This is a genomic window from Rhizobium sp. CSW-27, from assembly GCF_018760785.1.
Taxonomy (GTDB): Bacteria; Pseudomonadota; Alphaproteobacteria; order Rhizobiales; family Rhizobiaceae; genus Neorhizobium.
The window spans coordinates 1-57,224 of the sequence record NZ_JAHHZO010000019.1 but is presented as its reverse complement, the minus strand read 5'-3'; the positions used below and the strand labels follow the sequence as shown (position 1 = coordinate 57,224).

Here is a 57,224-nt window from a genome sequence, read left to right as displayed (position 1 = left end):
CACATCCGGTGCAACGCCCTTCACGCGGATCGGCGACATCGACACGTTCTCGACCACCGACAGATGCGGGAAGAGGTTGAAGTTCTGGAAAACGAAGCCGATGCTGCTGCGCAAAAGATTGAGTTTCTTCGCCGGCATCGTCGCGTGAATATCCTGACCGTCGAAGACGATCGAACCACTGTTGATCTCTTCCAGACGGTTGATGGTGCGGATCAATGTCGACTTGCCCGAACCGGACGGGCCGCAGATCACCACCACCTCGCCGCGCGCGACAGAGGCATTGATGTTTTTCAGAACCGGATGATCGCCATAGCTCTTGTGGACGTTGGACAGGCGGATCGCCGGGGCCTGTTGCGGAGTGGATGCGGACATGGTCATGGCTGCTCCGATAGGATTTTGGATGGCGCCAGAGGTGCAACGACCGTACGGGATGGTCCGGCGCGCCGGCGGGTAATCCGTTGCTCAATGGCATTGGCCACCTTGGTCAGGCTCCAGCAGATGGCGTAGTAGACGATCGCCAGGATCAGGAAGACCTGGAAGGGCTGTGTCAGAAGCTGGTTGTTGACCTGGCTGGCCGCGAAGGTGAGGTCCGGCACATTGATGACATAGCCGATCGTCGTGTCTTTAATCGTGGACACGAAGGTCGAGATGATGCTCGGGATCATGTTGTAGAGTGCTTGCGGCAGTATGATGAACCGCATCGCGCCCAGATAGCTGTGTCCCAGCGCCTTGGCTGCTTCCATCTGCCCATGACCGAGGGCGACAATGCCGCCGCGAACGACCTCGCTGAGAAATGCTCCCTGGTAGAAGACCAGCGTCGTCAGCATCGTGACAAAGCTCGGCACATCCGCCCCGGTCAAAAGCGGAACCAGGAAATAGCTCCACAGAACCAGCATCAGCAGCGGCACGCCGCGCGTGATGTAGACGAGCGCCGTGACGGGCCACCGCAACGCACGCCATTTCGACAGGCGCGCTAGGGCAAACAGGATGCTGATTGGAAAGGCAAGTGCGATACTGAGCGCCGAGAGGATCAGCGTATTGGCCAGTCCGCCCAGTGGACCGTTCGGATATTGGCCTATCAACAGCAGCAGCCAGTAATCCTTGATGATGGTGATGATGTCCGTGATCATGCGCGCGCCCTCCGAACCGGGTCTGCACGCAATGACAGATAGGCACCGGCACCCATGATCAGCAGAGAAAAGAACAGATAGAGCACCGTGCCGATCAGATAGATCTCGAAGGTCCGGAAGCTAAGGTTTTCAATTTCCTTGACCGCGTGAGTCAGTTCCGGTGCGCCGATGATGATGGCCAGGCTGCTGTTCTTGAAGAGCGATACGCTGTGATTGATGAGCGGCGGCAGCGCATTGCGAACACCCTGCGGCAAGATGACGAAGCGCATCGCCGACAGATAGCCGTGACCGAGAGCCTTGGCCGCTTCCATCTGCCCGGGACTAACGGAGCGCAGCCCGGAGCGCAGGTCTTCGCTGAAATAGGCCGCCTGGCAAAGCCCGAGACCGATGATGGCGAAGATCGTTTCGGCGTTGTGGGCGGAAAGCCAGGAGGTCAATCCGTTCGGCATCAAAGTGAAAATGCCGAAATACCAGAGCATCAGCTGAACCAGTGTCGGCACGTTGCGATGATAGGACACGTATGCGGCGACAACGTACTCGCCGAAGCGAAACGGCGAAAAGCGGATGGACAGAAGCGTGAGCGCGAGGACCATCGCCAAAAGCCACGACCCGGCAAAGATGACGAAAGTCATCTCGACGCCATGCAGCAGCATGGCGACAGAGGCCGGATCCTTGAGAATGGCCGAAAGGTCGAATCCACTCACCGCTTCGGCTCCCCGGGTTCGTCGGCCTGACGCGGCTGGGGCCGTGCCGTCTGAAGCCCACCCATCACCTGGAGTGTCGGCGTGATCTCCATGTGACCGATATTGACGGCCACAGGCGCAGCAATGGCAAAAGCGATCGCGTCTGCAATGTCGGCGGCCTCAGGGAGTTCGAAACCGTCGATGAAGCGTTCGCGAATGCTCGGGTCATTGCCATGCACGTGGTTGAAGATATCTGTCGCCACGCGACCCGGGCAGACTTCCGTGACGCGGACACGCTTGCCGAAGGCATCCAGCCGCAACTGGTTCGACAGCATGGCCACGCCCGCCTTGACGGCATGATAGGTCGAATTGCCACCGAAATTGTAATTGCCGGCAATCGAAGAGATGTTGATGACATGACCGCGGTCGCGGGCAACCATTCCCGGAACGATCAGCCGGCAGATGTGAAGAACCGCGCGCAAGTTGACGTCGACAAGCAGGTCAATGTCACCTTCATCGGCGTCCAGGAATTTCTTGGGCCGATCCACCCCGGCATTGTTGACGAGGATGTCGAACGGAACCCTGGATGCGAGGTCAGCGATTGCGGCCCGATCCGTTACATCGATGACGTGCGCGATGCACCCGGTCCGTTCGGCAAGAGCCTTGAGTGCATCGCCGCTTCGGGCAATGGCGTGAACTTCGATATTCTCGCGACGGAAGCGCTCGACGATGGCAGCGCCGATGCCGGAGGATGCTCCCGTCACCAAGGCTGTCTTGTAATCGGAGAATGGCATTAAAGTCCCCTTTTTTTGTTGCCGCAGACATTAGCGGCGCTTTAATTCCTTGCCTAAGACCGATTATCTCTGGAGCAATAAGCAAGTTGTATGGAGCTCCCCTTTCCGCGCCGGCAACCGCAAGCCCGGCGTTTGCAAAGGGCGTCCACCTCTGTAAACATGCGCCGAGAGAGAACAAAAGCATCCCGATCAAATGGACATCAGGCGCCTCAAATCCTTCATCGTGATCGTCGACAGCGGGAGCATTACGCGTGCTGCTGATCTGCTGCACATCGCCCAGCCGGCGCTGAGCCAGCAGCTGTCCGCTCTGGAAGACCATTTTGGTCAGAAGCTTTTGATACGCAGCCAGCAGGGTGTCAGCATGACGGATGCGGGCCATGCGGTTTATCGCCATGCCCAGATCATCCTGCGGCAGATGGACCAGGCGCAGGCCGATGCATCGGCAGCCGGCAATTCCCTGGCCGGGCGCGTTTCCGTCGGCCTGGTGCCTTTCAGCAGCGCGGCCACACTTTCTGTCGACCTTCTCGCGGAGACCCGCCGGCGTCACCCCGGAATCCTGCTGCACCTGACCGAGAGCGTCGGCCAGACCTATAGCCAGATGATCATGAACGGCCGATTGGAAATGGCACTGATCCACGGCACGGGGCCGATCAAGGGCGTGCGCTTCGATCCGATCCTGCGAGAAGACTTCTATCTGGTCGCGCACCGCGATTTCGGGCTCGAAGATGACGGCAAGCCGGTGCCGCTGGCGGCGCTGGACAGCATGCCTCTGCTGCTGCCGCCCGCCTACAACTTCGTCCGTCGTGCGGTGGACACTGCCTTTACCCGCACACGCAACAGCATGAAAGTGGTCGCGGAAGTGGAGATCGTTCGCACATTGGCGCGCGCGGTGGCCGCAGGTCTTGGCGCGACGATCATGCCAAAGGCGATTGCCGACCGTATCATGACGGAAACCAGCGAGCCGCTGATCTGCCGGATCGTCTCCCCGCGGATCGAGGAGACGCTGTCTTTGTGTGTTTCCGACCAAAACCCGTTGTCGGAGCCGGCACTTGCGGTCAGGGACATCCTGGTCGAGCTGACCGAAGGGCTGAAGATTTAACGCATGTCCGCACAGAACTGGGCAATGCGGGCGCAGCCCTCCTCCAGCATCTCCATGCTGGTTGCGTAGGAAATGCGGAAGAACGGGCTCATGCCGTAGGCAGCGCCCTGCACAGTGGCGACGTGGTGTTCATCGACCAGCGCCATGACGAAATCGACGTCCGTCGCGATCTTGCGGCCGCCCTTGCTGGTCTTTCCAATCAGGCCCGACATGTTCGGATAGACGTAGAAGGCACCTTCGGGTTTGTGGCAACGAAGTCCTTCCACCTGGGACAGCTTGTCGATGACAAAATCTCGGCGTGCTTTGTAGATCGCCGCACGTTCCTTGAGCAGGCCCTGGGGACCGTCGAGTGCTGCAATCGCTGCCGCCTGGGTCAGGGTAGAGATTCCGCCGCTGTTCTGGCCGTTGACATTGCTGATCGCGGCCATCAGTTCCTTCGAACCGCTGGCACAGAAGCCCAGCCGCCAGCCGGTCATCGCATAGGCCTTCGAGACACCATTCATCGTCAGCACGCGATCATAGAGGCGGGGTTCGACCTCGGCGATCGTGCAGAATTCGAAATCGTCGTAGACCAGATGCTCGTAGATATCATCGGTCAGGATCAACACGTCAGGATGGCGCAGCATCACGTCAGCGATCGCCGCCATCTCGGCCCGCGAGCAGGCGGCGCCGGTTGGATTGTTCGGGAAGTTCAGAAACAGCCATTTGGTGCGCGGCGTGATGGCGGCTTCCAGGTCTTCCGCGCGCAGCTTGAAGCCGGCCTGCTCAAAGCAGGGGACAGCGACCGGGACGCCGCCGGCGAACTTGACGATATCGGCATAGCTGACCCAGGAGGGTGTGGGGATCACGACTTCATCGCCGGGATTGCAGGTTGCCAGCATCGCATTGAAGATCACCTGCTTGCCGCCGGCCGAGACGATAATCTGGCTTGCATCGTATTCGAGGTTGTTATCGCGCTTGAACTTCCTGCCAATGGCGGCCTTCAGCGCTGCCGTGCCGTCCATGGGCGGATATTTGGTGTCACCGTTCAGGGCAGCGGAATAGGCCGCCTCGATCGCGTGGGCCGGCGTCGGAAAATCTGGCTCGCCGGAGGAGAGGCTGACGACCTTGATACCCTTGGCTGCCAGCTCTCGGGCGCGCTGGGTCATGGCTGCGGAGGCGGAGATGGAGACATTCTTCAGGCGGTCGGCTGTGACGGACATCAGTCTGGTCTTTCGATGGTGGATTGAATTGGAGGAACGCCCACTGGGCGATCAGGCATGTCAGCTGGCGAGTTCCGCCGCGGGAGCAAGAGTGGCGCCGGCCGCCTCGATTTCGCTGCGGACGATGCGGGCAAGCTCCAGTGAACCGGGCGTGTCGCTATGGATGAGAATGGAACGCGCCTGCATCGGAATGACCGTTCCATCGATCGCCTCGACGGTTCCATCCACGAGGAAGCGACGCACGCGGGCGCGTACCGATGCCTCGTCCTTCACCAGCGCGCCGGGCAGACCACGCGCAACCAGTTTGCCGCGCGCGTCATAGGCGCGGTCAGCGAGGAACAAGGCCAGCGTCTTCAAGCCGGCCCGCTTTGCGGCCTTCTCAATTTCACTGCCTGCGGTGACGAAAACAGCCAGTCCCGGGTCCACCGCGACAATCGCCTGCATCATCAGGTCTGCAACGGCCGGATCACGCTCGACCATGGTTCCCATGGCCGCGTGGAAGCTGAAATGGCCCACCTTCATACCCTCGGCTCTGGCGATCGCGATCAGGGCACCGAGCTGGTAAAGCATCTGCTGGCGCAGTTCATCCGGCTGAAACGGCATTTCGCGACGCCCGAAACCGATGCGATCCGGCAGACCCGGATGCGCACCGATACCGACGCCGTTCACCTTCGCGAGCCGCACCATCCGCGCCATCGTATCGGGGTCGCCGCCATGAAAACCGCAGGCGATGTTGGCGGAGGAAACGATCTGCATCATCGCCTCGTCGTCGCATAGCCGGTACGGACCAAATCCTTCACCCATGTCGGAATTCAGATCGATCTTCATCCTGCGCTCCTCTCGATGCCGATAGCCAACATGCTCAAGCCATTGCCTTCAGAGCGCGCTTGACCATCGGTATGGTCTGCCTCAAATCTGCGATGTAGCGTTCGACGGCTTTTTCCACTGCCCGTGCTTCCGCGTGGCTCGAACGGACGAACTGCACGCGGCTGCCGATCCGGGCCTGGCCGAGCCGCCACAGATCGCATTCGATGACACCGGCAATCTTGGGATAACCACCGGCCGTATTTGCGTCGCTCATCTGCACGATGGGTTCGCCACCGGGCGGAACCTGGATCACGCCCGGCACCACGCCATGCGATCGCATCTCAACGGTTTGCGTCGGCACAATGGCGTCGCCGGACAGGCGGTAGCCCGTGCGGTCGCTGCGAGAGGAAATGCGCCAGGTCTGATCCCAGAACGCCTTGCCATCATCCGCGAAGAGGCCGTGCTCACCCGCCGGCAGGGCACGGATCAGCAAAGTTCCATCCGGGGATGCCGGGACGACATCCTGCAGCGCTATTGACGGCTCCACCACCGCCAGACCCGAGGCAGGCAGCGGAATGTTGGTGGAGGCAGCCCCCACGGTTATCTGGTCGCCCTTTTCCAGAGGCCGGCCTGCATATCCGCCAAAGCCGCCGCGCAAGGAGGTGCTGCGCGAGCCCATGACCGACGGCACGTCCACGCCTCCAGCCACGCAGACGTAAGCACGCGCGAGCTTTGGTGGCTGCCTCAGCTCAAGAATCTGGCCAGCCTCGGCAGTAAAGGCGCACCATGCAGGCAGCTCGATGCCGTCCAAGACCGGATTGCCATCCGTGCCGGTAACGGCAAACACGGTCCGGTCAGTGAAGTGCAGACGGAACGGAAATGTCTGGATCTCCAGCACCGCCGCGCCCTCGTCATTGCCGACAAGACTGTTACCGATCCTCACCGCGAGCGAGTCCATGGCGCCGCTGGCCGAAACACCGATATCGCGATAACCCGGACGTCCGAGGTCCTGCACGGTGTTGAAGGGGCCGGTTTCAAGGATTTCAATCATAGCTCGATCCTCGCGGGCAGGAACCGGACAATGTCGCCCGGCGCCATCATGGCCGGCGTCGGAGATTGCGGGTCAAACATCTGCAGATCGGCAAAGCCGATGGAATTCCAGCCATTGGGTCCGGTGAGCATGGCAACGCCGGTCTGCATCCCGCCAATTGTCACACAGCCCTTCGCCATCTTCAGCGACGGCACGGTCTTGCGGGGCATGTAGATGCGGGGATCAAGACCGTGGAGATAGCCAAAGCCTGGCGCACTGCCGAGCGCGAACACTCTGTAGGTCGCCTCGTGATGGATGCGGATCACCTCGCGATCGCTAAGCCCCGACAGGTCACACAATGCCGGCAGATCGGTCGCGTATTGTCCACCGTAATGAACGGGGATCTCGATGGTTTTCCCGGCAAGATCGATGCTCAAAGCACCGTGCCAGGCCTTAGACAGCCGATCGATGACCTCAGCCGGATCATCAGGCGTCTTTTTGAAAATGGCGAGAAGGTTGGTCATGCCGGGAATGATTTCCGCCAGATCGGTCCAGCCCTTCAGTGTCTGGGACAGGGCCCAGATGCGACGCTGGGCGGGCAGGTCGAACTCACCGGGCGCCTCCAGCAGAAAGGATCGGCTGCCGATTGCGGAGATACGAGCATGGTCCTTGACGACGGGAATGACGGTCAATGGCTGCATGTGTGTGTGCACTGTGGCTATCATGACTGGGCCTCGATCTCGAACAGGGCATCACCGAACCCGACCAGCGTGCCCGGTTCTATCAGCCGTCTGTTCAGCACACCGGAATGCCCTGCTTGCAGAGGAACAAGAACATCACCGACCCGCAGAAAGCCCAGAACATCGGCGGCGGCGACGGCATGTGGAAGGTCTGCTGAAGCGGAATTCCGGGGCTGAAAAATGCCCGCCATCGGTGCTTTGATCACAGCAGGTTTGGATGACGCTTTGACCCCATGCGAAACGTGGCTTTCACCACCGGAGACGACAATGCGCAGGTTCCCGGAGGCGCTGGATATTTCCAATCCATCTACACCGGCAGCCGTCAGCGCTTCGGTCAGAAAGGCAATCGTTTTCGGATCGCTGAAGTCGATCGCGCTCATGGCGTGGCCCTCTGTTTCAGCCATTGCTCCAGATAATGGATGTCCGTCTCGCCTTTCGCAAAAGCCGCATCCTCGAGCAGTGCACGCAGGAACGAGATGTTGGTGGAAATCCCATCCACGCGCGTGTCAGCAAGCGCCTGGCGCATTCTGGCCAGTGCTTCGACACGCGTTTGGGCATGGACGATCACCTTGGCAATCAGCGAGTCGTAGTAGGGAGAGACCTTGTAGCCGGCATGGATGTGGGTATCGACACGGATGCCCTCCCCTTCCGGCAGTTGGAGCCCGGTGATCACACCTGCAGACGACATGAATGTTTCGGGGTCCTCGGCATTGATGCGGCACTCGAACGAATGGCCGCCGCATGTCACCTGCTGCTGGGTCAATTCCAACGGAATGCCCTGCGCCGCCTTGATCTGCTGCTGAACGATGTCGATCCCGGCTGTCAGCTCGGTGACCGGATGCTCGACCTGCAGCCTCGTGTTCATCTCGATGAAGTAGAACGCCCCGTTCTCGTAAAGAAACTCGAAGGTTCCGACCCCGCAATAGCCGATCTGCCGGCAGGCTTCGACACATGCCTCGCCGACGGGACCAATGATCTCCGGAGCAATCCCGGGAGCCGGGGCTTCCTCGACAACCTTCTGGTGACGCCGCTGCATGGAGCAATCGCGATGCCCAAGCCACACGGCGTTGCCATGGGCGTCGCAAAGGACCTGGATTTCGATATGACGCGGATGCTGGAGAAACTTCTCCATGTAGAGCGCCGGCGAACCAAAGGCCTGGCGCGCCTCTTCCCGCGTCAGCGCAAGCGCATCCGGCAAGCGGGCCGGTTCCGTCACCACCCGCATACCGCGACCGCCGCCGCCGCCAGTTGCCTTGATGATCACAGGGTAACCAATGTCGAGCGCAATCTGTTCGACCAGGCTCTGGTCCTCCGGCAGCGCCGTGTTCGGGCCGGGGACGCAGGGCACACCAGCCGCGAGCATTACCCGTTTCGCCGCGATCTTGTCGCCCATCGTAGCAATCGAGGCGGCATTGGCCCCGATGAAAACCAGTCCCGCAGCCTCGATAGCCTCGGCAAAGGCCGCATTTTCCGAAAGAAAGCCATAGCCTGGATGGATGGCCCCTGCTCCGGTCAAACGGGCTGCGAGAAGAATGGCATCCTTGTTCAGATAGCTTTTGGACGCGCTGGACGGGCCGATGCAGAGAAACACGTCCGCAGATTTGCCGTAGGACGCGTCACGATCCGCTTCGGAACAGACTGCCACCGTTTTGAGCCCGAGATCGTGGCAGGCGCGCTGTATGCGTGTTGCGATCTCGCCACGGTTTGCGATCAGGACAGTGTCAAACATCGGCCTCTTGTCAGGTCGGGACGACATCACGCAATCTCCGCCAGCAGGTTGCCCGTCTCCACCTCACCGCCATCAATGTCTGTGAGATGAACGATGCGCCCCGAGCATGGCGCTGAAATCGTGTTGAAGACCTTCATCGCTTCGATAACGAAGAGGGTCTGCCCCTCCTCAACAGCGTCGCCCAGCTTGACGAATGGTGGTTCGCCCGGGGCCGGGGCTCGGTGCAACACGCCAAAGACAGGTGCCTTGACCGGCGCAGCAGCAGCCTGGGTTTCAGCGGTGGCACTCTCAGATGTGATCGCAACCACCGCAGCGCTCGCGTAAGCATGACTGGACTTGTGGTTGCGAAAAATGCGGACCGTCACGTCCTTTTCGGTGACCGCCAGCTCGGACACGTTCGATTGCCCGACAAAGTCGATGAGTGCTTTGATTTTCGACAGATCCATAACGCGCCTGGTACTTCAGAATGACGGCGCCGCCCCTAGCGATCGGGGCCGGGCCAATTAAGTTCATTCCGTACCATGAGCGCTTCGACGATGGGGTCAGACGAAGTTTGAATGGATAAGCCTCATCCGCAACTTCAGCCCCGATCATGTCAAAATCGGAGGGCGGATGACGAGCTATTCCCCTAAGAGGCTGCCTCAAAAAGAGGTGGGTGATTTCAACAGGTCATGATTCCTTCGGATTTGCGAGATTCGATGGAGTTCACAATGGGATCGTGTCCCTGGGCGTGGTGTAGCTGGGTGATAGCGAAGCCGCTCGCGAGCGCTCCCTCCAATGTGCTGTAGGGAGCGGGCGGCGTAGCGGTGGTCACCAGTGATTTCCGGTAGGGTCGGGTTGCTTAGAGCCAACCTGAGGGACACCACCGATGACCGACGACATGATGAACCTGCGCTCACTCGTTGAGAAGAGCGCTGACGCGGATTTGCTGCGCGAGATGATCGGCTTTGCTGCCGAGAAGCTGATGGCGCTGGAGGTCGGGACGAAGACCGGCGCGGGCTATGGCGAGAAGAATGGCTTTCGACTGGCCCAGCGCAACGGCTATCGCGATCGTGACTGGGAGATACGAGCGGGCACCGTGGAGCTGCGCATTCCGAAGCTGCGCACAGGCAGTTATTTCCCGAGCTTCCTGGAGCCGCGCCGCATGGCGGAGAAAGCCCTCACGGCCGTGATCCAGGAAGCCTATATCCAGGGTGTTTCGACTCGCTCTGTCGATGACCTGGTCAAGGCGATGGGCATGAGTGGCATCTCCAAGAGCCAGGTGTCACGGCTCTGTGAGGAGATTGACCACAAGGTGAAGGCCTTCCTCGACTGACCCATTGAGGGCGAATGGCCCTATCTCTGGATCGACGCGACCTACCTCAAGGTTCGTCGCGGCGGGCGCATCGTGTCTGTTGCCGTCATCATCGCCGTCGGCGTGAACACCGATGGCCGACGCGAGGTGCTTGGCATGGAAATCGGGACATCAGAGGCCGAAGCAATCTGGACGGAGTTTCTTCGAAAGCTGACCAGGCGAGGCCTGCGCGGCGTCAAGCTCGTCGTCTCCGATGCGCATGAGGGCATCAAGGCAGCCGTGTCGAAGGTGCTCTCCGCCACCTGGCAGCGCTGCAGGGTCCATTTCATGCGCAATGCTTTGGCCCATGCCGGAAAGAGCGGACGGCGTGTCGTCTCCGCCTTCATTGCCACGGCGTTTGCCCAGGACACACCAGAGGCGGCGAGCACTCAATGGCCCAATGTCGCTGACCAGATCAGGCCGAAGGTGCCGAAACTCGCCATGCTGATGGATAGTGCCGAACAGGATGTCCTCGCCTACATGACCTTTCCCAAGCAGCACTGGGCAAAGCTTCATTCAACAAACCCGATCGAGCGTCTCAACGGCGAGATCAAGCGACGCACCGAGGTCGTCGGCATCTTCCCTAACGACGACGCCATCGTCAGGCTGGTCGGTGCCTTGCTGCTCGAACAGAATGACGAGTGGGCAGTCCAGCGCTCCCGCTACATGACACTTGAGACAATCGCCACGATGAGCGATGATCCGCTCATCAGCCTGCCAGCCGCAAGCTGATCCATTCCCGGCTCTGTCCGGAAGGCACGGCGACCGCCGAAGCTACACCACGCGGCGGGACACGATCCACAATGGCCTGGACGAAAATCACCCGCCTGCAATATGCCCGGCGAACGGCACGCTACGCAAGCGATATGACGGATCGGGAATGGGGGCTGGTTCAACCGTTCCTACCAATGCCGCGCCGCCTGGGGCGTCCTCGTACGACCGACTTGCGAGAGGTGGTGAATGCGCTGCTTTACATCGCCACGACCGGTTGCCAGTGGCGAATGCTGCCGAAGGATTTTCCGCCCTGCTCGACCGTCCAGCGCTATTTCTATGAATGGCGGGCATTGGGGCTGTGGTCACGCATCAACCATCGTCTGGTAATGGAGGCCCGCGAACTGGAGGGCAGAGAGGCCTCACCGACGGCCGGTGTCATCGACAGCCAGAGCGTCAAAACCACGGAAAGCGGTGGTATCCGGGGCTATGACGCGGGAAAGAAAACCAAAGGCCGCAAGCGTCATATCATCGTTGATACACTTGGTCTGATGGTCGGCCTCATGGTGCACAGCGCTGATGTCCAGGATCGCGATGGTGCTCCCGATCTCTTGAAATCCATTCGCTACAGGTGGCCATGGCTGCTGCACGTCTTCGCCGATGGTGGTTACGCCGGCGACAAGCTGAAGCGGCGGCTCGAGAAGATCGGGCGCTGGACGATTGAAATCATCAAGCGCTCGGACAAGGCGAAAGGCTTTGAGGTTCTGCCGCGCCGCTGGGTCGTCGAGCGCACCTTCGCCTGGCTCGGCAGATGCCGCCGATTGGCCAAGGACGTCGAAAAGTCCATCGCCTCATCAGAGGCCTGGATCATGATCGCCCACATTCGCCTGATCGCCCGACGGCTGGCAAGGTATGGATATCGTTGAAGGCTTTTCGAGTCCGACTCGAAGACATATTCCCCACGGTAGCAACCGGGCGGCTACAAACGTTCGGTGGATATCAATTCCGATAGCCCGTCGCATAAGCGTCTTCTGTCGTTTGAACAAGGGAGCTGCGGGCGACACGACAACTACGGATTCGCGCGCTCGGCGCAACCGGGCGAGTCGCAGAGGCGGCCAGCTACTAACACGAGCTCACAGCTCATCGAATGTATCGACCTGCCCGCACCTTCGTGCTCCCGGTGCCTCTGTCCCGGATGCTCGCAGCATACGCCGCAATTCTCAAAACTGCAGCAGGACGTCAGCACCGAAGGTCTTATACCGGTTACCAACCCGATTGAGCGATTGAACGGCGAGATCAAGCGCGGACAGAGGTCGTCGGCATCTTTCCCAACGATGAAGCCATCGTACGCCTGGTCGGCGCGCTGCTGCTCGAACAGAACGATGAATGGGCTGTCCAGCGATCCCGCTACATGACACTTGAGACAATCGCAACGATGAGCGACGATCCGCTCATCAGCCTGCCAGCCGCAAGCTGAAACTCATCCGCCCCTCTGGGATGAGCCGTGGTCGTCTAAGCTACACCACGTCATGGGACACGACCCCAAAATATGAGACAGGCCGGCAACCGATGTCATCAACATCCAAATTCGGTCTGGCTAAATCAAAGCACACCCGTGGGATGTAGGCTGGAGCGTGATGGCCCGCTGAGTTTACGGGTCTTTTCAAGGGTGACCGGACGTCACTGACGCCCCCCTGCTATCGTCTGACCACGATCCAAAGCAGATAGATGCCGCCGAGAAGGCCGGTCGTCAGACCGATCGGCATGTTGATGTCGAACGGCAGATGCTGGCCAAGGTAGTCTGCGGCCAGCAGCAGAAGCGCCCCGGTCAAAGCGGCGGTGATGATGGGGAGGTTCGGAGCCTTCGTCAATCTGCGGGCCAGTTGCGGAGCGGCGAGAGCGATGAAGGCGATCGGTCCGGCGGCGGCTGTCGCCAAGGCCGCAAGCGCAACGGCAGTGAGGATAGCGCCGAGGCGCCGGCTTTCGGTGGAGATACCCAGCTGTCGCGCCATGTCGTCGCCTGTTTCCATCACCTCGAGTGCCCGCGCATGCCAGACGACAGCCGGCAGCAAAACGGCAAAGCCGATGAGCGCGGGTAAGACATGCGACCAGCTGCGACCGGTGAGGGAACCGGCAAGCCAGAGCTGGGCGGACGCCGTCCGGTCGAGGTTTCCCATCACCAGCAGGACCGTGTTCACGCCGGACAAAACCGCTCCCAGTCCGAGGCCGGCGAGAATGAGGCGATAGCTGCCCGTGGTTCCGGATTTCCGCGCCAACACAAAGACGAGGCCCGCGGTCACCATGCCGGAGACGATGGCCGCGAGGGATGTCTGTAGAGGTCCTGCATTGAACAGGATGATCTGCACGATTGCCCCGGTCGCTGCCCCGGTGGTGAAGCCGATGACGTCCGGTGAGCCCAGCGGATTGCGGGAGAGCGACTGGAAGATGGTACCACTTACGCCCAGGGATCCACCGACCAGCACGGCTGTCAGCAGGCGCGGAAGGCGGATGCGAATGATGATGCGGTCCGCCGCCGGATGCGACCCAGGTGCAATCAGGCTGGTCCATATTTCACTGACGGAGAGCGCCATGGTTCCCGTCTGCAGAAGCAGTACCGCGAGGAGAATGATCGAGACAAGGAGGAGGAGCCCGACCCACAGACTGCGTCGGTGCAGGCGAAAGCTTGCCATGCCGAGCGGGCGGATGACGACATGCGTCATGATCGGCCGATCCGCGTTCTTCGGACGAGGAAAAGAAAAAATGGTCCGCCGATCAGGGCGGTGACGATGCCCGCCGCGACCTCGGATGGGGCTACGATCACACGGCCAATGATGTCTGCCACCAGGAGCAGCAGGGCGGCAAGCACGGCGGAGAAAGAAAGGACCCATCGCTGGTCGGGTCCGGCGATGGACCGCGCGAGATGGGGTGCCATCAGTCCGACGAAGCCAATTGGGCCTGCTGCCGCCGTGGCGGAGCCGGCAAGAAGCATGACGGCTAGGCAGGCGAGCATCAGCGTGCGACGCAGATCCACGCCCAACGCGCGACCAACTTCGTCTCCGAGCGCAACGGCGTTCAGATTGCTGGCGATCGTGGCACAGATCAGCACGCCGCAGGTGACGGAAACGGCAAGGATCGCACCAACCTGAAGATCGCGGCCGTCGACGGAGCCGGCGGCCCAGTTGCGGAAGGCGTCGAGAACGGAAGATGGGGCGTTGAGGAGCACAATGCCGGTGAGGGATGCGAGGATTATCGACAGGGCTGCTCCGGCGAGGATCAGCCGCAGCGGATCGGGGCCGCGCCCGCCCTGCGCGGCGAGTCCGAAGACCGCGATCCCTGCGAGACCTGCACCGAGAAAGGCGAGCCAGACATAATGCTGGATGCTGCTGATGCCACCAAGGGCAACGCCGAGGATGACCGCCGCCGCCGCTCCGGCATTGACGCCGAGCAGGCCCGGTTCGGCGAGTGGATTACGGGTGATTGCTTGCATGACGGCGCCGGATGCGCCCAGAGCTGCGCCGGCGAGCACAGCAATGACAAGTCGCGGGATGCGCAGGTTCCAGATCACGAGATGCGAATCATTGCGGGGATCGAAGGCGAAGAGCGCCGCGCCGATTGCGGATCCCGTCAGCGAGCGGGAGCCGACGAGGATGGAGAGAGCAGCGACGGCACACAGGAGCGCGATCGAGGCGAAGAGCCACAGGGCTCTCGCTTGCCGCACCACGGATAGCGGCTTCTCTGTGGCAGATGCGGTGAAACCTTGAACGCGTGTCATCGGGTGCCGAGGCCGTGAGCCACCGCGTCGACCATTTGCAGACCGGAATAATAGTCGATGCGGAACGAGGTGGGCCCCAGGGTGTAGACCTGCTTCTTCTTCACCGCCGGCAGATTGGCGAGCAGCGGATCGGCGAGGAAGGCGGCGATATCGCTGTCGGTCGCGCGCAGCAGAAACACATGGGTGCCGGCGATGGCTGCGGACAGGTTTTCCCGGGAGATGAAGTCGGCGTCCGAACTGCGGCTGACCTGGGATCTGAGTGCCTCGGGCAAGTCCGCCACGGTCAGGCCGAGCGCCGCCAGCACCTGTCCTTGCGGACTTTGCGCTTTGCCGATGGAGTAACTGCCGCTGATGCCGTAGCCGACGATGGAGACGGGTTCCGGTATCGACCGGATGGTTTTGGCCACCTCCCGTAGATGAGTGTCGAAGCGGTTGATGGCTTCGGCCGCCTCCTGTTCCCGGCCGGTGGCCACACCGAGTTGCGTGGCCAGTTCCTGCCAGCTTCGGTTGGAGTAGTTGACCACCAGGGTGGGTATCCCCTGTGCCTGTAGTTCCGGCAGATATTGGACGATGCTGTCGGCGCCGGTGGCGGAACCGATAACCAGATCGGGCTCCCAGGCGATGATGGCTTCTATATCAAAAGACAGATTCGGATAAAGAACCTTGACCCCGCGCTCATCGGCAACCTTGGCCCATTGGGTGAAAAAACCCTTGTTGTCCGTCAATGGACTGGGTGTGGTGGCTGCGGAGGCGAGAAGGGGCGCCTGCATCGCAAGGAGAATTCCCGTGACGCTGGGGCTGGTCGAAAGGATCCGTTTCGGCTTGGCCGGAAGGGTCAGTTCACCGGCCTCATGGCGGACCGTGCGGGGCCAGGCGTCTTCCTGTGCGAGGGTCAAGGCGGGGTCGAATGTCAGGGATACCGCGCCGACCGCAGCCAGCAGCAGATGAAGCAAAAAGGTTCGCATTGCCATGCCGTCAATGTGTGATCCTCGACGGGCGAGGATAAACTTGATAAATTTCATCTAGTCCATATTGCAGGATGCGTTCCGCAATGCAATACGCCAGAACAGAGATTGGCCATCGGGAGTTATCCTTGATCCACCGGCTTTCCGCGCACGACCTGACACTTCGCTACGAGAACCGCACGGTGTCTGAAAGCCTTTCCGTGGCCATTCCCGATCACGGTTTCACGGTTATCATCGGGCCGAATGCCAGTGGAAAATCAACCTTGCTGAAGGCCTTGTCCCGGCTGATCGCTCCATCGGCGGGCCAGGTCCTGCTCGACGGAAAAAGCCTAAAGGACCTGCCGTCGCAAATGGTCGCCCGGCAATTGGGTCTCCTGCCGCAGACGGCGACCGCACCGCCGGGCATTACCGTCTTCGACCTGGTGGCTCGGGGGCGCTTTCCGCACCAGAGCTTCTTCCGGCAATGGAGCGAGGCGGATCGAGAGGCCGTCGAGCGGGCCCTTCAGGCGACGCGGATCATGCCGCTCGCCGACCGGCTCGTCGACGAATTGTCGGGCGGCCAGCGACAGCGCGTGTGGATCGCGATGCTGCTCGCGCAGGATACGCCCCTGCTGCTGCTCGACGAGCCCACGACCTATCTCGACATTACTCACCAGATCGAACTGCTCGATCTTCTGTCGGACCTCAATACGAAGGGTCGCCTGATCGTCGCCGTCCTGCACGATCTCAATCAGGCCTGCCGCTATGCGTCTCACCTGATCGCCATGAAGGACGGGGCGATCCTGGCGCAGGGCGCGCCCGCCGAGATTGTGACCGAGCGGCTTCTGCTCGATGTTTTCGGGCTGCGCGCGAAGATCATCCCCGACCCTGTGGCCGGGACGCCTCTCGTCGTTCCCATGCGGCAGAATTTCTAGGAGGCGGAGCGCAGCGCCCGCCTGGCAAAGGCGACGCCGCCGGTGGCCTCATTAATGCGACAGGCCTCCCGCAACAGGGCTTCACGGTCTTCCGGCGCACGCAATTGGCCCAGATCCGTCACCGTAGTGACCACGCAAACGATTTCCTCCTGCGCGTCGAAGATCGGAACGGCCTGGCCCGTGACATTCGACAGAAGATGGCTGGTCATCTCCGCCCAGCCGGTTTCCCTGACGCGGTCCAGGGTGGCTTTGTCCGGGGCTGAGCCACGGAAGTGGGTGGGTTGCTGCTTGCGCGCGGCGTCGATCCTGACTTTGGGGAGATGCGCCTGGAAGACCAGTCCGCAGGCGGTGTTGTCGATTGGCAGAATGTCGCCCAAGGCCAAGGGATTGACCGAGAAGAAGGCGCTTCTGTACCAGCGGACGAGTGTCGGGCCTCGATCTGTCCAGATCGCAACGCCGCCGCTCATGGCATGGTCGTGGGTCAGCGATTTCATGTAACGGGCCGCGATTTCCACGGCATCGATGCGCCTCAGCGCGCCAATCCCGATGTGAAGGGCGGTCGGGCCGAGGTCATAGAGGCCGGTACCGGGATCCTGCTGTGCAAGGCCCTCCTTGACCAGGCTCTGCAGATAGCGGTGAGCGGTCGAGCGGCCGGTTTCGGCGCGACGGGCCAATTCGCCCAAAGCGAGCTCCTGCTCGGCATCTGCCAGAATGCTGAGGAAACGGGTGGCGATCGAGACGGACTGAATGGTGCCGGACCGCTTTTCGGCATGGGCATCAGTCTCGTGATCTTCTGAATTGTCGATTGCCAAAGCGCCTCATCCTCTCTTCCTCGGCGGCACCGCCGGTTCCCGTGTCACTGTCATGGCGCGGGGCGGCCCCTCAGTCAACAGCCAGGATTTCGCCCGGCGCCGCGCACCGGCTCCGTCCATGTTGCAGTCCGGCAACAGCTTTCAAGCGGATAAATTTTCTTGCATTGTGGAATGCATTCCTTATTGCGGAACATTCTCCGGCACGATTAGAAGAACATGATAATTCTAGTCATGTATTAGGAGAGAGTAGCAATGGGGTCCCTGTCCACGCGCCGTCTGTGTTATGGCGTCAGTTTCCTGGCTTTGTCTGCGGCGCTCGTCGCTGGCGTTGCGCGGGCCGAAGATGCGAAGGAAAACGAGGAAGGTACGGTTCTCACGCCGATCCTCATCACCGGCGAGAAGGTCGCGCGCGACATCCGCAAGACTGCATCCTCCGTCTCGGCCAAATCGGCCAAGCAGATCGAGGAGGAACAGAAAGAGGGAAGGACCTCGGTCTCCGAAGCGATCTCCGATGTGCCGAACGTCGTCTACCCCGACAGCGTCAGCGCGCCGATCATCCGCGGTCTGGATACGCAGGGGCCGAACACGGGTTCGACGGCATTCTTCGCGGGAACCGTGCCGCGCGCCTCCATCAATGTTGATGGCCACTACCTCACCTATAACGAGTTCTACTTCGGTGCCTCCTCCATCTGGGACCTTGAGAGCCTCGAAGTGTTCCGTGGTCCGCAGACGACATCGCAGGGTGCAAACGCAATTGCCGGTGCGCTGCTGGTCAAGACGAAGGATCCGACCTTCGACCCGGAAGTGTCCTATCAGGGCGAAATCGGAAGCTATAAGACACGCCGCGCTTCGGTCGCCGTTTCAGGTCCGATCATCGAGGATGAGCTGGCAGGACGGATCGCCCTGGACTATTCCGGCCGCGACACGTTCATCGATTACATCAATTCCGGCTTCTACCGCGCGGGGACGGATCAGAACTTCAAGTCCTTCACCGGTCGCGCCAAGCTCCTCTGGGAGCCGTCGGAGCTCTCCGGCTTCTCGGCCAAGCTCACCTATTCCTATAGCGACACGAACCGTCCGAGCCAGGAAGCCGCGTCCGCCCCTTATGAGGACCTGAACCACATCACGACGACCATGCCGAGTTGGGCGCAGAAGACCAATGTCGGCGTGCTCGACCTCAGCTATGATTTTGCCAACGGGGTTGTCGTGTCCAACCAGACCCAGCTGTCCGACACCAAAGCGGTTCGAACGGTCGGGATGGTCAATAACGGGGACGCGGACATCGACCAGACCAACGTCTCGAACGAAACCCGGGTGACCTTCGGCGATCAGGAGGATGTGCTGAGCGGTGTTGCCGGTCTCTACTACGGCCATACGAAAACAGACGAAATCCTGTATCTGACCGGTACATACGGCACGATATCGACCTTCGACGATACGAAGGACAATGTCGGCCTGTTCACCGAGGCGAGCTACCGCCTGACCGATCAATGGACGTTCACGGGCGGGCTGCGCTATCAGGTCGATCGGATCCAGCGCGATGGCCAATCGGTCTATTCCGCCAACAGCGTTGCCTTCGACGAGACCTTCTCGGCCCTCTTGCCGAAGGCTTCGCTGGCTTATGAATTCAATCCGGAATGGACCGTCGGCGCGATGGTGAGCCGTGGATATAATCCGGGTGGCGTCTCGCTCAATCTCTCCTCGCGCAACTGGATGGAGTTCGAGGAAGAATCGATCTGGAATTATGAGATCTTTACGCGCACAAGCCTGCTCGATGATCGGCTCACGGTGAATGCAAACATCTTCTACATGGACATGAAGAATGCCCAGTTCAACATTCCGGTGGAAGTCTCGAACAATGTCTACCAGTCCTACACCATCAATGCCGAAAAGGCGCATGCCTATGGCATGGAGGTGGAGGCCAACTACCAGTTGCTCGACAATCTGGTGCTGAAGGCAGGTGTCGGCCTGCTGAAAACCGAGATCGACGAAATTGACAGCAATGTCGCCTATGAAGGCAACGAGTTCGCGAAATCCCCCGGCTACACCCTGACGCTGGGCGCCAGCTGGGACGTGACCGAGGCGCTCAACCTGTCCGGCCAGGCCCGCCATATCGACGGCTACTATTCCGACACGGCCAACACTGCCGTCTATGCGGTGGATCCGTATACGGTCGTCGATGTCAATGCGACCTACAAGGTCCGCGAGGGGCTGGATGTTTATGGTTACGTCAAGAACGTCTTCGACGAACGGTCTCCGACCTACATGCAGCAGAACCGAGGCATCGGCGGCACCGAGGCCAGCATGACCGCGCCGCGCATGTTCGGCATCGGTGTTCGCGGTACCTTCTGATTACCACTGAAAGGGGCTGGCTCTTCGGCTGGCCCCTTGCTTCACGAAATGAAAGGGCATGCGATGCGCAGGTCGAAGAGATTGAATATCGGCATGTCGCTGGCCCCGACATGGCTGAGCGGCAATGGCTGGCGGCGCTCCGATAGCGGCACGCACACCATGCTCGGCGCGGAGTTCTTCATCGATATCGCCCATCGGGCGGAGGCCGCCAAGCTCGACTTCGTGTTTCGCCCGGATACGATGTTCGTGAACATGGCCCTGCTCGCCAAGGGCGGTGGCTTCGCCAGCCTCGATCCGACCGTGCTGCTTGCGGCGCTGGCGCGCGAGACGCAGAAGATCGGACTCCTGTCCACCGTCTCCACCATGTTCATGCCGCCCTATATTCTGGCACGGCAGATGATGTCTTTGCATTGGCTAAGCCAGGGGCGCGCCGGGTGGAACATCGTCACCGCACTTGATGGCAACCAGAATTTCGGCCTCGATGCCATGCCGTCTTCAGAAGATCGATACGACAGGGCGCATGAATATGTCGAAGTCGTGCAGGCGCTGTGGGAGAGCTACCCTGAAAAGGCCATGGTCCGGGATCGCGAGACAGGGATGATGGCGGATCCGAGCCTGATCCGTCCGATCGACCACGCCGGCCGGCATTTCAAGGTCAAGGGACCGCTCAACATTCCGGCCTTCGGTCGGGCGCCGGTTCCGTTGGTGCAGGCGGGGGCCTCGGAGGCCGGGCGCCAATTTGCGTCGCGTTTCGCCGACGCGATTTTTGCATCGACGCCGGACATGCAGGCTGCGATTGAGTTTCGGCTAGACCTGCGCGCGCGGGCAGCGGCCCAGGGCCGCAGTGCTGACGACATCCGCCTTCTGCCCGGCTTGAGCCTCTTTCTCGGCGCGAGCCGTGCGGAGGCGATGGACCTGTTCGAGGCGACGCATGCAGGGGCCGATCGCGGGCGAAAGCTGGCCCATGTGCTGAACCTGATCGGGCTCGATCTTTCGGATTGGCCGGACGACCGGAACGTGACGGTCGCCGATCTGCCGCATCCCTTTATCACGCGCGGAAGTCAGACCCATGCCGAATTGTTGCAGCGTCTGATTGCGCGCGAGGACCTGACGGTGTCCCAATTGCTGGAGAGGCCCGAGGTCAACGGCTCCGGGCATTGGCGCATCATCGGCACGGTGGAGGATGCGCTTGCGGAAATCAGCCAGTGGGTTGATGAAGGCGCCATCGACGGCTTCGTTCTGACACCCGGAGGATCGACCGGCTGCATGCATCTTGCCCTCGAGCAGCTGATGCCGGCTTTGTCAGATGCCGGGCTGCTGCGCCGTGACTATTCGGGCGACACCTTTGCGCACCATCTGCAGAACCCGTAAGCGCAAAGAGCAGAACGACTTGCCTCGAATCTGATCCTAGAAATCTAAACCTCACCCAGAAACGTATCACTAATGCCGCCCTAATCGATCAGGACCTATGCGGCTGTATTTCGGCGTGGCGGCCGACTCGCCATCAGCGCCAGAGGCTCGCTCTGACGCAGTTTTGGTGGTCAGACGCCTATCCGAGACATCGCCACATCGGTACGGGCATGCGTCCGTTTCCCGACTTTCTGAGATCGCAGCCGTCAAATTCGAGCTCTTGATGGGATTTGAACCATAGACGGGTAGATCCAACGAAAAATGACTGAAACTTCCGGCTCTTCACATTCAGCGCACTGATATGGAGCTCAGGTATGCATATTTCTCGACAACCGGTTTCAGCCTGTTGTGTCAATCCGACAGCAGAAGATTGCCGCTGGCTCTCAGCAGCGACAACACTGGAAATTGTTCAGTTCGATCCTCTCCGTGCCAGTTCGATTTCAGACCTGATTGCGCTGCTGAAATATCTGCCCAGCCATGCGCGCGGCATGTGGCGCATGACGAAATTCCGCAAACGGAACGCGAACCAGCTTTGTGGAATGAAAATCGCCGCCATCTTGCGGCTTCTCACCTGAAGTCGGCCAATGATGGGCCGTAAGCGCGCCTCGTGATGCGCCAGTGCCGCGGTCAGGTCGCCGCTCTCCTTCAGCGCTTGCGCCAGCATTTCCGCAGAGGCCAGTGCCATACCCGCCCCCTGCCCCGAAACCAGTGTCAGGCAATGCGCGGCATCGCCAAGGAGAAGCACCCGGCCCTTCGACCATTGCGGCAGATCGACCATGGTCAGGCTGTCCACGACAATGGGGTCCTCTGCGCTCCCGGCTTGTTCGAGCAGTGCACGAACCTGAGGATGACTGCCTGCACTGATACTGTTGAGCAAGGCCAACTTGTCCGGCACCCGTTCCAATCCGCTGCGATCGTCGCGCCAGACATGCATGGCGGCCAAACGTCCGCCATGAAGCGCATAATATTCGGCAAGATGTCCCGGTTCCGTATAGGAGACGAAATCGGTCTTGAAATCCTTAGGAGCGCCAACGTCATAGACCGAGAAATAATAACCCAGCGGCTGGAGACAGTCGCCATCCGGCCCAAACAGCGCCTGCCGCGTGCTCGAGCGAAAGCCATCGGCACCGATCAGCAGATCGGCCGTCACCGTCTCGCCGCTTGCCAGGCTCACGTCAACATGCGTGCCTTTGTCCTTGAAACCGGCCACCGTTTCGCCGAAACGGATTTGAGCCGTGTCCGGCAGGCTCTCGGCCAGCGCCCGAACGAGATCGTTCCGGCGTATGGCGAGATAAGGAAGATCACGTATAAAATCGCGATACCGTAAACGCAGCAGTTCGCGCCCCTTGCTGTCTTTATAGACGTTCTCATCGATCCGGTATGACGCCGCCTCCAGCGTTTCGATGAGGCCCATGCGGCTGACGGTCTCGAAACCAAGGCCGGAGAGGCCGAGCATGTAGCCGTTCTGACGCAATTCCGGAGCACGTTCGATGACGAGCGAGCGCCAACCGGCCTTGTCCAGCCACCAGGCGGCAGCAAGACCGGCGACACCTGCGCCGACGATCACGGCAAGCGGTCTGGTCATCATGAAATTCCTCTCTTAAGGCGGTGTTCGAACAGGAGAAGTATAGGAGGCACAGCAACCGCCAGCGCAGCGGCTGAAGCGAAGGTCGCGGCATAGCCCACTTTCGAGGCCAGCATCGCGCCAGTCATGCCGCAGATGGCGGCGGCGATCGCGCTGGCGCATTGGAAAAGCGTGAAGTCGACACCCGGCTGGGCCGATGAAGCCAGCGCCATCAACCGTGCGTAGCTGACAACGAACCCGGCGGCCATGACCGCACTCTCAATGACAAACAAGCTGACAAGAAGAGACAGTTTTTCGTGCGCCAACGCTACTGTTCCGGCAAGAGCGGAAAGCGAAGCAATATGCAGGCAGCCGATGAACAACATGGCTTTCACCGCGCCAAGCCGGTGGGCAAGCGCCCCACCGGCTGCCGTGCCAGCAAGCCCCGCCACCACGCCGCCGCCGCCGTTCAACAGGCCGAGCGTTGCAAGCGGCAGCCCGGCATCGACCAGGAATGGCCCGGCAAGCGCCTGCGCCAGCCGTCCGCCCAGTTCGAACGTGATCGCCATGAGGATGCCGATTCTGATCTCATGCCGCCGCAAGGCATTCAGCAATCCGGCGGCGGTGAGTGGCGCGGTCGGCACGGTGGCCTCACGAACAATCGCCATCGGCACTGAAAACAGCAGCACAAGCGCGGCCAGAACGCAGGATGCCGCCAACCAGCCCAACACCGCATAGATGGCAACGAACAGACCGCTGCCGAAGATCAGGCCGAGATAGCCGCCGCCAACCTGCGCCACATTGGCCAGCCCTCGCCGGTTTTCAGGAAACTGTTCGATCAGGAAGGCATCACAGGCAATGTCCACAGTGGCCGATGCCAGCGCCATGAGGAGCAGAAGGCCGAGAATAATCGAAAACTCCGCCTTTCCGGCAAGACCGAAGGCCATGAGAGCCAATACCACGACCACTTCACCAGCGACGATCAGTTCCCGTGAACGGCGCCGTCCGCCCGTACCGATGCGCCATCGTTCAACCGGTCCGGCCCAGAGAAACTTCAAGGCCCAGACCAGCATCGCCAGTGAAACGAGACCGATCCGGTCGAGCGCCACATTTTCAGCGCGCAGTACGGCGGGAACGCCCAGGAACGTCAATCCGCCTACGAGGCTCTGGGCGGTATAGATGCCGCCTGCCGCGAGCAACAGGCGCGGCAGCGGCACGGTCGAAGACGCGCGCATGGCCGCTCAGAATTCCTTGCGCAATGTCAGGCCGAAGGTCCGCCCCTTGCCCAGCGTGCCAAGCTCATAGGCACCATTCACGTAACCCGACGTCTTGTAGGCCCTGTCTGCTATGTTCTGTACGTAGAGCTTTGCCGAGAACCCGTCCGCCTTCGCAAAATCGAGGCTGACATCGAAGGTCGCGTAACCGGCTTGTCCGGTGGTATTGGCCTCGTCGAACCAGCTTTTCGAATAAAGGTTGGCGGCACCGTTGGCCGTCAAGATGCCGTCGAACAGATCGTCAGCCAGCACATAGGCAATATTCAGGTGGGAGATGATGTCCGGTGCATAGGGAATGCGGTTTCCGTCATAGGACGTGCCGGTATAGGGATCGGTGAAATCGGTGAACTTGGAGCGCCCGAAGGCCGCATTGCCGGTCAGCGTCAGCTTTTCGGTGGCGCGCCATGCCGCCTCCAGTTCGATGCCGGTGCTGGTGGCCTCACCCGCATTGCGGATGAACTGCTGTCCGACCATGCCGACATAGATCTGCTTGTCGGAGGAGCGGATGTGATAGACGCTCGCTGACAGATCCAGATCGCCGTCGAGCAGGGTGGACTTGAAGCCTGCCTCAAAGTTCCAGTTCGATTCCGGATCATAGGGTGCCGCATCGATGGACGAGGAAATACTATGGTTGAAGCCGCCCGGCTTGTAGCCGCGTGAAACGACACTGAACAGACGCACATCAGGCGTCAATTGATAACCGACCGCGAATTTGGGCTGAAGGCTGGTAAACTCGGCATCGCCGTCAAAGTCAAACCCCATGCCCATGCCATAGGTGTCGGCGCGGAAAGCGTCGATGCTTGAGTGATCGTAGGTGGCGCGCAGCCCCCCTGTCAGGTCAAGGCGTTCCGTCGCATGCCAGGTGACTTCACCAAATGCGGCAACGCTGTCTGTCACAACATTGTTGGTGGATTCTCCGTAATAGGGTGCAATGGCGCTCTTCCAGCCCATGAAATCGTTGTGGCTGTACCACACCCCGGCAACACCGCTGAACAGATCGCCCTCATAGCTCAGGCGCAGTTCCTGCGAGATCGTCTCGTCATCCTGCGGCCACTCATAACGGCTGCCTGCACCAGCGGAGAAATCGCGTTTCACATCGCTTTTCTGATAGCCCGTAATGCTGGACAATGTGAAATCGCCGAAACGATAGTTCCACTGACCGGAAAGCGTGGTCACATCGCGTCGAAGATCGGGAATGTGGCCGTAGAGCCCGCTTCGGTAAAGCCGATCGTCCACATCGGCCTGGAACGAATAGAGCTCCTCGTGGGAAAGCAGCTTCTCCTTCGAGTAGCTGATGGATGCGTCAAAATCACCGCCGGTCGGCGCATAGCGTAGCGTTGCCCGGCCATAGCCGTTATTGGAAGTGTTGATGTCATCCTTGCCGGTCGTTGCATCGTCGATATCGCCGGAGAAATGACGGAAACTGGCTGCATAATCGAGATACAGCGTTTCCGGCACTACCACCGCCGTTCCGCCGATCTCCACCGCCGGTTCATCCAGCGAGAGGTTCGTCTCGACATAGAAGCGGTTCGCATCCTTGCGCCTGGTGATAATGTTGATTACACCGCCATAGGCATTCGCCCCATAAAGCGTACCCTGCGGGCCACGCAGGAATTCGACGCGCTCCACATCCGTCAGCATTTGTGAAAAAGTCGAGGGCAGTTGCGGCACACCATCGACATAGACCTGAACGGTCGGATTGAAATAGTCCGGCGAGGAAATGCCCCGCACCGTCACGTTGGAATAGACGCGGTTACCGCGATTGCCCATGCTGACGCCGGGAAACACCTTCTGAAGATCGTCAACCGTACGCACGCCGCGCTGTGCAAGCTCCTCACCGGTGACGACCGTGACAGAGGCATCAACCTTGCCGATCTCCTGCGCGCGCTTCGTGGCGGTAATGGTGATCTTCTCCAGAACCGTCTCGCCTTCGGCGTCCTGCGCACGAGAATCCGCACCGGAAAGCGCCAGAAGGCACACCGACGCCGTCAAAGCCATTTTTCTACCGCGTAACATATTGAATCCCCGATGCCTGCGAAATAAACTTGATCGGTGTATTCCAGTTAACAAATGCGAAGGCTAACGTTTTCCGGACGCAAATTGACGGAAACCGGACTAAAAGCTCACGCAAGGGATAAATCCATGAGCGGCATTGACACTTCGATGGAGGAAACGGCAGTTGCCGTCGCGATGCAGGCCCCGATCAGCTGGAAAGCATGCGTCGATGCGGAGATCGACCAGCTTGGCTGGCGCGAGGCGACGCGGACAGAGCAACCGGGTGACGACATCACCATCTATACGATCGATGTCACGCCGCCTGAGGATCTGGTTTTCCGGCCGGAAGGGCCCGCAACTTTTTCTCTGTCCGTCTTTCTCGATGGGGCGGGAACCCTGTCGGTCGATGGTGGCAAACCGCTGAGAGTGCAGCCGGGAACCGCCGTGTTCTTCGCCTGTGACCGCGTCACGCGCGGCGAGAACCATGTCGATGCTGACCGGCGTCTGAGCATCGTGGATATCCGCGTTGAAAAACCGTTGCTGGAAAAGCTGGGCGGCATCTCGCTCGCAAGGCTGGGCGGAGCCGTCATTACCGAGAACAGTCTGCCGGATCAGGATGTTTTCCTGATTGGCTTCAAAGCCCCGGCCGAACTCCTGAACGTCGCCGCCGATGTGTTGCAGTGCCGCTTTAGTTCAGGTCTGGCTCGCCGCGCCTATCTCTACGGCAAGGCCATACAGGCGGTCAGTATCGGTCTTGATGCCGTAACGCGACAGTCCGACAGTGTGCCGCTCAAACCCTTGACCAAGGAGGAGCTGGCGCGTCTTCACACAGCCTTGTCCCTCATCGAACAGCATTACAGTGCCGACTGGACCATCGCTCGGCTGGCCCGCGAAGTGGGGCTCAATGAGCGCCGCCTCAAGGAAGGATTTCGGCTGGCGATAGGCGTTTCGGTTCATGCCCATCTTCGTGCGACACGGCTTGATGTGGCCGCAACGCTTCTTTCCGCCGGTGCGAGTGTGACCGAAGCAGCCTATGCCGTTGGTTTCGACAATCTAAGCCATTTCAGCAAGGCCTTCCGCGAGGCAAAGGGCGTACTGCCCAGCCGCTACCGAAGTTAACTCTGCTCAGCACTGGCCTCTGCAAACCGCCGCCAGAGGATCCGGTATGGCTGCGAACTGCGCAACAAATCCCCGTGCCGCCCGCTTGCCGCAGCGCGGCCCTGCTCAAGAACGATGATGTGCTCGGCTTCAGCAATGGTGGAAAGTCGGTGGGCAACGACGATCACGGTTTTATCGCGGATCAGCACGTTGATAGCGGCCTGAATGAGATGTTCGTTTTCCGGATCCAGTGCCGATGTCGCCTCGTCCAGCAGCACGATCGGAGCATCCTTGAGAATGGCGCGGGCAATGGCGATGCGCTGGCGCTCTCCGCCGGAGAAGTTGCGGCCTTGCGGCGCAACCACGGTGCCGTAGCCGCCGCGCGCCATGATGGTGTCGTGAATCGCAGCCTGCTTTGCCGCCGCAATCACCTCATCGTCACCGGCATCAGGCCGGCCGAGGCGGATATTGGCGGCAACCGTGTCATGAACGATCTGCGGTTCCTGGAAGACGGGCGCATAGCACGCGGCAAGCGCATCCGGTGCAAGATCGCGGATATCCGTTCCGTCTATGGTAATTGCGCCGCCCGTCACATCATGAAAGCGCATCAGCAATTGCAGGCAGGTGCTCTTGCCGCTACCGTTGTGGCCAACAAGCGCGGTCATTTGTCCGCGCTGCGCCTCGAAGGTCACGTTGTCGAGCGCGTCCCGGCTTTGCCCGGGATATCGGAAAGAAACGCTACGGAAGGCGACATTGCCCAGACCAGTTGGTGCCGCGCGCTTGCCATGCGCCATTTCCGCATGCGCCATGATGCCACCGATATTGGTGCGCGCGATCCGCGCGAGCGCCTGCATCGCCATCAGCGCCGCGAAGTTGCGGGCCGGGATGACGGTGGCGGCCAGTAAAAGGCATGTTGCAGCAAGACGGCCAAATTCGCCCTCCTGCCCGGAGGACAGGAAAAGCGAAAGGCCGATGGCCAGCGCCGCAGCGAGATCGACCAACCCGCGAAACATCACCGCCAGCGGCGTTGCAAATAGTACGCCCTTGCGCGCTCCCAACCGCAACCGCTCTACCTGCGTCTCGAAGCCGGGCGTGGATTGGCGTGCGGCGCTGAAGGCACGCAGCACTGCCATGCCCTCGCAGAATTCGCTCATGGAAAGTGCCGCCTGTTCCAGTCCGCGCGCCCGCCTATTAAGGCCACGCTCAACCCGTTTCGCAACCAGCCGCAAAAGCAGGAAGCTGAGGGTGAGAAACAGCATTGCCGCAACAGCCGGAAGCGGCGAGACCGCCAGCGCCGACAGAAGCAGCGTCGCCATGGCCGCCGCATTGAAGGCTATGTCCGGCTGCGTGCTGGATGCCTCGTTCTCGAGCCACAACACATCTTCGCCGAAAGCCTGAACGAGACGCCCACGCTCCAGCGTCTGAAATGCCCCGAGCGGTAGGCGGATCAACCGCTGGAGAATGCTGGCACGCAAGTGAAGTCCGCCATCATAGGCACCCCGATAGCCAGCGGTCGTCGTCTGGCGCATGACAAGCCAGCGCAGCAACGTGATTGCCACCATCATAGCCAGTGCCGTGGAAGCAGAGATATGCTCACCGGAAGAAACCCTCAGGAGGCAGAGGGCAGCCGTCGTTGCTTGCAGGGCAAACAGCACACCATCGACAAGCCGTGCTGCAAGCAGACGATCCTGTCGCAAGCTGGAATAGGAGTCTTTCTTCCACATCACGAGGAACCCCGAAGCCTGAAACAGAGGGCTGCGCAATGCGTCTGCCATTGCCGCGCGTAAAGCCCGTCGAACGCGATGAGTTCTTCATGCGTTCCCTGTTCGGCAATGCGCCCGTCGTGCAGAAAAACAATCCGGTCGAAATGGCGCACCGTCGATAGCCGATGGGCGATAGCGATGACGGTTTTGCCGCGCATCGCCTCTTCCAACGCCTTCTGGATTTCAAATTCGCTTTCGGGGTCGGCATAGGCCGTGGCCTCATCCAGAACGAGGATCGGGGCGTCCTTCAAGATCGCGCGCGCCAGCGCGATCCGCTGCCTCTGTCCGCCGGAAAGCCCGCCACCATTGCGAAGAACCGTGTCGTAGCCATCGGGTAGCACGCGAATAAACGCATCCGCCTGCGCCCGCTGCGCGGCGGCAATGATGTCCGCCTCACTCGCAAGCGGCCTTCCAAGCGCAATATTCTCACGAATTGTCGAGGAAAACAGGAAGACGTCCTGAAACATGGCTGACATTTGGGCAGCCAGCACGTCCGTATCGAACTCCCGTATATCCCGGCCGCCGAGCGTGATGCGCCCCTCCTGCGCATCCTGAAATCGCAGCAGCAGGCGCGCCAGCGTCGATTTTCCCGAACCGCTCGGACCGACCAGCGCCACCCGGCAACCCTGCGGAATATCGAGTGTGATGCCACAAAGGCCGAAGCCTTCACCATGGGAGAAGGTGAGGTTTTCAATCGACAGGTCACAGGACGTCACGGCTTTTTGGGCTCCTTGCGGCATCGGCCTCATGCCGGCGAGCGCCGAAATGCGTGCAAGCGTGACAGCATGAATGCGCAAGCGCCCCATTGCGCCGAAGAGCCGCGCAGCGATGGAGGTGAGCCCGAAAGCCGCCATCAGGAAGAAGGCGAGTGTGGCGATATCGGTTTCTTGACGGCCGAGCAAAAAAAGCCCAAGCGGCAGAACGAAGACGAGCGTTGATGTAGTCGCCAGAAAGAAGGCGGTGACCCCGCTCATGCTGAAGGCCAGCCATTGCCCGACTACAGCGCGATACTCTGAAAAGGCTTGTTCCGGCCGCCGGAGCGCGCTCTGCCGCACATTATAGGCCTTGATGAGCGGTATCACCGAAACCGCCTCCTGCAAGGCGGCGGCAATCTCGGCCTGCGCCTGCATGAAGCGCTGGGAAAGACCATCGTCGCGACGCATGATCGTGCCGAAGGCGACCGCACCCACTATGATCGGCCACAGTGTCGCGATGGCCAGCCGCCAGTCGAGCGCCAGCATAGCCAGCATGATTGCCAATGGTGCAACGATCGCGGCGGCGAGATCGGGCACGAGATGGGCAATGCCATCCTCCATGCGCTCGACATCCTCCATCAGCACGCGGCGAATGGCACCGGGCTCCAACCGTTCCACATCGCCAAGGGGGGCGGACAGAAGCGTGCGACCGATCAACCGGCGCAGCGCGGCCTGAACATCGATGGCCACCAGATGCGAAACAAGGGCAGAGACCATTTGCGCCGCATGGGCCGCAACGACAGCCACCAGAAGTCCGCCGACGAGGGGGATAAGGCCCCCTGCCCGACCACCTGCGAGAGTTCCGATGGCCAGCGAGGCGAAGATCGCCGGCGCGATTTCCAGCGCTGCCGCAAGCACCGAGCAGCAGACCGCAACGGCCATTGCCGGACGGTGCGGGGCCAGAAGCTCGCCGAGCGTGAACATGGCACCGCCAGCGGGAACAGAAATTTCCCTGTGCGCCATGGTCAGAACTTGAGCTTGAACCCGCCACCAATCGTCAGCGGATCGCCAGCATTCACGAGCGTTCCCATCCCGAGATCGGCAGCGAGCGCACGATAGCGCTTGTCACCGATGTTCCTCGCGTAGATGTAAGCCGCGTAGCGGTCGTTCTCCAGCGCCGCATAGGCATTATAGAGCCCGTAGCCTGGCTGTCTGACCGTATTCTGCACATCGAAATAATAGGCCGAGCGGAACTGGTAGGAGAGGCCCGCCTTGCCAACCAGGTCGCTCCAGCCGGTTTCCCACTGGTAGTCGATCCCGGCCGAGCCCGTGAATTTGGAGACGAACTGCTGCTGGTTGCCGCTGACATCCACCGTGCCCGACCCGTTAAGGGCGCGGGCATTGGCAAATTCTTTGTAAGTGGCATCGGCATAGCCGGCGGCAGCGCGCAGGCTCCACTGGTCGGTCATCTGGAAGCGGCCGGCAATCTCTCCGCCCCAAGATTGGCTGCGCGGCGCGTTCATCAGCGGCGTCGTACTGGTCATGGCATTGAAGCCCTGCACCTGCTGGTCGCGCCAGTCGATATAAAACACCGAGGCATCAAGGCTCAGGCGTCCAGCAATATCCTCCGCCTTCAGTCCTGCCTCATAGCTGATGAGCTTTTCGGCACCATAGGCACCCTCGTCACCCGAGCCGACGAATCCGGCATTAAAGCCGCCGGACTTGTAGCCAGTGGCGACGCCGGCATAGAGATTGACATCATCGGTGACGGCAAACTGAAGACCGGCGCGCGGCGTCGCATAGACCTTGGAGAGGCTGTCGGAATAGCCATGGGCGAAAGCACCGGTGAGACCGAGCATTGTTGCCGTGGCATTTGCGCTAAAGTCATAGTCGAAGCGTTTCCGATCGTAGCCGACGCGCAGGCCGCCATAAAGCTTCCAGCGGTCGCTCAACGCATATGTGCCGTCGGCAAAGGCCGAAACCGAACTTGTATCGGTCTCTCCGCGGCTGTAGAGCGTCGCTTCGCCACCGGTAAAGCTGCTGTTCGCACCATATTCACGCGTGGCCGAGGAGTATTCGCCATATAGCCCGGCGACCCAGTCGAGGCGCTCATTGCCTTCTGAAACATAGCGCAGTTCCTGCGAAAACTGCCGATAGGTGCCTTCATAGGGATTTTCCGAGCGATAGCGAAAGCCCGGGAAGCCATAGGACTGGAACAAGGCATCGTAAGCGGCAAAATAGCCGACCGGGAAACCGTTGCCCGCCACTTCGACCTTGCTCGTCTGGAACCCTGTTTGCGACACGATCTTGTCGCCATTGTCGAGATGATAGGTGAACTGCCCGGAGACTGTTGCCAGATTGCTTTTGATGCGGCTGGGATCATCGATGGCGACGCTGTTGCTGCCCGCCAGGAAATCGGCCTCCGGCATGCCGAACATCTCGGCATCAAGAGTCTGGCGTTCCATCTCCACGCTTCCTATGAATTCCAGACTATCCGTGACATCGCCGGCGATGCTCAGGCGGCCATGAAGATCCTTGCCATCGCCGAGATCGTCGCCAGTGACGGTAGAGGTCGTGAAGCCCCCGGTCTTTGTAACGGACAGCGCTCCGCGCGCCGCCCAGCCACCATCGCCGATGGGCGTATTGAAGATACCGGTGGAGGTAACGGTACCGCGTGAACCATAATCGACGCCGATCTCGCCGCCCATCTTTTCCGGATCGGGACGATTGGAGATAATGTTGACCGACCCGGCAATGTTGTTGCGCCCATAAAGCGTGCCCTGCGGACCGCGCATCACCTCCACACGGTCGACATCGAGCAGCGTGCCGCTATGGGCCTGCGTGGAGCCGATACCTACGCCATCGACGTAAAGCCCCACCGCCGAATCGCTCTCGATCAGCGCCGAGCCGACGCCGCGAATGGCCGTGAAGGAGGTGTAGAGCTTTGCGGTCACAGCTCCGGTTACGGCATTCGGCGTCTCCGCAATTGCCTCTTCCCGCCGGCTGGTTTTCATGAGCCTCAGGTCCTCACCCCTTTCCACGGAAAGGCCCGCCGGCACATCCTTGCTTTCCGTTTCCCGCTTCTGCGCCGTCACCCAGATCGTCTCCAGCACGGTTTCGCCAGCATCCTGCGCGAATACCGTGATCGGCAGGCTGACGCCCGCGAGAAGAGCGGCAAGGTGAAGTCCTAGTCTCATGTCATGTCCCCAGTCTGCGAATGGCGCGGATTATCGGGGAGAGAGACAGGCGCGTCGACGGTCAAGACTTATGCGTTTCGACAAAAACCTTATGATTTCTATCTACTTTAAAAAGATTCAATTTTTCAATCTGCTAGGCGGATAGCCAAAGTGCTTCGCAAAGGCTGCGGTGAAGTTTCCGGGGTGCTCGTAGCCTGCCTTGTAAGCGGCTTCGGCAATCGTCAAGCGGTCACGGAGGATCGCGTTGCGGCCAATCAGCATGCGCCTTTCGAAAAGATAATCGCGGGCAGTGATGCCGAAGGCCCGCTGAAAATCCCGCTTGAGGCCGCTCTGGCTCAGGCCAAAACATGAGGCGAGTTCGGCCAGCGAGTTCACCGCCACAGGATCGGCGTCGATATGCCGCCGCACCTCGGTCATGCGCTCCAGCCCCTTGCCACCGAGCCTATCGGTAGGAGCCGGGCTCTTGGTGGCCTGAAAATGCTCGGCGAGAATGCACAGCATGTTGAGCGCGCAGGCATCCAGATGCTCGTTGACGAAAGCGCCAGACACCGGCGGTCGAAGCGCCGACCATGCAATCTGCCGCAGGCGGGCATCCAGCTTCAGGCGGCGCACCATCAGCGGCTGGCTCATGGCTTGCGCCATCTTCTGAAACGAAGCATCGCCAGCCATGCGCTCGCTATTGTCATCGACCCAATGGGGCGTCAGCAGCAACTCCACCACGCGCACAGGTTGATCGGCGTGGATCGTCATACTTGTGGGTACGCTTTCACCTGTTGAGGTGACCCAGACCTCGTCCGGGCAGAAACCACCCTCAAGGGCCTCCATATTGTTGATCGCAAAACCTTCGAGAACCACCGAAAGGCAAATCGCCGGGAACGTACGGCTTTCATATCGAATCGGCGCATCGAGCTGCAGGTCCATAATGCCCATCGACATGCCGGGTTTGACCTGACGCCAACGCCGCGCCTCGTCGGCAAGTCTGGCGGAAACCCCGTCTTCGGCTTTGTCGGTCTCCATGCACTCGTCCCCTGACACGGTCAGCAATTCATAGATCGCCGCACATCCGATAAGTTGATCATGTCAATCATCTTTATCGTTTTGTCAAACGATGTGCAAAACGGCAATCCCGCACTTCAGGAAAGCTGACGGCCCAGACGGCGAATGCCTTGGCAACGGAATTCGTTGAAGTCTTAAGTTCGGAGCTATATCCAATCTTCCCCGGCAAGAGTGATCCCCAATGTAGTCCAATCCGGTCGCGGGTGGTTCGCCTTGAAGGGATTTGAACCATCTACACGCGCATTGGTCCGTTAAGCATTTCAAAATCCCACCGCTTCATGCAAGCGGAACTTGGGCTGTAGGGTCACCCCCAGCTGTCTCCCCAGTAACCAGCGGTACAAACGCATAGCTCTATATAGGCATACCGGAGGAATGTGCAGACAGACGACCGAGACCTCAGCACCTGCCCTAAGCACAGATGTCGCATTGTCCTCGATTGGAAGTGGCGCTATGGTTTGCCAATTGAGGGGACGTGATGAAGCGAAGCGGGGAACAGGCGGGAGTTTTGACGCGCATTGTGTGCGCGCTTGCTCTGTTGTTTGTCGGGCTTTCCCACAAACCGCCTGAGTTGTCTGCTCCTACACTGACACCGGCAGAAATCGCCGCCTACACTCTGCCGGATGGAACTTTGCCGGTGCTGTGCTTGCCGTCTGAAGACGGAGCCAGCAAAAAACATAGCCATGATTTTGGTAACGGTTGCGAAGCCTGCCGGCTCGCCTCCGCGATCCTGCTGCCTGAACCAACGGCGGTTGGCGGCGTAACGGTTTCCCGCGAGGCGGATCGCTACCTCCCGGTGCGTGACGAAGCTTTCTATCGGCAGCTTTTCCCCCCCAACACCTCACCACGCGCGCCTCCGTTTGGCCTGATTGCCTGAACCGCGTCCGCTTTTCGAGCGGCCGTCTTCAACAATCTGTGCCTATGAACGGGGCGGGACCGCGCTGTTCCGGCACATGGCTGGAATTCGCGCATGTTGAACTCGCTTTCGAGGGATGACGACGTTTCATCCCTGCACGCCCTCAAACCGTGTCCCGATGCCCCATGGACGCATCAGCGCAGCATCTCCGCAAGGACCGGGATTCCGCTGGCGCGTTCCGGCGCCCCGCTCACCTTCCGCCTTCGGCAGGGATGCGTGGCACTCTTTCGGGAACTGAGCGACAACCGTCGGCAGATCCTGGATGTCTTCGGCCCCGGATGGGTCGTCAGTGGCGAGTGTGTCGACCTTGGCAAATGCCGCGCGATTGCCGTCTGCCCGGTGAGGATCGAGTTCATCGATCCATTTCAAAACCGCAAGGCGATCACCGATGCCACCAGACGCATGCTTATCCGCGCGCAGGCGCACTGCCTGCTGCTGGGCCGCAAGACGGCGACTGAGCGGGTTGCCTCGGCGCTACTTGATCTGGCCGACCAGTTCTCCCGCCAGGGCCATGGCGGGCGCAGCAGCTTCCTGCTCTATCTCTCCAGAAGCGAACTGGCCGACTGGCTTGGCCTGACCCACGAAACGGTCAGCCGCTGCCTCAGCCGCTTCAAACGCGAGCGCCTGATCGCGTTTACCCAGCCCGAACTGATCACCATTCGCGACCGCCAAGCGCTTCGGGCGCTCGCGGCCGGCGCAATACCTGCAACTTGATCACCGACATTTCCGACACTCTGTTCTTTGGGGGGACAACCATGACACTCGCGACGGATCAATCGTCATCCATACCGGATCAAAGCTTTGCCAGGAACTTCTACAACACGGCCTGGCGCTGGCATTTCTATGCCGGCCTCTATGTGGCGCCATTTCTGATCATGCTGGCGGTGACCGGACTTATGATGCTGTGGTCATCAGTCCTGGTGGGCCGTGATGGAGAAAAGCTCTATTCCGTTCAGCCCAGTGCAGAGACCGTGGCGGTCTCGCAACAGGCCGCCTCCGCGCTGTCTGCGGTCCCAAATGGGACATTGGTTCAATACATCGCGCCGCGGACCGCAACCGAGCCCGCTGTATTCCGCGTCAAGGCAGGGGATGCCGCAACCATGGTTGCCGTTGACCCTTCCAATGCGGCGGTTCTCGGGAGCTGGGAGCGCCGTAACGCCCTCTATGACCTCGCCGACACCATTCACGGAACACTGCTCATCGGCACAGTCGGCGATCGCCTGATCGAGATTGCCGCAGGCTTTGCGGTGATGCTGATCGTGACTGGCATCTACATGTGGTGGCCCCGCGACGGGCGCAGCCTCGCTTCCTCGCTGGTGCCGACGATCAGCGGCAAGAGCCGTCAAGTCTGGAAGTCGCTGCACCAGACGATCGGTGTCTATGCGTCGATCATCCTGCTTGCCTTCCTGCTCTCCGGCCTGACCTGGGCCGGCATCTGGGGCGAGAAGATGACACAGGCCTGGAGCACCTTCCCGGCCGCCAAGTGGGACAATGTGCCTCTCTCGGACGCCACCCATGCCAGCATGAATCATGACGGCGTGAAGAATGTGCCCTGGACGCTGGAGCAGACGCCGATGCCTGCCTCCGGCTCGAATGCGGGCATTCAGGGTGTTGCCGCAGACGAACCGGTTGACGTCGATACGATTGTTGCACTGGCACGAGCACTTGGTTTCGACGGGCGGTTTCAGCTTTCGTTTCCGGGCGGCGAGGCGGGCGTCTGGACTATTGCCCGCGACACGATGAGCAATGACAGCGCCGATCCGATGTCGGATCGCACCGTGCATATCGACCGCTATACCGGCAAGATACTCGCCGACGTCAAATTCGCCGATTACGGCGTGACCGGCAAGGCAATGGCCGTCGGCATCGCTTTCCATGAAGGCGATATGGGCCTCTGGAATATTGCCCTCAACACCCTTTTCTGTCTGTCGGTTATTTTCATGTCGGTCAGCGGCATCGCCATGTGGTGGAAGCGCAGGCCAATCGGCGCCGGGCGGCTCGTTGCCCCCGTCACCGCCGACAAGATGCCGCTCTGGAAGACCGGCGCGATCATCATGCTCGCCCTCTCGCTGCTCTTTCCGTTGAGCGGCGCTGTCCTGATCGCGGTGATCCTTCTGGATCTCTTCGTCTTCCGGCACGTCAAGCCGCTGAAACGGGCCTTCAGCTAATCCTTTCAACCTCTCCAACCGACGGCAACGGCATCCCGTTGCCGTCCACAACTCCAAGGCAATATCGTGATAAAAAAACTATTCATCTCCACCCTGGCCGCCGTTCTGACGCTGGCGGCATCCGCCTTCGCCGACATCACCGTGACCGATGTCAAGGGCAGGACGGTTACCGTTCCAAAGGTCCCGGAACGGGTCGTCCTCGGCTTCTATTACGAGGACTATCTCGCTATCGTCGGCCCTGGCGCACTCGACAAGGTGGTGGCGCTCTCGCTTTCGACGTGGAAGGACTGGAGACCAAACCAGTTTGCGCTCTATGAGAAGGCTCTTCCCAAACTTTCCTCGATCCCGGATGTCGGCAACACCGAAGACAACACCTTTTCCACCGAGAAGGTGATCGCTGCCAAGCCTGATCTGCTGATCCTGGCCGCCTGGTCCTATGATGCGCTTGGCGAAGGCATCAAGCAGATCGAGGCCGCGGGCATCCCGATCGTCGTCCTCGACTATAATGCCCAGACGGTCGAAAAGCATGTCGCCTCCACGCTTGCACTCGGCAAGCTGATGGGCACCGAAGACCGTGCGAAGGCGCTGGCGAAGAACTATCAGGATGCAATCATCGACATCGATACGCGCATCAAGGCGGCGGGACCGACAGCCAAGAAGGTCTATGTCGAACTTGCCCAGAAGGGGCCGGCGGAAGTCGGCAACTCCTATGGCAACAGCATGTGGGGCGCCCTGATCGGCAGCCTTGGCGGCGCCAACATTGCCAAGGGCCAGATCGGCAACTGGGGACCGCTCAGCCCCGAATATGTGCTTGCCCAGAAACCCGACCTGATTTTTCTCGCAGGGTCGGAATGGCTGAACAAGCCGCAATCGGTCGCCGTCGGTTTCGGCGCAGATCCGGCCGTGACGCGTGAGCGCATGAAGGCCTATATGCAGCGTCCGGGCTGGTCGGAACTTCCGGCTGTCAAGAATGGCGACGTATTCGCCATCTATCACGGTGGAGCACGCACGCTGTCCGACTATGTCTATGCGCAGTTCATCGCCAAACAACTCTATCCTGCCGCCTTCAAGGACGTCGATCCGGCCAAAAACATCGCGGACTACTATGCAAAGTGGCTGCCGATCAAGGCTGACGGCGTCTTCGTCCTCCCCTACAAGGCCGAGGCGCAATGATCTCCCAGACTCGGGATTTGGAGATGATGCACGGCGGCTACCGCCGTGCATCTATCCGTCGCGCCTTGGCTCTCCTGTCATCCCTGGGCGTGCTCATTCTGCTGATGGTTCTCGATCTCACGACCGGGCCATCCGGCATGCCACTTAAGGATGTTTGGAATGGACTGCTCGATGGCCCGTCCGGCTCGGACCGGATGGTGGCGACGATCCTGTGGCAATTGCGCATGCCGCAGACCCTGATGGGAGCCCTTGTGGGCGCCTGCCTCGGGCTTGCGGGCCTGCAAATGCAGACGATCCTCAACAATCCGCTGGCAAGCCCCTTTACGCTGGGCTTTTCCGCCGCCGCTGGCTTTGGCGCAGCACTCGCCATCATGTTCGGGTCGCTTGTCCCCCTGCCCGCCTATCTCACCATTCCCATCAGCGCCTTCGCCATGACGCTGGTCGCCTGTGGGCTCATCTATGTGATTGCCCGCCTTCGGGGTGCGACGCCCGAGATCCTTGTGCTCGGCGGCATTGCCGTTCTGTTCTTTTTCCAATCCATGCAATCGCTGCTGCAGTTTCTTGCCTCTCCCGAAGTTCTCCAGCAAATCGTGTTCTGGCTATTCGGCAGCTTGCTGAAATCCACCTGGACCAGCGTCACGGTCACGCTGGTAATCGCACTCGCCTGCCTTCCCTTCATCGCGCGCCGCACGTGGGCGCTCACCACGCTCCGGCTAGGGGACGCAAATGCCAGGAGCCTTGGTCTTTCGGTGGAGAAACTTCGACGGGAAACCTTCCTGATCGTCGCACTTCTGACGGCGGGAGCCGTGTCTTTCGTCGGGACCATCGGCTTTATCGGGCTTATCGCACCTCATGTGGCCCGCAGCCTTGTCGGTGAGGACCATCGTTTCTCTCTTCCGCTTGCCGCCATGGCGGGCGCCATTATCCTGATCGCTGCCTCCGTGTTCGGGAAGCTGATTTCACCAGGCGCCGTCATTCCTGTCGGCATCATCACCGCCGTCGCCGGAGTTCCCATGCTGTTTGCGGTGATCATCCGCCGCGGCAAGCGAGGTGTCGCATGACCGGGCGTCTCGTCCTCCGCGACATGAGCGTCGTCGCCGGAAAGAAACGCATCTTGTCCGATGTGACCGTGTCACTGCCATCGAGCCAGATCGTCGCACTGATCGGCCCTAACGGCGCCGGGAAGTCGACGCTTCTCAGCGCCATCTCGGGTATCGTTCCATCCAACGGAAGCGCGCTCTGGAATGGTCAAGTCGTTGGCGTTCGTGATCTCGGCTATATGCCGCAGCACTGCCAGGTCACCGCGGATCTGACGGTGCTCGAAGTGATCCTTCTGGGGCGTCACGAACAACTGGGCTGGCGTGTCGAGCAGGATATCGTTGAGGCGAGTGCGCGCATTCTTTCCCATTTCGGCATTGCCGATCTGGCGCAGCGAAAGGTTTCGACCCTATCAGGCGGGCAGCAGCAACTGGCGCTACTGGCGCAACGATTGTTGCGGGAACCAACACTTCTTCTGCTGGACGAGGCAACCAGTGCGCTGGACATGCGCCATCAGGTCCACGTGCTGCAGGTTCTGAAAGACTATGTCGCCAGAACTCAGGCGCTGGTTCTCATTGCCATTCACGATCTGAACTTCGCGGCAAGGCACTGCGATTCCGTGATGCTGCTAGCGGATGGAAAGCTCAGAGGCCACGGCCGTTTCGCCGATATCGTCACGCCAGACGCCTTGCGAGCCTATTACGGCATTGAGGCAGAGTTTCTCACAACGCAATCGGGGGTGACCGTCATCGTCCCCACGGCGTCTCACCACACAACAAAACGTCATTCTCAAGAGGAGGAAACGATATGAAGCATCTGACGGCAAAACTATTGGCGATCGCGGTTGCCGCCATTGCTGCCGTGTCTCCCGCTCTCGCCCATGGCTTCAAGGTCGGCGATATTGAAATCGGCCACCCCTATGCCCGCGCCATGCTTCCGGGAGCCAAGGTCGGGGGCGGTTATCTCACACTCACCAACGAAGGTGCTGCCGATGATCGACTGGTCAGCGCCTCGTCAGACCGTGCCGGATCCGTCCAACTGCACGAGATGAAGATCGACGGCGGCATTATGGTGATGCGTGAGCTCCAAGGGGGTATAGCGGTCCCGAAAGGCGCGACCGTCGAACTGAAACCCGGCAGCTACCATGTGATGTTCATGAATGTCGCTCAGCCCTTCAAAGAAGGCGAGACCATCAAGGCGACCCTGACATTCGAAAAGGCCGGATCGGTCAATGTGGAGTTTGCGGTCGGCCCGGCGGCTGGTGGAGCGCCGGAAATGAAGCACGGTGATCACGCCAACCATGGAGATCACGCTGCGATGCCGACGGCGCCGCAATCCGCAGATCCCCAAGAGGCTATCCCTGCGAAGATGAGGGCGATTTTTGAAACGGCCGACAAGCCATTGACCGTATCACCTGTCGTCGTCCAAGGCGACTGGGCGATTGCCGGCTGGACGCAGGAAGGCCGTGGCGGTCGTGCGCTTCTAAAGAAGAAGAGCGATGGCTGGAGCATTCATCTGTGCAGTGGCGATGGGCTTAAGCAGGCCGATGCCCTGAAAACGATGGGGCTTTCCTCTGCCGATGCGACGGCTCTGGCAAGCAAGCTCGCGGAGGCGGAAGCCAATGTCGATGCGAAGACGCTGGCGCTGTTTGCAAGCTTCGAGGGGACCGTGATGGTCGAGGGCGCCGACACTCACGGCGGCCACGACGCGCATAGCGCCCACAAGGATCACGGCAATTAGCATCCAAAGTCGAGTTTGAGGTCGATCAGGCGAACGGAGACCAAACCATAGCTTCGTTCGCGCTTTTGTCCAATCCGCACTGATCAGTGAACAATCTGGCTGAGGAAGCTTCTTGTCCGCTCATGGGTCGGGGCGTCGAAAAAGGCATCGGGTGGACTGCTTTCGACGATGGCGCCCCTATCCATGAACACAACACGGTCCGCCACGCGCCGGGCAAAACCCATCTCGTGGGTGACGACAATCATGGTCATACCGTCCTCGGCCAAAGCAACCATCGTCTCCAGGACCTCCTTCACCATTTCCGGATCGAGCGCGGATGTCGGTTCATCGAAGAGCATGATCTTAGGCGCCATGCACAGGGCGCGTGCGATTGCGACCCGTTGCTGCTGGCCACCGGAAAGCTGACCGGGGAACTTGCGCGCCTGTTCTGGAATGCGAACCCGTTCCAATAGCTGCATACCACGCTCTTCGGCGAGCTTTCTCGGCGTTCCGCGTGACAGAATCTGCGGCAGCGCGCAGTTCTCCAGAACGGTGAGATGTGGAAACAGGTTGAAGTGCTGGAAGACCATCCCGACATCGCGACGGATTGCATCGATGTTCTTGAGGCTGTCGTTCAAGGTCACGCCGTTCACGACGATCTCGCCCTGCTGGTGCTCTTCCAGATGATTGACGCATCGTATGAGCGTCGATTTGCCGGAGCCGGACGGTCCGCATATGACGATGCGCTCGCCCGGCTTGACCGACAGGGTAACATTACGCAGCGCATGATAGGTGCCGTACCACTTGTCGAGATTGCGGATCGCTATGGCAGACTGTTCACGATTGGACGGCTGTTCAGCGGACATCATCGGTAATCCTTTGCTTTGACACGCAGCTCAAGCCAGCGGGCGTAATAAGAGATGGCAACGCAGAGCGCGAAATAGATGAGGCCAACGAAGAGATAGGCTTCCCGATAGGGCGCGGGCCAAGTGGGATCCATGGCAGCCGAGCGGCCAGCGCTCAGCATGTCGAACACACCGACGATCATCACCAGGCTGGTGTTCTTGACCATGACGATCGCCGTATTGGTCAAGGGCGGGATGACCTTCTGAATGGCCTGCGGCATAACGATATGCTGGATGGCCTTCCAATGCGGAATGCCAAGCGCCTTAGCCGCCTCGATCTGACCGGCAGGAATAGCTTGCAACCCGCCGCGAATGACTTCGGCAAGATAGGCCGCCGCAAAGACCGTTAGTGCCGCAAACGTGCGCCCGAGCTTGTCGATCGTCCAGGTAGGCGGCAGGAGCAGAGGAAGCAGGATGGAGGCGACAAACAGCAGCCCGACAAGCGGAAGCCCACGGACCGTCTCGATCAGCCCGACGGACAGGACGCTCGGGATTGGCAGGGACGAACGCCGCCCGAGCGCCAGAAAGACCGCGAAGGGAAAGCCGCATCCGAGGGACAGCAGTGCGAGCAGGAGGGTGACCGGCAGGCCGCCCCATTGCGATGTCGGCACAAAGGACAGGCCTGCGACGCCGCCCCACATCAGGGTCAGCATCATGGCCACGGCCACCTGCCAGGCAATGACCAGCTTTCGCCCCCAGAGCGCCGGCGATAGCGACACGAGAACCATACCGACCATGAGGCCCATCATTATCATCGGGCGCCATTGCGCTTCCGGCGGATAAAGACCGAACAGGATGAAACGCAGCTTGGCGCCGACGAAGGCCCAGCATGCCCCGCCGTCTCGGCAGGCAGCAGGATCCGCCGTTGTCCAGGTGGCGTCCACAAGACCCCATTGAACGGCCGGCATCAGGGCCAGGATCGTCATCAGTGCGCCGGTTGTGAGAGCGGCGCTCAAGATATCGCCAAACAGCATCTTGAGGAGGGGCATCCGCTTGATCGGCGGCGCTTGGCGGGCCGGCAGTATGTCCGTGGCCACATGAGCGTGCGAAATGGAAAGACTTGTCATCGCGTCACCAGTGCCACATGGGCATTGTACCAATTCATGAACATCGACACAGCGATGCTGATTGTGAGGAAGACGGCTAGAAGGATCGAAATACTCTCTATTGCCTGGCCCGTCTGATTGATGACTGTCCCGACCACGAGGCCGAGCTCCGGATATCCGACAGCCAACGCCAGCGTCGTGTTTTTGACCGTCGACAGATACTGGGAGGTCATCGGAGGAACGATGATCCGCAACGCCTGTGGAATGATGATGCGGAACATGACATGCCGCTCGGACAGGCCAAGCGCTCGTCCGGCTTCCCATTGACCGCGCGAGACAGCTTCGATGCCACCGCGGATGACTTCGCTGATGAAGACCGAGGTGTAGAGAACGAGCCCAAGCATAAGGGCAGCAAATTCCGGCGAGAGGCGAAGCCCTCCGATAAAATTGAAGCCCTTCAGTTCCGGAAAGCTAACCGACGGGCGAAGCAGCACGACAGCCGCGACAGCTAGGCCACCGAGCAGAACCCACTTGCTCAACGACCATGCGGATATTGGTGCCAGGCGACGCATGATGACGGCGGCGATGAGCACGGCAAGGCATGCAGCAGCGAAAGGACCGGCCTGAGGTCCAAGCGAGATCGCCGGAACATAAAGACCCCTAAGAGATAGGTAAAAGCCGGGCAGCGGGTTGAAAGCCAGTCTTGGCGCCGGCAGCACGGTCGTCGCCAGCGCATACCAGAAGAGAAGTTGCACGATGAGCGGCATGTTGCGGATGACACCGACAAACAAGGCCGCCATCTTCGACGCCAAAGGATTGTTCGACAGCCGGACGAGAGCGATCACCAGGCCGATAAAGGTGGAGATGATAATCGCGGTTAGCGAGATGACGGCAGTGTTGGTCACGCCTATCACGTAGGCCCAACCGAATGTATCGGAAGGATCATAGGGCAATACACTCTCCGAAATCGGAAAGTTCGCTTGTCGGTTCAGATAGTCGAAACCGACCCGGATTCCCCGGGCGGCCAGATTGGCCGCCGTATTGGACCACAGCCAGAAAAGAAGACCGGCAAAGCCTGCAAACAGCAAGACCTGGATCACATTGTTTCGAATGCGACGATTGTCCCAGAGCGCGAAGAGCATGCCGGCCTCCGTGTGCTTACTGGAATGCCAGCGGGAACATCAGCCCGCCATCGGAATAGAGGCGGTTGGCGCCGCGCTCCAGCTTCAGCGGGCTATCCTTGCCGACATTGCGATCAAACATTTTTCCGTAGTTGCCGAGCTGGGCGATGATGTTGGCGGCAAACTTCTCGTCCAGGCCAAGTGCCGCACCATTTCCGGGTTCGACACCGAGGAAGCGCTTGACGCGGGGATCTTCGGACTTCTGCATCTCAGAGACATTGGCTTGGGTCACACCCAGTTGCTCGCCAGCAATCAAGGCCTGGATCGACCAGTTGACGATATCGAGCCATTGATCATCGCCATGGCGAACGGCAGGCGTCAGCGCATCCATGAACCGGGTGGCCGGAAAGATGATGTAATCGTCGGGATTTTTCGCGGATGTTGCGCGAATGGAGGCAAGTGCGGCCGCATCGGTAATGAGGGCATCGCAGCGTCCGGAGAAGAATGCCTGGCTGACGGCGGAGCTGTTTTCGAAGACGACCGGCTTCAGCCCGAGATTATGTTCCTTCGACACGTCGTTGGCAACCACCTCAGTGGTGGAACCCGTCTGCACACAGACCGACGCGCCGGACATGTCCTCCACCTTCGTCACGCCAAGCGCCTTCGGCATCATGAAACCGGTGAACTCGTAATAGTTCGGCGTCGTGAAGTTCAGACCGTTGGCGTCGCGGCGCAAGGTCCATGTGAACGTGCGCGGCAGGATATCGATTTCCCCGGTCTGCAGGGCCGGCACGCGCTGCTGGCCACTCAGCGGAACGAACTCCACCTTGTCCTTGTCATTGAAGATGGCGACTGCCACGGCCCGGCAGGTCTCCACATCAAGGCCACGCCAATAGCCCTTCTCGTCGGGCGCGCCAAAGCCGACAGTACCCTGGCTTGAGGCGCATTTCAGAAAACCACGCGCCTTGACAGCGTCAAGTGTTGGCCCCGCGAGCGCTGGCGACAGACCAGCAGACAGCATGCTCGTAAGCAGAAAGCCTACTCCAAGAAGTTTCGAACGCATGTCATTCCCCTTTATTGTTGAGTGCGTTTTGAGAGATGTTCAGCTTGCCCGCACCAGTTTGGCATGAGACGTCCGACGGAGGATCTCGGCAAAGAATGCCTCGATGTCGGCCTGGAGGTCGGTCGGGTCTTCAAGCCCGACACTGATGCGCAGCACGAGGTCGTCTTGTTTCCACTCGGTGGCCGTGCGGTTCTGGCGGACTGGCATGGGCGCGATCAGGCTTCGGGTTCCACCCCAGGAAGCGCCGATGGCAATCGTTTTCAGGACGTCGAGTGCGGCGGCGGCGTGAGGCACCGCATCCGATGTCAGGACGACGCTGAATACGCCGCTTGTCCCAAGGAAATCCCGCTTCCAGATCTCGTGCCCCTGCGTACCCGGCAATGCCGGAAACAGGACGCGCTCGACCAGAGGATGGCGCGCGATCCAGTCGATCAGTCTCAGTGCACCATCTGCCGCGTGTTTGAGACGGACACCGAGTGTTTCCATGCCGCGCAACACGAGCGATGCATCATCAGGAGACACGCCGATCCCAAAGCGCCCAAGCGTGGCGCGGATCGGTGTGATGAGGTCCTCCGACCGCACCGTGATCGACCCCATCAACAGGTCGGAGTGACCAGAAACATATTTCGTCAGGGCTTCCGTGACGATATCCGCTCCAAGCGCCAGCGGCTTGTAGTTGAGCGGCGTGGCCCAGGTGTTGTCGCAGCCGACAAGCGCGCCGTGTCGATGGGCAACAGCGGCAATGGCGGGGAGATCCTGGATCTCCATCGTCGTCGAACCCGGGGATTCACACCAGACCAGCTTGGTACGGTCATCGATCTTTGCCGTCAGGTCCTCGATCGAGACGGGATCGTAATAGGCAACCTCGACGCCAAAACGCGCCAGGTCCTGGTTGGCAAAATCACGCATGGGCGGATAGGCGGTATCCGCGATCAGAATCTTGTCGCCGCTCTTCAGGAACGGAAGCGCTGCAATCGCATTCGCCGCCTGCCCCGATGGCACGAGAAATGTGCGAACGCCCTGCTCCAGCGCCGTCAGCTTTGCTTCAAGCGTGCGAGTGGTTGGCGTGCCGTAGAGCCCGTAGGTGTAACCATCATGTCCACGCTGGCCGCGGGTTGCGTAGGCCTCCGCATTTTTGAAGACGATGGTGGATGCCCGGTGCGTGGCGACACCAAGGGCTTCAAACCCGTCCATATTGACGTCCGGCGTCACAACACACTTGGTAAGGTCTTTCATTCCGCTTCATCCTGAGCAATTTCGTGAGCGGATTAAAACATTGGCATATCAATTCCGTCCAATATCAATATCCTGCCACTTTATTCTCTTGGGTTATGAGGTGCCGAATGAACATTCGTCAGGTCGAGGTGTTTCATGCCGTGATGACCAACAGCACAGCCTCGCGGGCCGCCGAGGTGCTGCGCATCTCCCAACCTGCGGTCAGCAAGGCGATCCAGGAACTTGAGCGCGATATCGGGTTTGCCCTGTTTCGGCGCGAACGTGGCCGCATGTTTCCGACCGCCGAGGCGAACATCTTCTTCAAGGAGGTGGAGAGTTCGTTTTCCGGGCTCACTCGACTGAAAAGTGCGGCAGCAAGAATTCGCGATTTCGGATCAGGCGAAATCAAGGTGGCAAGCCTATCGGCGCTGAGCACCAACATCTTGCCCCGCGCTCTGCGTGGCTTTCAGGCGCGCCATCCGAATGTCGCCATCGCGTTTCAGGCGCAATTGTCTTCGACCGTGAAGGATCTGGTGGCCTCAGGGCAGGTCGATGTCGGGCTGGCCGCCGACGAGATCGAAACCGAAGGCGTCGATGTTCGGCCCTTCGCACGCTATCGGGCCGCCATTGCGGTTCCAGCAGGACATCGTCTGGAGCAAGCCACAGAACTGACGCCCGAGGATCTGGATGGGGAAGCCTTCATTGCCCTGTCGCCGGAAGACACGACTCGACGAGCCGCCGAAGCCATCTTTCGAGACCGGTCAACCAAGCTGAAGGTCGTGCTGGAAACGCCGTATTCGACAACCATCTGCGCCATGGTCCAGGCAGGGCTCGGCATCGGCCTCGTCAACCCCATGACGGCCGACCCTTATGTGGGGCGTGGCCTGACGATCATCCCATTCAAACCGGCGATCTACTTTCGCACCCTGCTGGTACTGCCGCCGAACCGCTATCCTTCGCGCATCGTTGCCGACTTTGTCGATGAGGTGATGAAGCTGTCGGTATTTCAGTGATTGGCGCTAGCGCTGCTCATTTTAAGGCTTTGATGCGATCAGGACTATCGTCTTGATATTGATCGTTACAGCAATGACGGCGCAGAGGCTCTCAGTGGGCGTATATCGGCAAAGCTTTGGACCGAACTTGCCTTGATGTTGCGAAGCCGCTGAACCAGAACATCGAGGTCAGCATCGATCGCACGCCAGGGCCAGAAATCCTCTGCTCCAATCGTAATGACGACCTCACCCATGTGCCACTTTTCGTTTTATTTGGACCGGTCCCGGCGTATGCAGGTGGCAAAATAGCGACCAAAGCGATTGATCCACAGTCGAATAGTTTTCCTGCTGACGATGATGTTTTGCTCGGCAGGCAATTCTTCAAGACCGGCTGTACTCAGGGCAAAGCGATGATAGGCCCAGACAGCATATGCGACGATTCTCACGCGGAAAAAGAAGGCCCTTTAAACGGGGGACGACGCTCGGCAATTTCGTAGCGTATCGATACTATCAACCCTGCATCGAGCAACTTGGCAACACCCGTCTCATTGCGAGTTCTCCCGGATGCTTCGACGTGGACCATTTCAAGTTCGTCAAGCGCCATTTACTTTGAGGATCATCAAGCGCCCCTCGCCAAGCGCGAGTAGTTGACAATGGACGTGAAATGTAATGTTATTACATAACAAAAGATATTGCCGATGAATAGGCGACTGAGAGGGGAAGCGGCTTCTACCGGAACCGTTGCCTCCTGTCGATTGACAGGAGGGAGCCATCATGTAGACATCTTTAGGTCAAGGTTCTTCCATCTCTGGTGGAAGCTAAGAGGGAATCCGGTGCGATGCCGGAGCTGTCCCGCAACTGTAAACGGCGAGCCGTCCCCGACAACGTCACTGACCCGAAAGGGTTGGGAAGGCAGGGGAAGGCACAGACCCGTGAGCCAGGAGACCTGCCTGACACGATAGAATTCCGCGGTCGGGGTCTGCCGCCGGAATGGCTCGTCCGTGAACCGCGGGTTCGCGCGCGTCGTCATTTCGTTGCAAGCCTCGCCTATTCACGCGCGAGGCACGCAGTGACGAAACAGATAGAAACAGACGAACGGCGCGCCGTTCTTCTCATCGCGAAATCCGCTTTTGCCGCGGCGCCTCACGCCGACATGGCGCGGCTTGTGGGTGTCATGGCCGAACGCCGGCCTGATGCGGTCGTTCGATACGCCTTCACCGAACAAGGCACTCCGTCTCTGAGGGACGCCCTTCTGGCGCTGGTCGGCGAGGGCTGCAGCCATGTCAGCATCGTCCCGCTTGTCCTGCCAATGGAGCCAAGCTTTCAGATCTGGCTCGAAAAGGTGATCCGGCGGTGGCGAAGCGAGGACGACCGACCGTGGCCGGACATGGCGATTACAACGCAGATTGCAGCCAGTTCCGTCATGGCAGCGCTGCTCGCCGATCTGGTCGCTTCAGCCAAACCCATCGACCCAGCCGTTGATCAGAAACTCCTCGCCGAAGGTTCGCTTGTGCCGGACCAGAAACGCCGGGCTCTGGTCTGCCAGGGCGGCCCCTGCAATGGCGCAGGTGCCGACGCAATCTGGTGCCACCTGCGCAACGAGCAACAGCGCCTGAAGCTGAGGACGACGGGCGACGGCACCATGACGGCAAAATCCACCTGTCTCGGTCCCTGCAATCTCGCGCCTGTCGTCCAGGTTTTTCCCGAAGGCACCTATTACGGCGGCGTCACCGAGGCGGCAATCGACCGCATCATCACCGAGCACCTGCTGGGCGGAACGGTTGTGGAGGATTTCGCCTATCACCCGACCGGGCGCAAGCAGCGGCTGCGGCCGCCGCAGATACCAAGCTTCCCGAACCCTTAATCAATGAGACGAGAGGTCATTATGTCCATTCCGTTCCGCCCGCGGCTCAGCGGTGCGCTGATCGCCACCTCAGCCCTTGTGGCCGTCGCATGGCCCGTAGCAGCGACTGAGCCTTTGCGCGTCGGCGCAACCTTCATCACCAGCGGCGTCGACCCGGCCAAGGGGTCAAATGGCTGGGCGCTCACCAGCCACGGGGTTGGCGAAAACTTGTTCACCGTCGACAGGCAAGGCAAGCTTGTGCCGGAACTCGCCGAAAAGGCCGAACGGACGGGCGAGCTCACCTGGACGATCACCTTGAAGGCGGGGCGCCGCTTTTCCGATGGCTCACCCGTTACCGCCGCCGCCTTGGCCGCCGGCTTCGAGCGCACCTTTGCCAACAACAAGGCGGCCTTGGCAACCGGTGGGAAACTGTCCTTCGCAGCCGCTGACGACCTCACCCTCAAGGTGTCGACGGAAAGGCCGGTTCCTCTCATCGAGGCCCTGTTCGCGGAATGGCCTCTGATTGCCTACAAACCGTCAGCTGAGGGCGGCCAGGCAATCTTTACCGGTCCCTATGAAATCGCGGATTTCAAGGCGGATGCCGCACTCCAATTGAAGCCGAACACGCATTTCGAAGGAGCGTCGAAACGCGCATCCGTCACCCTGAAGCGGTTTGGCGATGCACAAGCCATGGCGCTGGCGTTTCAATCGGGTGAACTGGATCTCGCTTTCGGACTCCCCTCCGAAATTGCCACGCGGCTGAAGGGCGATCCGGCGCTGACGGTCAAATCCTTCGCGGTCGGGTACCAGTATTTTGCCTTTTTGAACACGACAAGGCCGGTGGTTCAGGACAAATCCGTCCGCCAGGCCATAGACCTCGCAGTCGACCGCAAGGAACTGGCAGCCGCCATCAATGGCGGAACACCCGCGACCGGCGCCTATGCCCCATATTTCCCGTTTGCCGGCAGCCAAGCCCGGCCGACAGATCCTGCCAAAGCTGCCGCGATCCTGGATGCTGCGGGCTGGACAAAGGGCGCCGACGGCATTCGTGCCAAGGACGGCAAGGCTTTGAAGCTTCTCGCGATCACCTATCCGCAACGGCCGGATTTGGTCACCATGCTGCCGGTGGTCAAGGCACAGCTGGCCCGGATCGGCATCGGGCTCGACACCCAGATCGTGGACAATATCTCAGAGGCGGCGGCCAGCGGCAATTTCGACATCGCGCTATGGGCCCAGCACACCGCCCCCAGCGGCGATCCGGCCTTCTTCCTGAACTCGATGCTGCGAAGCGGCGCCTCGCTCAACTATACCAAATATGCATCACCGGATTTCGACGCCATCATCGACCGCTTCGCAACCACCGGTGACCCCGCAGAACGCATCCAGATCGCACTGGACGCCCAAGCGAAGCTGTTTGACGATGTGCCCGTGTCGTTTCTCGTGTCGCCGGTCTGGTATGTCGGCGTCTCCGAGAGACTGCAGGGTTACGAGCCCTGGGGATCGGACTATCACGTCCTGCGCGCCGACATCGGCGAGAGCAAGTAACCCATGAAAAGGCTGGCATCATGGGGATTGCAGACAGCGCTCGGCCTGCTGGTCGTGTCTTTCGCAGCCTTTACAATCATCACGCTGATGCCGGCCGACCCAGTCGAGATTGCCATTCGCACCTGGAACCTGCCCGCAACCGACGAGACGGTGGCCGCCCTGCGCCAGGATTGGGGTCTCGACCGACCTCTGATATCCCGCTATCTCCGATGGGGCTGGGACTTTTTGCACGGCGACTGGGGACGATCCTTCCGCACGGGGGAACCCGTGCTCACCGAGTTCCTCCACCGTTTGCCCCTGTCGCTCAGCATCGGCATTGCCGGGCTCTGCCTTGCCCTGATGCTTGCGCTGCCGCTCGGATTTGCGGCAGCCGTCAAGCCTGGAGGCTTAGCGGATCGGTTCAGCCGGTTGCTGTCGGTGTTCACCCAATCAACACCCGTCTTCGCTACCGGGCTGGTGCTGATCTGGGTTTTCGGCGTGCAACTGCGGTGGATCCGACCGTTCGCCAATGACGGTGCGTCGCTGGTGCTGGCCATCACGCTCGTGGCCCTGCATTCCACTGCAGTTCTGACCCGCGTTTACCGCCAAAGCCTGCAGGAGGCCGCAACGCAACCCTGGTTCGCCACTGCGCGTGCCAAAGGTTTGTCCGAAACACAGGCACTGTGGCGTCATGCCCATCCGAGCGCATTTTATGCGGTCCTTGCCGCCGTGCATTCCGAAGCCGGTTGGGTGATCGGCAGCGCCGCCGCCATGGAAATCCTGTTTGGCCTTCCTGGGATCAGCCAGTTCCTGGTTCAGAGCATCTCGATGCGGGACCAGATGGTGTTGCAGTCTTATGTCATGGTCGTCGCATTTTGGATGGTGAGCGTCGATCTCCTGGCACGGCTGATAATGTTGCGGCTGGAGCCGCGCCTGACATGAAGCGCATGCCACTTCCTCTCCTCCTGCTTGCCCTTCTGTTCGCCGGTGGCCTCTGGCAACCGCATAATCCGGACGCGGTCGATATCGTCAGTCGCCACATAGGGCCAACCTTCACGCACCCCCTCGGAACCGATCATCTGGGCCGCGACCTCCTGTCCCGGCTGCTGGCTGGCGGATTTCGAACGGGGATCGTTATCCTCGCTGTCGGGGTGATCGGGCTGGTGGGTGGCTCTCTGCTTGGAACCCTCGCCGCCCTTCTCGGCGGCTGGCGAGAGGTCGCAATCTTAAAGGCCAGCCAGATGTTCATCATGGTGCCGACTTTGATCGTGGCCTTGACGGCCGCGGCTGTTTTCGGACTGTCCCCCTTGAGCGCCGGCGTGGCCTTGGGCCTTGCGGCCATCGGACCGCTGACGGTGTTCACCCATGCCTTGACGCGTCGTGTCTTGTCACAACCCTTCATGCTGGGGGCCGAGGCGCTCGGCGTGCGCTCCAGCGGCAAGCTGTTTCGTCATCTGTTGCCAAACACGCTGCCATCGATACTGACCTATGTCGGCAACCAGTCTGGCTCCGCAGCTATTGCATACGCCTCACTCGCCTTCATCGGTCTTGGCGCTGATCCTTCGCTACCCGATTGGGGCGGGATGCTCTTTGAATACCGCATGTTCGTTTTTGACGATCCGATGCTGGTTTTATGGCCAACGCTGGCGCTCGCCGGCACTGTCTTTCTTTTCAATCGAGCCTGCGACCGATGAGACCTGCGACTGCGTGGAAGATCGCTCTGGTCGACTTGGCGGATACGCTTGATCTTCATTCGCAGCGCTGGCCGTACTCTTGGATTACCGCCGGAAAGTCTTTGGCAATATCAGCCAGCGTCACCCCGGCAAACCGGGTGAGCAGCAGTTGCTCGGCTTCTGCGAATACATCTTTCAACGTGGCATTCACCGCCTGCTCAATCAGGCAACCTGGCATGTCATAGGCCGGGCCGACGGCAAAGACGGACGGTTCCCCCACAGCGCGGTAGATATCGAGTAATGTCAGATCATCCAGTGGTTTTGCCAGCGTCCAGCCGCCGCCATGGCCCTTTTCGGAGCGGACAAACCCCTGTTCACGCAAGCCTGCCATGGTGCGGCGCATGACGACCGGGTTTGCATTCAGCATGGCAGCGATCATGTCCGACGTCATGGGTCCGTCATGATGACCCATATGGATCATCACATGCAGCATTCTGGATAGCCGGCTGTCGTGCCGCATTCGATCATCTCCGTTCAGCGTCAAGGCCAAGCCATAGGTTCATTATTTGCGTGATACCATGCAAGCCGCCTCATGTCACATTTGAGGTGTCATGAGCATTGACTCCTTTTCATCTCGCAACTTATGTTGTGTCGAGATTTAGAGGAGCATATCATGGCCGATCCCATTTACGACGTCATCATCATCGGCGGCAGCTATGCCGGCCTATCCGCCGCCCTCCAGCTCGCCCGGGCCCGCCGCTCGGTCCTGATCATTGATGAGGGCCAGCGTCGCAATCGTTTTGCCAGCCATTCCCACGGTTTCCTGACGCAGGATGGGGTGGATCCCGCCCGCATCGCGGCGGATGCGCGGGCCCAGGGAATGCAATACGAGACGGTCGGATGGCTGTCCGGTCGGGCGGAGCGTGCAGCGCGAATCGAAATGAACGACACATCAGGCGCGGGTTTCGAAGTCTTTGCCAATGGCCAGCGGCACATCTCCCGCCGGCTGCTCCTGGCGACCGGCGTGAAGGATATTCTGCCGGCCATTCCAGGCCTTGCGGAACGCTGGGGCAAGTCTGTCTTCCACTGCCCCTATTGCCATGGTTACGAATTGAACCAGGGCCAAATCGGTGTCATCGCCGGATCGGAACTCTCGATGCATCACGCCCTGATGCTGCCCGACTGGGGAACGACGACGCTGCTGCTCAACAACGCCTTCGAACCGACTGCCGAACAGCTTCAAAGCCTTGCCATGCGGGGCGTCATCATCGAGCGCAGCCCCGTCGAAGCCATCACCGCCCATGCCGACATCAGGCTTGCCGATGGACGCACCTTGTCCTTTGCTGGCCTGTTTGCGCTGGCACTCTTCCAGATGAGCAATCCCATACCTTTGGAGCTTGGACTGGAATTCGAAGAAGGACCCATCGGATCGCCGATTAGGACGGACCCGATGAAGGAAACCAGCATGCCGGGCGTCTTCGCCTGTGGTGATGCCGCAAGGCCGATGGCATCCGTTGCTCTCGCGGTTGGCGATGGAAACCTTGCCGGCGCCGGACTGCACCGCTCGCTGTTGTTCGGCAAGGTCTAGACAAAACTTCGTCTATTGCATTCCCGATCCTGACCGACTTGTTCCAAGTCGCCCTTTGCTCTTGAGAGGGATACGAACCGCCGGCCCGTTGGTCGAAGGATAAAGCGCTAGATATCCGAAACCATTCAGCTGCTTAAGACACCTGCTCCGCGGCCCTCTGTAGCAAACCAGCCCGACTTGAGATGACCTTACGAATTGCACTCAGGATGGGGTGCCTGATCCCCTCGTCGGCCAGCTCTGCAACAAGGGCATCGGCCTCGCTTAAAATCCTTTCCGCCATCTGGGCAAGATCGCGCACAAGGATTTGCTGGGAAGATTTAGTGTCGGGCACCAATGCCTTCCAATGCTTCAGCTGGATGGTGTCGGGCACATCGCGGCCGCCAATCTTCATGGCGAGCCTCTTTGACAAGCGGGGATAAACGGCCGTGCAAACGACATCGTAGATCGGTGCCAGATCCGGTGTATCGGAGCGGTAAAGCAGGGCGTAGTTCTTGCCGTGGGCGTCGGCGTTGCCGACAAGATAATGGAAAATCAGCATGCGGATGAATTGCAACCGATCCGCGACAGGTCTAGCGCAGGCCTGGTCGATCAGCCCGAGAGCATGCTCTGTCCCCGGTCCGCCCTCGGCCTCATACTTCAGCTCCGGCGGGACGCTAAGGGCCTGACAAAAGTCTTCCTGGTGCAGGCGCTCAATGGTGCCGTCTGCAGCTTTCGTCCGATCATAACGCTCAACCAGAAGAAAGGCAGTAGCCCCGGCTGGGCGTATCTCGACACGGGGTACCGGCAGCTTGAGACGGGCAGCCAGCCGCATACAAAAATACTCGTTCTCCACCGTGCCTTCCAACGCCTGGATGACTGGTTTCAAGATATGGGTCGTTGGTCTGCCGTCTTTCGCCAGCGCAATGGAATCTCCATCGACAATGACCGCCAGTTTATCCTGTGCGCCTGCGAGCGATAGGCGAATGCCCTCGTCTCCACCAAGCAGAGGCCGGGTCCGTAGCCTGCTGAGAACTTCGCCCAGACGTTCCGAAGTGAGAATTTCGGCTTGGGACTGGCCGGGAGATTCGGGCGCCGTGCCTGTGGGATAAAGTGACAAGGCACCTGCGCATTCGCCCCCGATAATTTCGAGTAGCCCGAAGGCGTTACCTGACGAAAGGCCGAGCGCGCCAGCCAAGCGTTGCCGCGCGCCTTCGTCCGGCAAAAGCCCCGAGAAAAACGGACGCACCACCTGATCACCAAATGGCTTTTCTTGGAGGGGCATCGAGAACGAGATCGCCCGCGGCCGCTGGTCCAGGAGATACGCGCTATCATAGGCAAAAGTCAGCAAGCCGTCGTCAAGTCGGCTGAGTACGCCCGCCTTGGTGTCGCGAAAATAGACCTCCAATGCGCGGGTCATGGTCGCGGACCCTGTCGACGACCGACCGAAACAATAAGACCAAGGCCGGCCAAGACTTGCAGTGCAAGGCCAATTTGGCAGCTCTCTTTGCCAGCCTCGAGTTCACGCAGAAAACGTACGCCCACACCGATCACCCCGGCGAGTTGCTCCTGGGTTAACCCTTGCTGTTTGCGCTCCTGACGGATCAGCATGCCGAGGCTTTTCGTATCTTTGATCTTTTCCATAATCACCCCTATCGGGATGACTATATCACCAGGCGGCATGAAGGGAAGCCAAACGAACCGATCGGGATGATTTCAGGTTTATTGGGGCCAACCGACCAAAATAGACCCGATCGGGATGAAACTACAGCGCAAGACTTAACCCAGCGCTCACTGCTTGAAGCAGTTCTCACGGTGCCATCTCAGGAACTGGGGATGCGGCCGCTCGAAGACCCGGCCAGGCACGATCGCCTTCCCGGTCTTGTTGAGGAGTCCTTGGATGCTGTCAGGATCATTCGCGTGACGCGATATCAGGATATCAAGATCGTCCGAAAGGCCAATCAGCCCGCGGTCAAACATCCAGTGTGCGGTACCCGAAAGCGCAATTCCGTTGGAAAGAATATCGGGCCCGCTCGCTTCCACCGGCCGAATATGGGCGGCATCGACCTCCGCCCGGCCACCACCGTTGATGAGCTTCAATCCCGTGATGGCACATCGTTTGTCATAGGCGTGAAGAACGAGCCGGCGAAATAGCCGATTTCGAACGATCCGCGACGAGAGTTGCATAACCCGGTCGCGCTCCTGCTCGAATATGAGCGGCGCTTGAGCTTCATCTGCAAATCCATCGACCGCATGCGTCCCCCTTGGCTCATCCAGCCGAGGCAATTCAGGCTCATGCTCGTCTATGCCAATAGATACGATGCGGTTGAAATCTGCTGCGGAAATCGGACGCACCGCCGCCTGGGCTCTGCCTGAAATACGGCCCTCTTCATTCAGCACACCTCGTTCTATGACACCGTCTGGTCCGCTGAACGGAACGGGATTGATAAAGTCGAGATAGCTGCCGTGTTCAATAAGCGCCAGATACATGCCGGGCGCCTTCGGATCAGCAATTACCCGTTCAACCTTGGCGACAGCAAAATAGCCGCGGGTCGCTGCGACTTTCCGAGGCTCGTAGTAGACGATCCAGTCACCTACACACGCCTGGACACGACCGAGATACTGGCCCGGGAACTGGTATTGTTCAGCCGGGCTGTCGTCGTAAATCGAATCTGACCGGTGAATGAAAACCCCGAATCCCATCTGCAACCTTTAGCATGAGGCTCATGATGCTTCATTTGAAATCTGGGGACTTAAGCCTGACCCCAAGTGCTCGCCGCTGCGGCAATACCATTTGTTAAATGTCCGCTCCTACCCGCCCGCGCTCGGCACTGGTGCCGAGAGAACGGAATAAGAGCATGACAAAACACGATCTTTCAACTCATCACTTTCAACGAAAAATCTCGGATTTCTGCGAGGTGCGGATCGCGCCAATCGCCTCACAGCGAGTTCTGGAAAGCATCCGACCCTATCTCATAGGGCTTGTCGTTCACCGCCGGCCACCACCGATCGTTAGTGAGCGCAACGAATGGCCCACGGCTTTTGTGATTGACGGATAGGTTTCTGGCTTTCGGTCAGAACCTCTGCTTTGCCCGCTTCGGCATAAAGTAGGTTCGGATTTTGACGAGTGCTTCGGCGACGT

50 protein-coding genes, 3 pseudogenes and 1 riboswitch (1 of these 54 running past the window's edge) are annotated in these 57,224 nt (G+C 60.1%); of the genes and pseudogenes, 21 read left to right on the top strand and 32 right to left on the bottom strand.

Annotation, left to right across the window (positions count from 1 at the left end; translation table 11 throughout):
- The 4 genes in view from KLP42_RS23870 to KLP42_RS23855 are tightly spaced (each overlapping or abutting the next) and all read right to left on the bottom strand, a layout consistent with a single transcriptional unit that may run on beyond the window.
- A protein-coding gene (locus tag KLP42_RS23870; protein ID WP_215570284.1) for an amino acid ABC transporter ATP-binding protein crosses the window boundary here: on the bottom strand, positions 1-378 show its beginning. 390 nt of this gene lie to the left of the window's left edge; 378 of the gene's 768 nt are visible here — the first part of the coding sequence; its start codon is at positions 376-378; its stop codon lies off the left edge, out of view.
- Positions 375-1,130 (bottom strand): amino acid ABC transporter permease, encoded by a 756-nt coding sequence (locus KLP42_RS23865; protein WP_215570282.1) that lies wholly within the window; start codon positions 1,128-1,130, stop codon positions 375-377. Before KLP42_RS23865 ends, KLP42_RS23870 begins: the two co-directional genes overlap by 4 nt.
- Positions 1,127-1,834 carry an amino acid ABC transporter permease gene (locus tag KLP42_RS23860; protein ID WP_215570280.1) on the bottom strand — a complete coding sequence of 236 codons (708 nt, stop codon included), beginning with the start codon at positions 1,832-1,834 and terminating at the stop codon, positions 1,127-1,129. Before KLP42_RS23860 ends, KLP42_RS23865 begins: the two co-directional genes overlap by 4 nt.
- Positions 1,831-2,607, bottom strand: coding sequence for an SDR family oxidoreductase (locus tag KLP42_RS23855; RefSeq protein ID WP_215570278.1), 777 nt, complete (start codon positions 2,605-2,607; stop codon positions 1,831-1,833). The genes KLP42_RS23860 and KLP42_RS23855 overlap by 4 nt, the downstream gene beginning before the upstream one ends.
- Positions 2,608-2,800: 193 nt before the next feature.
- On the opposite strand from KLP42_RS23855, the gene nac reads away from it, so the two are divergent.
- Positions 2,801-3,706 (top strand): nitrogen assimilation transcriptional regulator NAC, encoded by a 906-nt coding sequence (gene nac / locus KLP42_RS23850; protein WP_215570276.1) that lies wholly within the window; start codon positions 2,801-2,803, stop codon positions 3,704-3,706.
- Here nac and KLP42_RS23845 read toward each other — a convergent pair.
- From KLP42_RS23845 to KLP42_RS23815, 7 genes are read right to left on the bottom strand one after another with little or no spacing between them, the layout of a single operon-like run.
- The gene (locus tag KLP42_RS23845; protein ID WP_215570274.1) at positions 3,703-4,908 is read right to left on the bottom strand and encodes a pyridoxal phosphate-dependent aminotransferase; all 1,206 of its coding nucleotides are present in this window, start codon (positions 4,906-4,908) and stop codon (positions 3,703-3,705) included. The genes nac and KLP42_RS23845 overlap by 4 nt on opposite strands.
- A 60-nt stretch (positions 4,909-4,968) precedes the next feature.
- The gene (locus KLP42_RS23840) at positions 4,969-5,736 is read right to left on the bottom strand and encodes a 5-oxoprolinase subunit PxpA (RefSeq protein ID WP_215570272.1); all 768 of its coding nucleotides are present in this window, start codon (positions 5,734-5,736) and stop codon (positions 4,969-4,971) included.
- Between the two features lie 34 nt (positions 5,737-5,770).
- On the bottom strand, positions 5,771-6,766 hold the full coding sequence (locus tag KLP42_RS23835; RefSeq protein ID WP_215570270.1) for a 5-oxoprolinase subunit C family protein: 996 nt from the start codon (positions 6,764-6,766) through the stop codon (positions 5,771-5,773).
- Positions 6,763-7,470: a 5-oxoprolinase subunit PxpB gene (gene pxpB, locus KLP42_RS23830; protein ID WP_215570268.1), complete on the bottom strand. Its 708-nt coding sequence runs from the start codon at positions 7,468-7,470 to the stop codon at positions 6,763-6,765. Before pxpB ends, KLP42_RS23835 begins: the two co-directional genes overlap by 4 nt.
- Entirely contained in the window at positions 7,467-7,865 is a 399-nt protein-coding gene (locus tag KLP42_RS23825) for a biotin/lipoyl attachment domain-containing protein (protein WP_215570266.1), read from the bottom strand. Before KLP42_RS23825 ends, pxpB begins: the two co-directional genes overlap by 4 nt.
- Positions 7,862-9,241 carry an acetyl-CoA carboxylase biotin carboxylase subunit gene (accC, locus tag KLP42_RS23820; protein WP_215570345.1) on the bottom strand — a complete coding sequence of 460 codons (1,380 nt, stop codon included), beginning with the start codon at positions 9,239-9,241 and terminating at the stop codon, positions 7,862-7,864. The genes KLP42_RS23825 and accC overlap by 4 nt, the downstream gene beginning before the upstream one ends.
- On the bottom strand, positions 9,241-9,660 hold the full coding sequence (locus KLP42_RS23815; RefSeq protein WP_215570259.1) for an acetyl-CoA carboxylase biotin carboxyl carrier protein: 420 nt from the start codon (positions 9,658-9,660) through the stop codon (positions 9,241-9,243). Before KLP42_RS23815 ends, accC begins: the two co-directional genes overlap by 1 nt.
- A gap of 422 nt (positions 9,661-10,082) precedes the next feature.
- Here KLP42_RS23815 and KLP42_RS23810 point away from each other — a divergent pair.
- The 3 genes and pseudogenes from KLP42_RS23810 to KLP42_RS23800 form a co-directional block, all read left to right on the top strand.
- Positions 10,083-11,279: pseudogene (locus KLP42_RS23810) on the top strand (IS256 family transposase).
- A 71-nt stretch (positions 11,280-11,350) separates the two neighbouring features.
- A complete protein-coding gene (locus tag KLP42_RS23805; protein ID WP_215570257.1) occupies positions 11,351-12,184 on the top strand; it encodes an IS5 family transposase in 834 nt (277 codons plus the stop codon).
- Between the two features lie 339 nt (positions 12,185-12,523).
- Positions 12,524-12,735: pseudogene (locus KLP42_RS23800) on the top strand (transposase); the annotation flags it as partial.
- Between the two features lie 220 nt (positions 12,736-12,955).
- Here KLP42_RS23800 and KLP42_RS23795 read toward each other — a convergent pair.
- The 3 genes from KLP42_RS23795 to fepB are packed head-to-tail and all read right to left on the bottom strand — an operon-like array spanning position 12,956 to position 16,052.
- The gene (locus KLP42_RS23795; RefSeq protein ID WP_215570255.1) at positions 12,956-13,978 is read right to left on the bottom strand and encodes a FecCD family ABC transporter permease; all 1,023 of its coding nucleotides are present in this window, start codon (positions 13,976-13,978) and stop codon (positions 12,956-12,958) included.
- Positions 13,975-14,976, bottom strand: coding sequence for a FecCD family ABC transporter permease (locus KLP42_RS23790; RefSeq protein WP_353844923.1), 1,002 nt, complete (start codon positions 14,974-14,976; stop codon positions 13,975-13,977). Before KLP42_RS23790 ends, KLP42_RS23795 begins: the two co-directional genes overlap by 4 nt.
- Before the next feature lie 50 nt (positions 14,977-15,026).
- Entirely contained in the window at positions 15,027-16,052 is a 1,026-nt protein-coding gene (gene fepB, locus KLP42_RS23785; RefSeq protein ID WP_252193224.1) for a Fe2+-enterobactin ABC transporter substrate-binding protein, read from the bottom strand.
- A 71-nt stretch (positions 16,053-16,123) separates the two neighbouring features.
- Here fepB and KLP42_RS23780 point away from each other — a divergent pair, with 71 nt between their 5' ends.
- Positions 16,124-16,909: an ABC transporter ATP-binding protein gene (locus KLP42_RS23780; protein WP_215570251.1), complete on the top strand. Its 786-nt coding sequence runs from the start codon at positions 16,124-16,126 to the stop codon at positions 16,907-16,909.
- Here the strand turns inward: KLP42_RS23780 and KLP42_RS23775 are convergent.
- Complete coding sequence (locus tag KLP42_RS23775; protein WP_215570341.1) at positions 16,906-17,715, bottom strand: IclR family transcriptional regulator; 810 nt, start codon at positions 17,713-17,715, stop codon at positions 16,906-16,908. The genes KLP42_RS23780 and KLP42_RS23775 overlap by 4 nt on opposite strands.
- A 258-nt stretch (positions 17,716-17,973) precedes the next feature.
- Here KLP42_RS23775 and KLP42_RS23770 point away from each other — a divergent pair, with 258 nt between their 5' ends.
- Both KLP42_RS23770 and KLP42_RS23765 read left to right on the top strand, forming a co-directional pair.
- The gene (locus KLP42_RS23770; protein ID WP_215570249.1) at positions 17,974-20,073 is read left to right on the top strand and encodes a TonB-dependent receptor; all 2,100 of its coding nucleotides are present in this window, start codon (positions 17,974-17,976) and stop codon (positions 20,071-20,073) included.
- Positions 20,074-20,136: 63 nt separating this feature from the next.
- Complete coding sequence (locus tag KLP42_RS23765; protein ID WP_215570248.1) at positions 20,137-21,444, top strand: NtaA/DmoA family FMN-dependent monooxygenase; 1,308 nt, start codon at positions 20,137-20,139, stop codon at positions 21,442-21,444.
- Positions 21,445-21,892: 448 nt separating this feature from the next.
- Here KLP42_RS23765 and KLP42_RS23760 read toward each other — a convergent pair whose 3' ends face one another.
- The 3 genes from KLP42_RS23760 to KLP42_RS23750 are packed head-to-tail and all read right to left on the bottom strand — an operon-like array spanning position 21,893 to position 26,319.
- Positions 21,893-23,050 (bottom strand): FAD-dependent monooxygenase, encoded by a 1,158-nt coding sequence (locus KLP42_RS23760; RefSeq protein WP_353844922.1) that lies wholly within the window; start codon positions 23,048-23,050, stop codon positions 21,893-21,895.
- Between the two features lie 17 nt (positions 23,051-23,067).
- A complete protein-coding gene (locus tag KLP42_RS23755; RefSeq protein WP_215570246.1) occupies positions 23,068-24,282 on the bottom strand; it encodes an MFS transporter in 1,215 nt (404 codons plus the stop codon).
- Between the two features lie 6 nt (positions 24,283-24,288).
- The gene (locus KLP42_RS23750; RefSeq protein WP_215570244.1) at positions 24,289-26,319 is read right to left on the bottom strand and encodes a TonB-dependent receptor; all 2,031 of its coding nucleotides are present in this window, start codon (positions 26,317-26,319) and stop codon (positions 24,289-24,291) included.
- 144 nt (positions 26,320-26,463) lie between these two features.
- Between KLP42_RS23750 and KLP42_RS23745 the strand changes: the two genes are divergently transcribed.
- On the top strand, positions 26,464-27,435 hold the full coding sequence (locus KLP42_RS23745) for a helix-turn-helix transcriptional regulator (RefSeq protein WP_215570242.1): 972 nt from the start codon (positions 26,464-26,466) through the stop codon (positions 27,433-27,435).
- Here KLP42_RS23745 and KLP42_RS23740 read toward each other — a convergent pair.
- The 4 genes from KLP42_RS23740 to KLP42_RS23725 all read right to left on the bottom strand — a co-directional run bounded on the left by KLP42_RS23740 (position 27,432) and on the right by KLP42_RS23725 (position 34,086).
- Positions 27,432-29,138, bottom strand: coding sequence for an ABC transporter ATP-binding protein (locus tag KLP42_RS23740; protein ID WP_215570241.1), 1,707 nt, complete (start codon positions 29,136-29,138; stop codon positions 27,432-27,434). The genes KLP42_RS23745 and KLP42_RS23740 overlap by 4 nt on opposite strands.
- Positions 29,138-30,814 carry an ABC transporter ATP-binding protein gene (locus KLP42_RS23735; RefSeq protein ID WP_252193233.1) on the bottom strand — a complete coding sequence of 559 codons (1,677 nt, stop codon included), beginning with the start codon at positions 30,812-30,814 and terminating at the stop codon, positions 29,138-29,140. The genes KLP42_RS23740 and KLP42_RS23735 overlap by 1 nt, the downstream gene beginning before the upstream one ends.
- A gap of 83 nt (positions 30,815-30,897) precedes the next feature.
- Entirely contained in the window at positions 30,898-33,069 is a 2,172-nt protein-coding gene (locus KLP42_RS23730; RefSeq protein ID WP_215570236.1) for a TonB-dependent receptor, read from the bottom strand.
- A gap of 117 nt (positions 33,070-33,186) precedes the next feature.
- Positions 33,187-34,086 (bottom strand): helix-turn-helix domain-containing protein, encoded by a 900-nt coding sequence (locus KLP42_RS23725; protein ID WP_215570234.1) that lies wholly within the window; start codon positions 34,084-34,086, stop codon positions 33,187-33,189.
- A 514-nt stretch (positions 34,087-34,600) separates the two neighbouring features.
- On the opposite strand from KLP42_RS23725, the gene KLP42_RS23720 reads away from it, so the two are divergent.
- The 7 genes from KLP42_RS23720 to KLP42_RS23690 all read left to right on the top strand — a co-directional run bounded on the left by KLP42_RS23720 (position 34,601) and on the right by KLP42_RS23690 (position 41,157).
- Positions 34,601-34,999 carry a DUF2946 family protein gene (locus KLP42_RS23720; protein WP_215570232.1) on the top strand — a complete coding sequence of 133 codons (399 nt, stop codon included), beginning with the start codon at positions 34,601-34,603 and terminating at the stop codon, positions 34,997-34,999.
- 255 nt (positions 35,000-35,254) lie between these two features.
- The gene (locus tag KLP42_RS27315) at positions 35,255-35,752 is read left to right on the top strand and encodes a helix-turn-helix domain-containing protein (protein WP_215570230.1); all 498 of its coding nucleotides are present in this window, start codon (positions 35,255-35,257) and stop codon (positions 35,750-35,752) included.
- Positions 35,753-35,793: 41 nt separating this feature from the next.
- Complete coding sequence (locus KLP42_RS23710; RefSeq protein WP_215570228.1) at positions 35,794-37,206, top strand: PepSY-associated TM helix domain-containing protein; 1,413 nt, start codon at positions 35,794-35,796, stop codon at positions 37,204-37,206.
- Between the two features lie 66 nt (positions 37,207-37,272).
- On the top strand, positions 37,273-38,379 hold the full coding sequence (locus KLP42_RS23705) for an ABC transporter substrate-binding protein (RefSeq protein WP_353844921.1): 1,107 nt from the start codon (positions 37,273-37,275) through the stop codon (positions 38,377-38,379).
- Entirely contained in the window at positions 38,376-39,440 is a 1,065-nt protein-coding gene (locus KLP42_RS23700) for a FecCD family ABC transporter permease (protein WP_215570226.1), read from the top strand. Before KLP42_RS23705 ends, KLP42_RS23700 begins: the two co-directional genes overlap by 4 nt.
- The gene (locus KLP42_RS23695; RefSeq protein ID WP_215570224.1) at positions 39,437-40,228 is read left to right on the top strand and encodes an ABC transporter ATP-binding protein; all 792 of its coding nucleotides are present in this window, start codon (positions 39,437-39,439) and stop codon (positions 40,226-40,228) included. The genes KLP42_RS23700 and KLP42_RS23695 overlap by 4 nt, the downstream gene beginning before the upstream one ends.
- Complete coding sequence (locus KLP42_RS23690; RefSeq protein WP_215570222.1) at positions 40,225-41,157, top strand: copper uptake system-associated protein; 933 nt, start codon at positions 40,225-40,227, stop codon at positions 41,155-41,157. Before KLP42_RS23695 ends, KLP42_RS23690 begins: the two co-directional genes overlap by 4 nt.
- A gap of 83 nt (positions 41,158-41,240) precedes the next feature.
- Here the strand turns inward: KLP42_RS23690 and KLP42_RS23685 are convergent, their stop codons facing one another.
- Genes KLP42_RS23685 through KLP42_RS23665 form a run of 5 tightly spaced genes read right to left on the bottom strand, consistent with a single transcriptional unit; the run spans position 41,241 to position 46,507 of the window.
- Entirely contained in the window at positions 41,241-42,005 is a 765-nt protein-coding gene (locus tag KLP42_RS23685; RefSeq protein ID WP_215570220.1) for an amino acid ABC transporter ATP-binding protein, read from the bottom strand.
- The gene (locus KLP42_RS23680; protein WP_215570218.1) at positions 42,002-43,108 is read right to left on the bottom strand and encodes an amino acid ABC transporter permease; all 1,107 of its coding nucleotides are present in this window, start codon (positions 43,106-43,108) and stop codon (positions 42,002-42,004) included. The genes KLP42_RS23685 and KLP42_RS23680 overlap by 4 nt, the downstream gene beginning before the upstream one ends.
- Complete coding sequence (locus KLP42_RS23675; RefSeq protein ID WP_215570216.1) at positions 43,105-44,229, bottom strand: amino acid ABC transporter permease; 1,125 nt, start codon at positions 44,227-44,229, stop codon at positions 43,105-43,107. Before KLP42_RS23675 ends, KLP42_RS23680 begins: the two co-directional genes overlap by 4 nt.
- A 16-nt stretch (positions 44,230-44,245) precedes the next feature.
- On the bottom strand, positions 44,246-45,271 hold the full coding sequence (locus KLP42_RS23670) for an amino acid ABC transporter substrate-binding protein (RefSeq protein ID WP_215570214.1): 1,026 nt from the start codon (positions 45,269-45,271) through the stop codon (positions 44,246-44,248).
- Positions 45,272-45,310: 39 nt separating this feature from the next.
- Positions 45,311-46,507 carry a trans-sulfuration enzyme family protein gene (locus KLP42_RS23665; protein ID WP_215570212.1) on the bottom strand — a complete coding sequence of 399 codons (1,197 nt, stop codon included), beginning with the start codon at positions 46,505-46,507 and terminating at the stop codon, positions 45,311-45,313.
- Positions 46,508-46,530: 23 nt separating this feature from the next.
- Between KLP42_RS23665 and KLP42_RS23660 the strand changes: the two genes are divergently transcribed.
- Positions 46,531-47,499, top strand: coding sequence for a LysR substrate-binding domain-containing protein (locus KLP42_RS23660; RefSeq protein ID WP_353844919.1), 969 nt, complete (start codon positions 46,531-46,533; stop codon positions 47,497-47,499).
- A gap of 125 nt (positions 47,500-47,624) precedes the next feature.
- Here KLP42_RS23660 and KLP42_RS27000 read toward each other — a convergent pair.
- Positions 47,625-47,967 (bottom strand): annotated as a pseudogene (locus KLP42_RS27000) (transposase family protein); the annotation flags it as partial.
- A 288-nt stretch (positions 47,968-48,255) separates the two neighbouring features.
- A riboswitch (cobalamin riboswitch) is annotated at positions 48,256-48,445 on the top strand.
- Positions 48,446-48,547: 102 nt separating this feature from the next.
- On the opposite strand from KLP42_RS27000, the gene KLP42_RS23655 reads away from it, so the two are divergent.
- The 4 genes from KLP42_RS23655 to KLP42_RS23640 are packed head-to-tail and all read left to right on the top strand — an operon-like array spanning position 48,548 to position 52,539.
- The gene (locus KLP42_RS23655) at positions 48,548-49,342 is read left to right on the top strand and encodes an NAD(P)H-dependent oxidoreductase subunit E (RefSeq protein ID WP_353844918.1); all 795 of its coding nucleotides are present in this window, start codon (positions 48,548-48,550) and stop codon (positions 49,340-49,342) included.
- 21 nt (positions 49,343-49,363) lie between these two features.
- Positions 49,364-50,866, top strand: coding sequence for an ABC transporter substrate-binding protein (locus KLP42_RS23650; RefSeq protein ID WP_215570210.1), 1,503 nt, complete (start codon positions 49,364-49,366; stop codon positions 50,864-50,866).
- A gap of 3 nt (positions 50,867-50,869) precedes the next feature.
- Positions 50,870-51,787 (top strand): ABC transporter permease, encoded by a 918-nt coding sequence (locus KLP42_RS23645; protein WP_252193222.1) that lies wholly within the window; start codon positions 50,870-50,872, stop codon positions 51,785-51,787.
- Positions 51,784-52,539, top strand: a complete 756-nt coding sequence (locus KLP42_RS23640; protein ID WP_215570208.1) for an ABC transporter permease — start codon at positions 51,784-51,786, stop codon at positions 52,537-52,539. Before KLP42_RS23645 ends, KLP42_RS23640 begins: the two co-directional genes overlap by 4 nt.
- 55 nt (positions 52,540-52,594) lie before the next feature.
- Here the strand turns inward: KLP42_RS23640 and KLP42_RS23635 are convergent, their stop codons facing one another.
- Positions 52,595-53,038: an Rrf2 family transcriptional regulator gene (locus tag KLP42_RS23635; RefSeq protein ID WP_215570206.1), complete on the bottom strand. Its 444-nt coding sequence runs from the start codon at positions 53,036-53,038 to the stop codon at positions 52,595-52,597.
- Between the two features lie 153 nt (positions 53,039-53,191).
- Between KLP42_RS23635 and KLP42_RS23630 the strand changes: the two genes are divergently transcribed.
- Positions 53,192-54,106, top strand: a complete 915-nt coding sequence (locus KLP42_RS23630) for an NAD(P)/FAD-dependent oxidoreductase (protein ID WP_215570204.1) — start codon at positions 53,192-53,194, stop codon at positions 54,104-54,106.
- A 133-nt stretch (positions 54,107-54,239) separates the two neighbouring features.
- Here KLP42_RS23630 and KLP42_RS23625 read toward each other — a convergent pair whose 3' ends face one another.
- From KLP42_RS23625 to KLP42_RS23615, 3 genes are all read right to left on the bottom strand, one after another.
- On the bottom strand, positions 54,240-55,502 hold the full coding sequence (locus tag KLP42_RS23625) for a type II toxin-antitoxin system HipA family toxin (protein ID WP_215570202.1): 1,263 nt from the start codon (positions 55,500-55,502) through the stop codon (positions 54,240-54,242).
- Entirely contained in the window at positions 55,499-55,726 is a 228-nt protein-coding gene (locus KLP42_RS23620) for a helix-turn-helix domain-containing protein (protein ID WP_215570200.1), read from the bottom strand. Before KLP42_RS23620 ends, KLP42_RS23625 begins: the two co-directional genes overlap by 4 nt.
- Before the next feature lie 147 nt (positions 55,727-55,873).
- Positions 55,874-56,785: an HNH endonuclease gene (locus tag KLP42_RS23615; RefSeq protein ID WP_215570193.1), complete on the bottom strand. Its 912-nt coding sequence runs from the start codon at positions 56,783-56,785 to the stop codon at positions 55,874-55,876.
- Positions 56,786-57,224: the final 439 nt, after the last annotated feature.

What these genes read in the sequence shown, in the direction of transcription:
- KLP42_RS23865 (WP_215570282.1), bottom strand. Translation starts at nt 1,130, where the DNA reads ATGATCACGGACATCATCACCATCATCAAGGATTACTGGCTGCTGCTG.
- KLP42_RS23855 (WP_215570278.1), bottom strand. Translation starts at nt 2,607, where the DNA reads ATGCCATTCTCCGATTACAAGACAGCCTTGGTGACGGGAGCATCCTCC.
- nac (WP_215570276.1), top strand. Translation starts at nt 2,801, where the DNA reads ATGGACATCAGGCGCCTCAAATCCTTCATCGTGATCGTCGACAGCGGG.
- KLP42_RS23845 (WP_215570274.1), bottom strand. Translation starts at nt 4,908, where the DNA reads ATGTCCGTCACAGCCGACCGCCTGAAGAATGTCTCCATCTCCGCCTCC.
- KLP42_RS23840 (WP_215570272.1), bottom strand. Translation starts at nt 5,736, where the DNA reads ATGAAGATCGATCTGAATTCCGACATGGGTGAAGGATTTGGTCCGTAC.
- KLP42_RS23835 (WP_215570270.1), bottom strand. Translation starts at nt 6,766, where the DNA reads ATGATTGAAATCCTTGAAACCGGCCCCTTCAACACCGTGCAGGACCTC.
- pxpB (WP_215570268.1), bottom strand. Translation starts at nt 7,470, where the DNA reads ATGATAGCCACAGTGCACACACACATGCAGCCATTGACCGTCATTCCC.
- KLP42_RS23825 (WP_215570266.1), bottom strand. Translation starts at nt 7,865, where the DNA reads ATGAGCGCGATCGACTTCAGCGATCCGAAAACGATTGCCTTTCTGACC.
- accC (WP_215570345.1), bottom strand. Translation starts at nt 9,241, where the DNA reads ATGTCGTCCCGACCTGACAAGAGGCCGATGTTTGACACTGTCCTGATC.
- KLP42_RS23815 (WP_215570259.1), bottom strand. Translation starts at nt 9,660, where the DNA reads ATGGATCTGTCGAAAATCAAAGCACTCATCGACTTTGTCGGGCAATCG.
- KLP42_RS23805 (WP_215570257.1), top strand. Translation starts at nt 11,351, where the DNA reads ATGGCCTGGACGAAAATCACCCGCCTGCAATATGCCCGGCGAACGGCA.
- KLP42_RS23795 (WP_215570255.1), bottom strand. Translation starts at nt 13,978, where the DNA reads ATGACGCATGTCGTCATCCGCCCGCTCGGCATGGCAAGCTTTCGCCTG.
- fepB (WP_252193224.1), bottom strand. Translation starts at nt 16,052, where the DNA reads ATGAAATTTATCAAGTTTATCCTCGCCCGTCGAGGATCACACATTGAC.
- KLP42_RS23770 (WP_215570249.1), top strand. Translation starts at nt 17,974, where the DNA reads ATGGGGTCCCTGTCCACGCGCCGTCTGTGTTATGGCGTCAGTTTCCTG.
- KLP42_RS23765 (WP_215570248.1), top strand. Translation starts at nt 20,137, where the DNA reads ATGCGCAGGTCGAAGAGATTGAATATCGGCATGTCGCTGGCCCCGACA.
- KLP42_RS23755 (WP_215570246.1), bottom strand. Translation starts at nt 24,282, where the DNA reads ATGCGCGCGTCTTCGACCGTGCCGCTGCCGCGCCTGTTGCTCGCGGCA.
- KLP42_RS23750 (WP_215570244.1), bottom strand. Translation starts at nt 26,319, where the DNA reads ATGGCTTTGACGGCGTCGGTGTGCCTTCTGGCGCTTTCCGGTGCGGAT.
- KLP42_RS23745 (WP_215570242.1), top strand. Translation starts at nt 26,464, where the DNA reads ATGAGCGGCATTGACACTTCGATGGAGGAAACGGCAGTTGCCGTCGCG.
- KLP42_RS23740 (WP_215570241.1), bottom strand. Translation starts at nt 29,138, where the DNA reads ATGTGGAAGAAAGACTCCTATTCCAGCTTGCGACAGGATCGTCTGCTT.
- KLP42_RS23735 (WP_252193233.1), bottom strand. Translation starts at nt 30,814, where the DNA reads ATGGCCGTTGCGGTCTGCTGCTCGGTGCTTGCGGCAGCGCTGGAAATC.
- KLP42_RS23730 (WP_215570236.1), bottom strand. Translation starts at nt 33,069, where the DNA reads ATGAGACTAGGACTTCACCTTGCCGCTCTTCTCGCGGGCGTCAGCCTG.
- KLP42_RS23725 (WP_215570234.1), bottom strand. Translation starts at nt 34,086, where the DNA reads ATGGAGACCGACAAAGCCGAAGACGGGGTTTCCGCCAGACTTGCCGAC.
- KLP42_RS23720 (WP_215570232.1), top strand. Translation starts at nt 34,601, where the DNA reads ATGAAGCGAAGCGGGGAACAGGCGGGAGTTTTGACGCGCATTGTGTGC.
- KLP42_RS23710 (WP_215570228.1), top strand. Translation starts at nt 35,794, where the DNA reads ATGACACTCGCGACGGATCAATCGTCATCCATACCGGATCAAAGCTTT.
- KLP42_RS23700 (WP_215570226.1), top strand. Translation starts at nt 38,376, where the DNA reads ATGATCTCCCAGACTCGGGATTTGGAGATGATGCACGGCGGCTACCGC.
- KLP42_RS23695 (WP_215570224.1), top strand. Translation starts at nt 39,437, where the DNA reads ATGACCGGGCGTCTCGTCCTCCGCGACATGAGCGTCGTCGCCGGAAAG.
- KLP42_RS23690 (WP_215570222.1), top strand. Translation starts at nt 40,225, where the DNA reads ATGAAGCATCTGACGGCAAAACTATTGGCGATCGCGGTTGCCGCCATT.
- KLP42_RS23685 (WP_215570220.1), bottom strand. Translation starts at nt 42,005, where the DNA reads ATGATGTCCGCTGAACAGCCGTCCAATCGTGAACAGTCTGCCATAGCG.
- KLP42_RS23680 (WP_215570218.1), bottom strand. Translation starts at nt 43,108, where the DNA reads ATGACAAGTCTTTCCATTTCGCACGCTCATGTGGCCACGGACATACTG.
- KLP42_RS23675 (WP_215570216.1), bottom strand. Translation starts at nt 44,229, where the DNA reads ATGCTCTTCGCGCTCTGGGACAATCGTCGCATTCGAAACAATGTGATC.
- KLP42_RS23670 (WP_215570214.1), bottom strand. Translation starts at nt 45,271, where the DNA reads ATGCGTTCGAAACTTCTTGGAGTAGGCTTTCTGCTTACGAGCATGCTG.
- KLP42_RS23665 (WP_215570212.1), bottom strand. Translation starts at nt 46,507, where the DNA reads ATGAAAGACCTTACCAAGTGTGTTGTGACGCCGGACGTCAATATGGAC.
- KLP42_RS23650 (WP_215570210.1), top strand. Translation starts at nt 49,364, where the DNA reads ATGTCCATTCCGTTCCGCCCGCGGCTCAGCGGTGCGCTGATCGCCACC.
- KLP42_RS23645 (WP_252193222.1), top strand. Translation starts at nt 50,870, where the DNA reads ATGAAAAGGCTGGCATCATGGGGATTGCAGACAGCGCTCGGCCTGCTG.
- KLP42_RS23640 (WP_215570208.1), top strand. Translation starts at nt 51,784, where the DNA reads ATGAAGCGCATGCCACTTCCTCTCCTCCTGCTTGCCCTTCTGTTCGCC.
- KLP42_RS23635 (WP_215570206.1), bottom strand. Translation starts at nt 53,038, where the DNA reads ATGCGGCACGACAGCCGGCTATCCAGAATGCTGCATGTGATGATCCAT.
- KLP42_RS23630 (WP_215570204.1), top strand. Translation starts at nt 53,192, where the DNA reads ATGGCCGATCCCATTTACGACGTCATCATCATCGGCGGCAGCTATGCC.
- KLP42_RS23625 (WP_215570202.1), bottom strand. Translation starts at nt 55,502, where the DNA reads ATGACCCGCGCATTGGAGGTCTATTTTCGCGACACCAAGGCGGGCGTA.
- KLP42_RS23620 (WP_215570200.1), bottom strand. Translation starts at nt 55,726, where the DNA reads ATGGAAAAGATCAAAGATACGAAAAGCCTCGGCATGCTGATCCGTCAG.
- KLP42_RS23615 (WP_215570193.1), bottom strand. Translation starts at nt 56,785, where the DNA reads ATGGGATTCGGGGTTTTCATTCACCGGTCAGATTCGATTTACGACGAC.